Source organism: Nocardia amikacinitolerans, assembly GCF_900215415.1.
In the GTDB taxonomy this organism is placed as follows: Bacteria; Actinomycetota; Actinomycetes; order Mycobacteriales; family Mycobacteriaceae; genus Nocardia; species Nocardia amikacinitolerans.
On record NZ_OBEG01000006.1, the window covers coordinates 346,030 to 403,232 of the forward strand.

At 69.8% G+C, this 57,203-nt stretch carries 55 protein-coding genes (2 of these 55 only partly in view); 44 read left to right on the forward strand and 11 right to left on the reverse strand.

Annotation, left to right across the window (positions count from 1 at the left end):
• On the forward strand, positions 1-2,940 hold the 3' portion of the coding sequence (smc, locus tag CRP45_RS26155) for a chromosome segregation protein SMC (protein WP_097247428.1). Its footprint begins 675 nt before the window's first position; the window shows 2,940 of its 3,615 coding nt (coding positions 676-3,615); the start codon falls outside the window, past its left edge; its stop codon occupies positions 2,938-2,940.
• Positions 2,941-2,966: 26 nt separating this feature from the next.
• Here smc and CRP45_RS26160 read toward each other — a convergent pair whose 3' ends face one another.
• The 3 genes from CRP45_RS26160 to CRP45_RS26170 form a co-directional block, all read right to left on the reverse strand.
• Complete coding sequence (locus CRP45_RS26160) at positions 2,967-4,013, reverse strand: Acg family FMN-binding oxidoreductase (RefSeq protein ID WP_245910450.1); 1,047 nt, start codon at positions 4,011-4,013, stop codon at positions 2,967-2,969.
• Between the two features lie 71 nt (positions 4,014-4,084).
• Positions 4,085-4,969, reverse strand: coding sequence for an MBL fold metallo-hydrolase (locus CRP45_RS26165; protein WP_179831019.1), 885 nt, complete (start codon positions 4,967-4,969; stop codon positions 4,085-4,087).
• Between the two features lie 242 nt (positions 4,970-5,211).
• The gene (locus CRP45_RS26170) at positions 5,212-6,129 is read right to left on the reverse strand and encodes an NmrA family NAD(P)-binding protein (protein ID WP_097247429.1); all 918 of its coding nucleotides are present in this window, start codon (positions 6,127-6,129) and stop codon (positions 5,212-5,214) included.
• Positions 6,130-6,236: 107 nt separating this feature from the next.
• On the opposite strand from CRP45_RS26170, the gene CRP45_RS26175 reads away from it, so the two are divergent.
• A complete protein-coding gene (locus CRP45_RS26175; RefSeq protein WP_097247430.1) occupies positions 6,237-7,022 on the forward strand; it encodes a TetR/AcrR family transcriptional regulator in 786 nt (261 codons plus the stop codon).
• A 109-nt stretch (positions 7,023-7,131) separates the two neighbouring features.
• On the opposite strand, the gene CRP45_RS26180 is transcribed toward CRP45_RS26175, so the two are convergent.
• Positions 7,132-7,521 carry a DUF2237 family protein gene (locus CRP45_RS26180; protein ID WP_019048221.1) on the reverse strand — a complete coding sequence of 130 codons (390 nt, stop codon included), beginning with the start codon at positions 7,519-7,521 and terminating at the stop codon, positions 7,132-7,134.
• Positions 7,522-7,684: 163 nt separating this feature from the next.
• Between CRP45_RS26180 and ftsY the strand changes: the two genes are divergently transcribed.
• From ftsY to CRP45_RS26225, 9 genes are all read left to right on the forward strand, one after another.
• On the forward strand, positions 7,685-9,301 hold the full coding sequence (gene ftsY / locus CRP45_RS26185) for a signal recognition particle-docking protein FtsY (protein WP_097247622.1): 1,617 nt from the start codon (positions 7,685-7,687) through the stop codon (positions 9,299-9,301).
• A gap of 442 nt (positions 9,302-9,743) precedes the next feature.
• Positions 9,744-11,042 carry an ammonium transporter gene (locus CRP45_RS26190; RefSeq protein WP_174554792.1) on the forward strand — a complete coding sequence of 433 codons (1,299 nt, stop codon included), beginning with the start codon at positions 9,744-9,746 and terminating at the stop codon, positions 11,040-11,042.
• A 4-nt stretch (positions 11,043-11,046) separates the two neighbouring features.
• Positions 11,047-11,385 carry a P-II family nitrogen regulator gene (locus CRP45_RS26195; RefSeq protein WP_067782130.1) on the forward strand — a complete coding sequence of 113 codons (339 nt, stop codon included), beginning with the start codon at positions 11,047-11,049 and terminating at the stop codon, positions 11,383-11,385.
• A gap of 83 nt (positions 11,386-11,468) precedes the next feature.
• The gene (locus tag CRP45_RS26200) at positions 11,469-13,919 is read left to right on the forward strand and encodes a [protein-PII] uridylyltransferase (protein ID WP_097247431.1); all 2,451 of its coding nucleotides are present in this window, start codon (positions 11,469-11,471) and stop codon (positions 13,917-13,919) included.
• Positions 13,920-14,077: 158 nt separating this feature from the next.
• On the forward strand, positions 14,078-14,365 hold the full coding sequence (locus CRP45_RS26205) for a hypothetical protein (protein ID WP_372508152.1): 288 nt from the start codon (positions 14,078-14,080) through the stop codon (positions 14,363-14,365).
• A gap of 102 nt (positions 14,366-14,467) precedes the next feature.
• Positions 14,468-16,036 carry a signal recognition particle protein gene (gene ffh / locus CRP45_RS26210; RefSeq protein ID WP_097247432.1) on the forward strand — a complete coding sequence of 523 codons (1,569 nt, stop codon included), beginning with the start codon at positions 14,468-14,470 and terminating at the stop codon, positions 16,034-16,036.
• A 241-nt stretch (positions 16,037-16,277) separates the two neighbouring features.
• Positions 16,278-16,469, forward strand: coding sequence for a hypothetical protein (locus CRP45_RS26215; RefSeq protein WP_097247433.1), 192 nt, complete (start codon positions 16,278-16,280; stop codon positions 16,467-16,469).
• Positions 16,470-16,499: 30 nt separating this feature from the next.
• Positions 16,500-17,594, forward strand: coding sequence for an amidohydrolase family protein (locus CRP45_RS26220; RefSeq protein WP_097247624.1), 1,095 nt, complete (start codon positions 16,500-16,502; stop codon positions 17,592-17,594).
• Between the two features lie 238 nt (positions 17,595-17,832).
• Positions 17,833-18,387, forward strand: a complete 555-nt coding sequence (locus CRP45_RS26225; protein WP_097247434.1) for a dihydrofolate reductase family protein — start codon at positions 17,833-17,835, stop codon at positions 18,385-18,387.
• A gap of 52 nt (positions 18,388-18,439) precedes the next feature.
• On the opposite strand, the gene CRP45_RS34040 is transcribed toward CRP45_RS26225, so the two are convergent.
• Positions 18,440-18,613 carry a hypothetical protein gene (locus CRP45_RS34040; RefSeq protein WP_179831020.1) on the reverse strand — a complete coding sequence of 58 codons (174 nt, stop codon included), beginning with the start codon at positions 18,611-18,613 and terminating at the stop codon, positions 18,440-18,442.
• A gap of 285 nt (positions 18,614-18,898) precedes the next feature.
• Between CRP45_RS34040 and rpsP the strand changes: the two genes are divergently transcribed.
• From rpsP to trmD, 4 genes are all read left to right on the forward strand, one after another.
• Entirely contained in the window at positions 18,899-19,330 is a 432-nt protein-coding gene (gene rpsP / locus CRP45_RS26230) for a 30S ribosomal protein S16 (protein WP_067782140.1), read from the forward strand.
• An 82-nt stretch (positions 19,331-19,412) separates the two neighbouring features.
• Positions 19,413-19,655 (forward strand): RNA-binding protein, encoded by a 243-nt coding sequence (locus tag CRP45_RS26235; protein WP_067782143.1) that lies wholly within the window; start codon positions 19,413-19,415, stop codon positions 19,653-19,655.
• Positions 19,656-20,180: a ribosome maturation factor RimM gene (gene rimM / locus CRP45_RS26240; RefSeq protein WP_067782146.1), complete on the forward strand. Its 525-nt coding sequence runs from the start codon at positions 19,656-19,658 to the stop codon at positions 20,178-20,180. It begins immediately after the preceding gene.
• 61 nt (positions 20,181-20,241) lie between these two features.
• Positions 20,242-20,925 (forward strand): tRNA (guanosine(37)-N1)-methyltransferase TrmD, encoded by a 684-nt coding sequence (trmD, locus tag CRP45_RS26245; protein WP_067782152.1) that lies wholly within the window; start codon positions 20,242-20,244, stop codon positions 20,923-20,925.
• A gap of 9 nt (positions 20,926-20,934) precedes the next feature.
• On the opposite strand, the gene CRP45_RS26250 is transcribed toward trmD, so the two are convergent.
• On the reverse strand, positions 20,935-21,303 hold the full coding sequence (locus CRP45_RS26250; protein ID WP_067782154.1) for a VOC family protein: 369 nt from the start codon (positions 21,301-21,303) through the stop codon (positions 20,935-20,937).
• Between the two features lie 161 nt (positions 21,304-21,464).
• Positions 21,465-22,316 (reverse strand): helix-turn-helix transcriptional regulator, encoded by an 852-nt coding sequence (locus tag CRP45_RS26255; RefSeq protein WP_097247435.1) that lies wholly within the window; start codon positions 22,314-22,316, stop codon positions 21,465-21,467.
• Positions 22,317-22,412: 96 nt separating this feature from the next.
• Between CRP45_RS26255 and CRP45_RS26260 the strand changes: the two genes are divergently transcribed.
• From CRP45_RS26260 to CRP45_RS26275, 4 genes are all read left to right on the forward strand, one after another.
• The gene (locus CRP45_RS26260) at positions 22,413-24,056 is read left to right on the forward strand and encodes an AMP-binding protein (RefSeq protein WP_097247436.1); all 1,644 of its coding nucleotides are present in this window, start codon (positions 22,413-22,415) and stop codon (positions 24,054-24,056) included.
• On the forward strand, positions 24,053-25,687 hold the full coding sequence (locus tag CRP45_RS26265; RefSeq protein ID WP_097247437.1) for an AMP-binding protein: 1,635 nt from the start codon (positions 24,053-24,055) through the stop codon (positions 25,685-25,687). Before CRP45_RS26260 ends, CRP45_RS26265 begins: the two co-directional genes overlap by 4 nt.
• A 615-nt stretch (positions 25,688-26,302) precedes the next feature.
• Complete coding sequence (locus CRP45_RS26270; RefSeq protein WP_425436975.1) at positions 26,303-28,693, forward strand: Tex family protein; 2,391 nt, start codon at positions 26,303-26,305, stop codon at positions 28,691-28,693.
• 33 nt (positions 28,694-28,726) lie between these two features.
• Entirely contained in the window at positions 28,727-29,599 is an 873-nt protein-coding gene (locus CRP45_RS26275) for a hypothetical protein (RefSeq protein WP_097247438.1), read from the forward strand.
• Between the two features lie 7 nt (positions 29,600-29,606).
• Here CRP45_RS26275 and sigJ read toward each other — a convergent pair whose 3' ends face one another.
• Positions 29,607-30,503: an RNA polymerase sigma factor SigJ gene (gene sigJ / locus CRP45_RS26280; protein WP_097247439.1), complete on the reverse strand. Its 897-nt coding sequence runs from the start codon at positions 30,501-30,503 to the stop codon at positions 29,607-29,609.
• A 74-nt stretch (positions 30,504-30,577) separates the two neighbouring features.
• On the opposite strand from sigJ, the gene CRP45_RS26285 reads away from it, so the two are divergent.
• From CRP45_RS26285 to CRP45_RS26360, 15 genes are all read left to right on the forward strand, one after another.
• Positions 30,578-31,183 carry a DoxX family protein gene (locus tag CRP45_RS26285; RefSeq protein WP_245910452.1) on the forward strand — a complete coding sequence of 202 codons (606 nt, stop codon included), beginning with the start codon at positions 30,578-30,580 and terminating at the stop codon, positions 31,181-31,183.
• A gap of 36 nt (positions 31,184-31,219) precedes the next feature.
• Complete coding sequence (locus tag CRP45_RS26290; RefSeq protein WP_097247440.1) at positions 31,220-32,530, forward strand: FAD-binding oxidoreductase; 1,311 nt, start codon at positions 31,220-31,222, stop codon at positions 32,528-32,530.
• Positions 32,531-32,708: 178 nt separating this feature from the next.
• Positions 32,709-33,050, forward strand: a complete 342-nt coding sequence (gene rplS / locus CRP45_RS26295; protein ID WP_011210681.1) for a 50S ribosomal protein L19 — start codon at positions 32,709-32,711, stop codon at positions 33,048-33,050.
• Positions 33,051-33,133: 83 nt separating this feature from the next.
• Complete coding sequence (lepB, locus tag CRP45_RS26300) at positions 33,134-33,904, forward strand: signal peptidase I (RefSeq protein ID WP_097247441.1); 771 nt, start codon at positions 33,134-33,136, stop codon at positions 33,902-33,904.
• A gap of 57 nt (positions 33,905-33,961) precedes the next feature.
• On the forward strand, positions 33,962-34,717 hold the full coding sequence (locus tag CRP45_RS26305) for a ribonuclease HII (protein WP_084482673.1): 756 nt from the start codon (positions 33,962-33,964) through the stop codon (positions 34,715-34,717).
• A gap of 123 nt (positions 34,718-34,840) precedes the next feature.
• Complete coding sequence (locus CRP45_RS26310) at positions 34,841-35,146, forward strand: DUF2469 domain-containing protein (RefSeq protein WP_011210678.1); 306 nt, start codon at positions 34,841-34,843, stop codon at positions 35,144-35,146.
• Between the two features lie 314 nt (positions 35,147-35,460).
• Positions 35,461-35,817: a YraN family protein gene (locus tag CRP45_RS26315; protein ID WP_097247442.1), complete on the forward strand. Its 357-nt coding sequence runs from the start codon at positions 35,461-35,463 to the stop codon at positions 35,815-35,817.
• Entirely contained in the window at positions 35,817-37,325 is a 1,509-nt protein-coding gene (locus CRP45_RS26320; protein WP_097247443.1) for a YifB family Mg chelatase-like AAA ATPase, read from the forward strand. The genes CRP45_RS26315 and CRP45_RS26320 overlap by 1 nt, the downstream gene beginning before the upstream one ends.
• A 577-nt stretch (positions 37,326-37,902) precedes the next feature.
• Positions 37,903-39,027, forward strand: coding sequence for a DNA-processing protein DprA (gene dprA / locus CRP45_RS26330; RefSeq protein ID WP_245910454.1), 1,125 nt, complete (start codon positions 37,903-37,905; stop codon positions 39,025-39,027).
• Positions 39,028-39,228: 201 nt separating this feature from the next.
• Entirely contained in the window at positions 39,229-40,152 is a 924-nt protein-coding gene (locus tag CRP45_RS26335; RefSeq protein WP_179831021.1) for a tyrosine recombinase XerC, read from the forward strand.
• A 345-nt stretch (positions 40,153-40,497) separates the two neighbouring features.
• Positions 40,498-40,863: a YidH family protein gene (locus CRP45_RS26340; RefSeq protein WP_067782183.1), complete on the forward strand. Its 366-nt coding sequence runs from the start codon at positions 40,498-40,500 to the stop codon at positions 40,861-40,863.
• The gene (locus tag CRP45_RS26345; protein WP_097247446.1) at positions 40,860-41,174 is read left to right on the forward strand and encodes a DUF202 domain-containing protein; all 315 of its coding nucleotides are present in this window, start codon (positions 40,860-40,862) and stop codon (positions 41,172-41,174) included. Before CRP45_RS26340 ends, CRP45_RS26345 begins: the two co-directional genes overlap by 4 nt.
• 46 nt (positions 41,175-41,220) lie before the next feature.
• Positions 41,221-43,122: an alkyl/aryl-sulfatase gene (locus tag CRP45_RS26350; RefSeq protein WP_097247447.1), complete on the forward strand. Its 1,902-nt coding sequence runs from the start codon at positions 41,221-41,223 to the stop codon at positions 43,120-43,122.
• Positions 43,119-43,457 (forward strand): GatB/YqeY domain-containing protein, encoded by a 339-nt coding sequence (locus CRP45_RS26355; RefSeq protein ID WP_097247448.1) that lies wholly within the window; start codon positions 43,119-43,121, stop codon positions 43,455-43,457. Before CRP45_RS26350 ends, CRP45_RS26355 begins: the two co-directional genes overlap by 4 nt.
• A gap of 71 nt (positions 43,458-43,528) precedes the next feature.
• Complete coding sequence (locus CRP45_RS26360) at positions 43,529-44,227, forward strand: GAF and ANTAR domain-containing protein (protein WP_179831022.1); 699 nt, start codon at positions 43,529-43,531, stop codon at positions 44,225-44,227.
• A gap of 4 nt (positions 44,228-44,231) precedes the next feature.
• On the opposite strand, the gene CRP45_RS26370 is transcribed toward CRP45_RS26360, so the two are convergent.
• Positions 44,232-44,954 (reverse strand): GAF and ANTAR domain-containing protein, encoded by a 723-nt coding sequence (locus CRP45_RS26370; RefSeq protein ID WP_179831023.1) that lies wholly within the window; start codon positions 44,952-44,954, stop codon positions 44,232-44,234.
• A 232-nt stretch (positions 44,955-45,186) separates the two neighbouring features.
• Between CRP45_RS26370 and CRP45_RS26375 the strand changes: the two genes are divergently transcribed.
• Together CRP45_RS26375 and CRP45_RS26380 are read left to right on the forward strand one after the other, a co-directional pair.
• The gene (locus CRP45_RS26375) at positions 45,187-45,888 is read left to right on the forward strand and encodes a GAF and ANTAR domain-containing protein (protein ID WP_179831024.1); all 702 of its coding nucleotides are present in this window, start codon (positions 45,187-45,189) and stop codon (positions 45,886-45,888) included.
• Between the two features lie 192 nt (positions 45,889-46,080).
• Positions 46,081-46,680, forward strand: a complete 600-nt coding sequence (locus tag CRP45_RS26380) for a sigma-70 family RNA polymerase sigma factor (RefSeq protein WP_097247629.1) — start codon at positions 46,081-46,083, stop codon at positions 46,678-46,680.
• Between the two features lie 133 nt (positions 46,681-46,813).
• Here the strand turns inward: CRP45_RS26380 and CRP45_RS26385 are convergent, their stop codons facing one another.
• Together CRP45_RS26385 and CRP45_RS35355 are read right to left on the reverse strand one after the other, a co-directional pair.
• A complete protein-coding gene (locus tag CRP45_RS26385; RefSeq protein ID WP_097247451.1) occupies positions 46,814-47,332 on the reverse strand; it encodes a DUF1990 domain-containing protein in 519 nt (172 codons plus the stop codon).
• Between the two features lie 922 nt (positions 47,333-48,254).
• Positions 48,255-49,019 carry a M23 family metallopeptidase gene (locus CRP45_RS35355; RefSeq protein ID WP_245910456.1) on the reverse strand — a complete coding sequence of 255 codons (765 nt, stop codon included), beginning with the start codon at positions 49,017-49,019 and terminating at the stop codon, positions 48,255-48,257.
• A gap of 1,364 nt (positions 49,020-50,383) precedes the next feature.
• Between CRP45_RS35355 and rpsB the strand changes: the two genes are divergently transcribed.
• From rpsB to CRP45_RS26430, 8 genes are all read left to right on the forward strand, one after another.
• Positions 50,384-51,199, forward strand: coding sequence for a 30S ribosomal protein S2 (rpsB, locus tag CRP45_RS26395; RefSeq protein WP_067782205.1), 816 nt, complete (start codon positions 50,384-50,386; stop codon positions 51,197-51,199).
• Between the two features lie 97 nt (positions 51,200-51,296).
• Positions 51,297-52,121, forward strand: a complete 825-nt coding sequence (gene tsf / locus CRP45_RS26400; protein ID WP_067782208.1) for a translation elongation factor Ts — start codon at positions 51,297-51,299, stop codon at positions 52,119-52,121.
• A 257-nt stretch (positions 52,122-52,378) separates the two neighbouring features.
• Positions 52,379-53,107: a UMP kinase gene (gene pyrH, locus CRP45_RS26405; RefSeq protein WP_097247453.1), complete on the forward strand. Its 729-nt coding sequence runs from the start codon at positions 52,379-52,381 to the stop codon at positions 53,105-53,107.
• A gap of 51 nt (positions 53,108-53,158) precedes the next feature.
• Positions 53,159-53,716, forward strand: coding sequence for a ribosome recycling factor (frr, locus tag CRP45_RS26410; RefSeq protein WP_067782706.1), 558 nt, complete (start codon positions 53,159-53,161; stop codon positions 53,714-53,716).
• 105 nt (positions 53,717-53,821) lie between these two features.
• Entirely contained in the window at positions 53,822-54,757 is a 936-nt protein-coding gene (locus tag CRP45_RS26415; RefSeq protein WP_425436976.1) for a phosphatidate cytidylyltransferase, read from the forward strand.
• Between the two features lie 66 nt (positions 54,758-54,823).
• Positions 54,824-55,183, forward strand: coding sequence for a LapA family protein (locus tag CRP45_RS26420; RefSeq protein ID WP_067782222.1), 360 nt, complete (start codon positions 54,824-54,826; stop codon positions 55,181-55,183).
• A gap of 152 nt (positions 55,184-55,335) precedes the next feature.
• Positions 55,336-56,445, forward strand: coding sequence for a dual-specificity RNA methyltransferase RlmN (gene rlmN / locus CRP45_RS26425; RefSeq protein ID WP_097247631.1), 1,110 nt, complete (start codon positions 55,336-55,338; stop codon positions 56,443-56,445).
• A 16-nt stretch (positions 56,446-56,461) separates the two neighbouring features.
• Positions 56,462-57,203: the 5' end (the start) of a serine/threonine-protein kinase gene (locus tag CRP45_RS26430; protein WP_101750203.1), read on the forward strand. 881 nt of this gene lie beyond the right edge of the window; the window shows 742 of its 1,623 coding nt (coding positions 1-742); its start codon is at positions 56,462-56,464; its stop codon lies beyond the right edge, outside the window.

The following is a 57,203-nucleotide window of genomic DNA, read 5'->3' on the forward strand; positions in this document are numbered from 1 at the left end:
CGCCTGCGGCTTGCGGCCGATGACCTCGTCACTCGCCGTGGCGAACTGGAGAGCCAGCAGAGCAAAGAGGCCTACGCCCGCGAACAACAGATCACCGTGCAGAGCGAGCTGGACGCCGCGAACGCCGCGCTGGCGCAGCAGGAATTCCAGCTGTCCAAGCTCACGCCGAGCGCGGAGGCCGCGGCGCAGATCTGGTTCCAGCTCTCGGCGCTGGCCGAGCGGGTCAACGCGACGATCCGCATCGCCGGCGACCGGGCTCGTCATCTCGACACCGAGGCGCCCGTCGGCACCGGCCGCGACCCCGATCAGCTGGAGGCGGAGGCCGACCGCGTCGAAGCCGAGGAGGCCGAGCTGCGCGAGGCCGTCGAGATCGCGGTGGAGACGTTGGAGGCCGCCAGGGAACAGCTGGCCGAGCGCGAGTACGCCGCGAAGGCCGCCGAGCAGGCGCACTTGGCCGCGGTGCGCGCCATCGCGGATCGGCGCGAGGGGCTGGCCCGGCTCTCCGGCAAGGTCGACACGTTGCGGACGAGGGCGCAGTCGGTAGACGCGGAGATCGCCCGGCTCTCGGTGGCGATCGCCGAGGCCAGGCACCGCGGCGAGGCCGCGCAGGCCGAATTCGACAGCGTGCAGGACGAACTCGGTGAGCTCGACGCGGGCGAAGAGGGCCTGGACGCCCAGCACGAGCACGCCGTGCAGGCGCTGGAATTGGCCGATCAGCGCGTCACCGAACTGCGTGAACAGGATCGGGACGCGAGCAAGCGGGTCGCCTCCCTTTCCGCGCGCATCGAGGCGCTCGGCATGGGTCTCGCCCGCCGCGACGGCGCCGCCTGGCTGCTGGAGAACCGCACCGACGGGCTGCTCGGCGCACTGTCGGGATTGCTGCGGGTGCACACCGGATTCGAGGCGGCCGTCGCCGCGGCGCTCGGCCCGCTCGCCGACGCGGTGGCCGCCGACACCGAGGATTCCGCGCACGCGGCGGTGCGCGCGCTCAAGGAAGCTGACGGCGGCCGGGCCGCACTGGTCTTCGGCGCCACCGACGCGGCGCGCGCGACCGGCGGCGTGCTGCCCGGCTCGGCCCGCTGGCTGGTCGACGTGGTGGAATGCCCGGATTCCGTGCGGGCGGCCATCGGCGCGCTGACCGCTGGCATCGCGGTGGTCGACGATCTCGCGGCCGCGACCGAACTCGTCGCGGCCCGACCCGAGCTGCGGGTGGTCACCCGCGACGGCGATCTCACCGGCACCGGCTGGCTGCTCGGCGGATCCGATCGCGCCCCGAGTCAGCTGGAGATCCAGGCCGACATCGACGCCGCCAAGACCGAACTCGTCGCCGCGCAGCGGCACGCGGAGGAACTGGAGGCGGCGCTCTCCGGCGCGCTGGCCGAACAAGCCGACCGCAAGGAGTCCGTGGATCACGCGCTGCTCGCGCTGCACGAATCCGATCAGGCGCTGATGGCCATCTACGACCGCCTCGGCAGGCTCGGTCAGGCCGCCCGCGCCGCCCAGGCCGACAGCGACCGGCTCGCCGCCCAGCGCACCGAGGCGGAATCCGCGCGCGAGGAGGCGCTTGCCTCGCTCGCCGAACTCGAGGACCGGCTGCGGCACGCCGAACTCGAACAATCCGAGATCGATGCCGACGGCGTCGGCGCCGCGGGGACCGACACCGCGGGCCGCGACCGCGAGGAAGCCGCGGCAGCCTTGGCCGAGGCCCGCTCGATGGAGGTCGAGGCGAGGCTCGCCGTGCGCACCGCCGAGGAACGGGCGGAATCGGTTCGCGGCAAGGCGGATTCGCTGCGCCGCGCGGCCCGCGCCGAACGCGAGGCGCGGGCCCGCGCCGAACGCGCCCATGCCGCGCGCCGCCAGGCCGCCGCGGTGGCCGCCGCCGTCGCGGAGTCGGGCGCGCGGGTGGCCGGGGAGCTGGAGAAAGTGGTGGCCGAGGCCGGCGCACGCCGCGACGATCTCGTTCGCCGCCGCACCGAATGCGCGGCGCAGGTCGAGCAGGTCAAGGAGCGGGTGCGCGCGCTGAGCACGCAGCTGGCCCAGCTCACCGACGCGGTGCACCGCGACGAAGTGGCCAAGGCGCAGGCGGCGCTGCGGATCGAGCAGCTGGAGGCGACCATCGCCGAACAGTTCGGCATCGCGCTGAACGACCTGATCGCGGAGTACGGGCCCGATGTGCCGCTGCCGCCTTCGCCGCTGGAGATGGCGGAGTACGAGCAGGCCAAGGAGCGCGGCGAACAGGTCAGCGCGCCGCAGCCGATGCCCTACGACCGGGCGAGCCAGGAGCGCCGCGCCAAACGCGCCGAGAAGGACTTGGCCACGCTCGGCAAGGTGAACCCGTTGGCGCTGGAGGAGTTCGCGGCGCTCGAGGAGCGCTACAACTTCCTGTCCACGCAGCTCGAGGACGTCAAGAACGCGCGAAAGGATCTGCTCGACGTGGTCGCCGAGGTGGACGCGCGGATCCTGCAGGTCTTCACCGAGGCCTACGCCGACGTCGAGCGCGAGTTCGTCCAGGTGTTCGCCAAGCTCTTCCCCGGCGGCGAGGGCAGGCTGCTGCTCACCGATCCGTCGGACATGCTCACCACCGGCATCGAGGTGGAGGCCCGCCCGCCGGGCAAGAAGGTCAAGCGTCTTTCACTGCTGTCCGGCGGTGAGAAGTCGCTGACCGCGGTCGCGCTGCTGGTCGCCATCTTCCGCGCCCGCCCCTCGCCGTTCTACGTCATGGACGAGGTCGAGGCCGCACTGGACGACACCAACCTGCGCAGGCTGATCGGGCTGTTCGAACAGCTGCGGGAGAAGAGCCAGCTGATCGTGATCACGCACCAGAAGCCGACCATGGAGATCGCCGACGCGCTCTACGGCGTGAGCATGCGCGGCGACGGCATCACCCAGGTCATTTCGCAGCGACTTCGCGGCGAGAACCTCGCGCCCGCGCCTGCCTAGGCGAAACGCCGACCTCGCGATCCCGGCTAGACGGAGATCCCGGCGTCGATCACCTCGTCGACCGAGCGGCGCGGGGTCAACGGGAGCGGCGCGACGCTGGTCGGCATGAAGCCGAGGCGAACCATCGCCTGCGGGTGGGCGCAATCCAGCAGCACGTCGGAGCGGATCGCGGAGCGCAACTCGGCCATGCCGAGCGGTTCGGTCTGCAGGCAGCTGGCCATACCGAGACTGGTCGCGGTGAGCAGCAACGCGCTGGCGGCCTCGCCCGCGCGCAGTGCGGAGCGGGGGTCGTCCGCTGCGGTGCCGACCACCAGCCATTCGGAGCCGTCGTTCTCGAACGGAGTGTCGGCGAGTTCCGGGTCGAGGAAGACCCGCTGCGAGACGTCGTCGTCGGGACGCGGACGCGGGGTGTTGGCGGCGGGAACGCCGTCGGCGGTGCCGTGCCTGCCGCTCCACGCGGCGAGCTCCGCGAGGTAGGCGTGATCGCGGGCGTGCCTGGCTCCCGCGGCGCGCGTCACACGGGCCAGCGGCGCGCGCATCGGCGGTGGAACCACCCGCGCGACCGCACCGAACGGCACCGCGCGCTCGGCGACCTGGCGCAGCCTGCCGTAGGGGACACGGCGGTCGCAGTAGCGCCTGCGGTCGGATTGCCGGTGCAGGATGGCGGCGCCGAGGTCGATGTCGTCGCGGGACGGGCTGTCGGCGCTCACCGTGATGCGGGCCAAATGATCGTGGTCGACCGGATTCGGCAGGTAGTCCACCGCGGCGGACCAGCCGTGCAGCGCGAGCGCCACGCGCAGGTGGTGCAGCGCCGCGCCGCAGCTGAGCAGCAGCGCGCGGCCGGTCGGATCGGTCGAGGGAAGCCGCCTGGCGGGGTCGGCGTACAGGTCGACGAACTGTTCTTCCAGTCGCCATCGCCACGGTTGGGTGTTGTGTACCGACGGTGCGCGGACCGCCATCGCCACGGCGTTTTCGAAGACCTCAGCGGTGGGTTGCCGATCGGTCATGAATTCGAGTAGTCCTTCCGGGTCGGCGGCGATCGGAGCGCCGCGGTTGTTTCCGGCCTGAATCAATCCTCTCAGTCTGAAACAGGCGAAACCCAGAAGATAATTTCTTCGGGAGATATGTCACATAGCTATGGACTTCAGCTTCGAGTCGGCGCGGGAAAGCGGTGCGGTTGCCACATGCGCCCCTCGGCGGCGGCGATCGCGTTGCCGAATTGCACGTCGGCGAAGTGGCATCCGTAGCCCAATGTGCCCGGCACGGCGAGTTCTTCGACCAAGCCGTGTCGCACGTCCGCCGAACACATCGGGTCGTGATCGACAACGGCCGACAGCTCCGGGTGGGCGATCTGCAGCGACGAGTGCAGCGCGTCGCCGAACGCGATGAGCCGCTGTCCGACGAAACCGATGACGAACCCGGTGTGGCCGACCGTGTGGCCGGGCAGCGCCCGCACCCGCACGCCAGGAAAGATCTCGTCGCCGTCGGCGACGGTGCGAACCTGAGGGGCGAACACGTCAAGCATCTCGGCGGTAGTGCCCGCGGCGGCGGCGAGCGCGCGATGGTGCCACTCGTCTTCCGAGACCAGCACCTGGGCGTGCGCGAACGGCGGCCTGCGCGCGCCGGGGGCGGCCTGCCACAGCCAGCCGAAATGGTCGGCGTGCAGGTGGGTGAGGGCGACCGTCTCGATCTCGGCGGGGTCGCGGCCGACCTGGGCGAGGCTGTCCAGCAGCCCGCCGCCGCGCAGGATGCCGACTCCCGTCCGGAACGTGAGCGGACCGAAACCGGCGTCTATCAGCATCGCCCGCTCGCGGTACTCGATCAGCAGACCGCCGACGCTGCCGACGAAGGCGTCGGCGTCGAGGTACTCGCTGTGCCTGCTCCAGAATCCGTCGGGCGCGGTCGGCAGCCACGCGCGCGCGTTCATGGTGGTCAGACCGTCGGGCAGGTAGGTGACCCGGAGCGGACCGACGTGCACGGTGCGGATCGGGGCGGGTTGGGTCAAACGCTCGGCGACGGTGGTGGTCATCGCGTCTCGGCTTTCACTGGCGTTCGGTGCGGAGGTGCTACGACTCTATCCATGTTTCGGCGCCGTGTCGCCGCGAACTGAAATCGAATATCGCTGTCGTAGAACGTTTCTCGTCGGGTCGTGTACCGGGTGACCGGCATTACCGTCGCCCGACGGCCCGAAGCGCCGCCTCGCCGGTGCCGGCCGGGCGGCGCTGGGCGCAGAGTCGCGGTGCGAAGGCCGCCCCGTCCTACGCGCGCGAATCAGCTTGTGACGCTGTCCTTCTGCGTGTCGAGCAGCGCCGTGATCCGGTCGGCTCCGCCGGACGCGAGCCAGGCGTCCAGGGTTTGCAGGCCGGGATGCAGTTCGCGCAGCGCGGGAATGTCGGCGTGCCAACCACCGGTCTTCCGCGTCACCCGCCACACGGTGCCGATCTCGGGTCCGATAGCGTCCGCTTCGGCCTCGCTCACCTCTTCGTACCGCACCTCGTGCCCGATGGCGCGGGAGATCGTCGCCGCGGCGTCGACGGGAGTGATTGCCTCGCCTGCCAATTCGAGGATGTGCCCGTGGAAGCGGTCCGGATCGGCGAAGGCCAGTGCGGCGAACACCGCGACATCGGCGACCGCGATCATCTGCAGCGGCCGGTCGGCGGCGAACAGGTGACGGTGCACGCCGTCGGCGATGCCGTCCACCGGAGAACCCTGGAGCAGATAGTTCTCCATGAACCGGACCGGGCGCAGCACGGTGTGGCGGAGGCCGCTCGTGGTCACGGCCTCCTCGATGCGCTGTTTGCCGTGCACACCCCACGCGGCGGGGTCGCCCATCGAGGCGACGCCGGTGAAGACGATGTGGTCGACTCCGGCGGTGCGTGCCGCGTCGACCAGTGCGATGCCGCGCTCGGCCTCGAGGTCGCCGTCCCATCCCTCGGCGCGGTAAGTCGCTGGGGGAACGGCGAATACGCCGCGTGCGCCGGTCGCGGCTCTCACCAAGGTATCGGGTGCGTCGAAATCGCCGATCGCCAATTCGGCGCCCAGCTCGGCCAGCGCCTTGGCGGCCGGTGCGTCGGGGTCGCGCACCAGGGCGCGTACCGGAACTCCGTCGGCGAGGAGTCGCCGGGCGGTGGCGCCGCCCTGCTGTCCGGTGCTTCCGGTGACGAGAATCGGGTCGTGCTGAGCGGACATGTTCGCCTTACCTGCTCTCGATAGAATCGGGTCGGTCGACCCGCTTTCGGACGTTACGGGTGGTTCGACCCGCTTCGCCAGGCGCTCGACGGAAGGTGCGTAACGAAATGGTGGTCTCTCCCGGCCCCTCCACCCTCGTGGCGCGTGCCGACGCGCAACGCAACCGCGCGCTCGTGCTCGCCGCCGCGCAGCGGGCGTTCGCCGAACGCGGCGCCGCGGTGACGCTGGCCGAGGTCGCGCGCCGCGCGGGTGTCGGCGCGGGGACGGTCTACCGGCACTTCCCGACGAAAACCGATCTGCTGGAAGCGGTCATGCAACAGCGCGTCGACCGGCTGGCCCGGCTGGCCGCCGAGCAGGTGGGTGCGCGGGATCCCGGCGCGGCGTTCTTCGCGGTGTGCGTGGACGTGGTGTGGTCCACCCCGCGCAACCAGGCGCTCTGCGAGATGGTGCAGTCCGACGACGGCTGGCCGCGCACGCTGATGCGCAGTGCGGGTGAGCGTTTCCACCGCGCGCTCGAGGCGCTGCTGCTTGCGGCGCAGCGGCATGGTTCGGTCCGCGCCGACATCGCGGTGGCCGATGTGCTCGACGTCTTCACCGGATGCGTTGCCATCCAACGTAATCGGCCCGCCGACGCCGAACTGGCGCCCGCGGTGGTCATCCTGCTCGACGCGCTGCGCGCCACGCCGAGCGCCGGGGGTGTAACGAAATTACGTACCGCCCCGGAAATGCGTGACGAAACCGATGCCCGTAACGAAACGGGGACCGGTCCGCGCTGCCCGGTCTGCGGGGCGACACTGGCCGAGCCGGGGGCCGGACGCCCGCGCCGCTACTGCTCGGCGGCCTGTCGGCAGAAAGCGCACCGTTCCCGCGCCGCCGCGCGCGCCATCGGCTGAACGGCCGGGGTCTCGCGTCCGGCGGAAGTCGATCTTTGCTTCGAGTGCTGTTCGGGCGGTGTCCAGGGCGGGAACGAGAACACCGGATGACGTCGGTGGGTTGTGACCGCTACAGCAGGTCGCTCACATCGTCGGGAACGTCGACCGCGTACTTGCGCAGGATGTCCATCGAGATCACTTCGAGGGCGTTCTCGTGGGTGGCCGCGAGCACGACGGGCGCGGCGACACCGTCCTCGTGGGCGTGCAGCCAGCGCACCGCGACCACGCACCACCGGTCGCCCGGCTGCAGGCCGGGGAAGTTGTTCTCCGGGCGCGGCGTACTCAGGTCGTTGCCGATGGACGCCTGATGTTCGAGGAACTCGGCCGTGACGACGGTGCACACGGTGTGGCTGCCCAGATCCTCCGGCCCGGTGCTGCAGCAGCCGTCCCGGTAGAAACCGGTCAGAGGATCGGTGCCGCACTCTTCCAGCGGCCCCCCAAGCACGTTTCGATCGGTCACGTCGCCGATCCTATTGTCAGTTCGCGAGAAGTTCCGCAGGACAAGAAATCTCGGGGGCTGTGTCTGCGGCCCGCGCGCGGCGTGCTATGTGCACGGCCTTTCGCGCACCGCGACCGAGCGGCCCTGTCCAGCGGCGATGCGGAGTTCTGCAAGGATGGTCGGCGTGAGTTCCGAAGCCTGGATTCTGATAGCCGCGATCGCCGCCCTGCTCGTTGTGGCGTTCGTCGCCGGATTCGTCCTGTACAAGCGCCGCCGCGTCTCGATCACGGCGCCGAAGCCGGAGAAGGAGCTGACCGACCGGTCGGGCGGCTACACGGCGTCGGGCGGGTTCACCTTCAGCCAGGGCGGCGCGGCCACCGCGACACGCCCGGAACCGACCCTGGAACGAACCGATACCGAGGGGCAACCGCACGTCGGCGACGACGCGGCGATCCCGCGCGACGCGCCGCGGCGCGGCATCACCAACGTGCCTCTGCCGGACGGCGACGTTCTCACCAGGCCGGAGGGGTCGGCCACCGCGCCCGTCGAACCGGAACAGGCGGACGCGACAGAGGCTCCCACCGCGGACCTCGCTCCCGAATCGCAGGCAGCCGATACGCAGGCTCCGACCGACACGCCCATCGACACACAGGCACCTGTCGACACACAGGCACCTGTCGACACGCAGGCCCCCGCCGACGCGCAGCCCACCGAGCAGGCCCCGGTCGAGCAGCCCGCGGTCGCCCCGAGCGCCGAGCCGAAGACCCCGGTCGACCAGCCCGCGTCCGACACGGCACTCACCGAGCCCCCCGCGACCGTGGAACCCGCGGTGCCCGACACCGCGGCCGCCGCCGAGACCGCCCCCGCGCTCGAGGAGATCGAACCCACCGCGGGCCGCCTGGTCCGTCTCCGCGGCCGCCTATCCCGGTCGCAGAACGCAGTGGGCAAGAGCCTGCTCGGCCTGCTCGGCGGCGGCGACCTGGACGAGGACTCCTGGGAGGAGATCGAGGACACCCTGGTCCTCGCCGATCTCGGCACCGCGAGCACCACCGCCGTCGTCGCCCGCTTGCGCGAGGAAATGGCTGCGCGCAGCGTGCGCACCACCGATCAGGCCAGGGCCGTCCTGCGCGACGTGCTCGTCGAGGCGCTGCGCCCCGAACTGGACCGTTCCATCCGCGCGCTGCCGCACGCGGACCATCCGTCGATCCTGCTGGTCGTCGGCGTCAACGGCACCGGAAAGACCACCACCACCGGCAAGCTGGCCCGGGTCCTCGTCGCCGACGGCCGCCGGGTGCTGCTCGGCGCGGCCGACACCTTCCGCGCCGCGGCCGCCGACCAGTTGCAAACGTGGGGCGAGCGCGTCGGCGCGGAGACCGTGCGCGGCAAGGAGGGCGCCGACCCCGCCGCGGTCGCGTTCGACGCGGTCAGCGCGGGCATCGAGCGCGGCGTCGACGCGGTGCTCGTGGACACCGCGGGCCGCCTGCATACCAAGACCGGCCTGATGGACGAACTGGGCAAGGTCAAGCGCGTCGTGGAGAAGAAGGCCGAGGTCGACGAGGTCCTGTTGGTGCTCGACGCCACCGTCGGGCAGAACGGCCTGATGCAGGCGCGGGTGTTCGCCGAGGTCGTCGACATCAGCGGCGTGGTGCTCACCAAGCTGGACGGCACCGCCAAGGGCGGCATCGTCTTCCAGGTGCAGCACGAGCTGGGTGTCCCGGTGAAACTGGTCGGTCTCGGCGAAGGCGCGGACGATCTGGCTCCGTTCGAGCCCGGCGCCTTCGTGGACGCCCTGCTCGGCTGAGCTGAGGAATCGTGCGAGGGCCGAGCGGGACCACCCGCTCGGCCGTTCCTCGTTTGCGCATCGATAGCGGACGATCTCGGCCCGCGGCCGCCCCGGCGTTCTTTCTCTCGAGACTTCCGCTCCCGCCCTCGAGACTTCCGCCGCGCCGTGCGGTGAACGGAAAGTTTGCGGCGCTGAACTCACCGGTAACCTCTCCTCGCGGTGCGCCGAAACAAAGCTCACAACTGCGGGGAAACACGCGGTGCACAGCACGAAACGTGGAAGCAACACAACCGCGCCATCCGTTCACGCAGGCGAAACACGACAGCTCAACGGATGAAACACCGAATGGCGACCCTTCTGTGCAGGTCCATTTGCCGAAGGCGGCTGGGCCCGAGATGAGGAGGACTTCAAGGTGGCATTTCCCGTAATCGGCGCGCCGGACGCCGGTGACACCGCATGGATGCTGGCGAGTTCAGCACTCGTGCTTTTGATGACACCCGGACTCGCGTTCTTCTACGGCGGCATGGTCCGCAGCAAGAACGTGCTGAACATGATCATGATGAGCATCAGCGCCATGGGACTGGTAACCGTCCTGTGGGCGCTGTACGGCTTCTCCATGACCTTCGGTGAGGACAAGGCGAACCTCATCGGCGACCCGGGACAGTATTTCGGTCTGAAGAGCGTTTTCGGCGGTAGCTACCTTGCCTCCACCGATCCGGCGGCCCCGGCCGCGATTCCGTTGAACGGAACCATTCCGCTGTCGGTGTTCGTCGCGTTCCAGTTGATGTTCGCGATCATCACCGTCGCACTCATCTCGGGCGCGGTCGCCGACCGCCTCAAGTTCAGCTCCTGGCTGCTGTTCGCCGGTATCTGGGTCACGGTGGTGTACTTCCCGGTCGCGCACTGGGTCTTCGCCTTCGACGGCTACACCGGTGAAGAGGGCGGCTGGATCGCCAACAACCTCAAGGCCATCGACTTCGCCGGTGGCACCGCGGTCCACATCAACGCGGGCGCCGCCGGTCTGGTGCTCGCCCTGATCCTCGGCAAGCGCAAGGGCTGGCCGCAGACGCCGTTCCGTCCGCACAACCTGCCGTTCGTGATGCTCGGCGCCGGTCTGCTGTGGTTCGGCTGGTACGGCTTCAACGCCGGTTCGGCCGTCGGCTCCAACGGCATCGCGGGCGCCACCTTCCTGACCACCACCATCGCCACCGCCGCCGCCATGCTTGCCTGGCTCCTGGTGGAGAAGATCCGCGACGGCCACCCCACCTCGCTGGGCGCCGCCTCGGGCATCGTCGCCGGTCTCGTCGCGATCACCCCGGCCTGTTCCTCGGTGAACGTCGTCGGCGCGCTGGCCATCGGCATCGTCGCGGGTGCGCTGTGCGCCCTCGCGGTCGGCCTGAAGTTCAAGTTCGGCTTCGACGACTCGCTCGACGTGGTCGGCGTGCACCTGGTCGGCGGTCTGGTCGGCACGCTGATGGTCGGCCTGGTCGCCGCGCCCGAAGCTCCGGCGGCTGTCGAAGGCTTGTTCTACGGTGGTGGGATCGAGCAGTTGAAGCTGCAGGCTGTCGGTGCCTTCACCGTGCTTGCGTTCTCCCTGGTCGCGACCGCGGTGATCGCTTACATCGTGAAGTTCACGATCGGTCTGCGCGCTACGGACGAGGGCGAGTCGGTCGGCCTGGACGAGTCCGAGCACGCGGAAACCGCATACGATTTCGCTGCTGTGGGTGGCACGGCACGCTCGCTCGTCAAGGAGGCATGACGACATGAAACTGATCACCGCAATCGTCAAACCGTTCACGCTCGAGGACGTGAAGTCCGGGCTGGAGCAGGCGGGCGTGCTCGGCATGACCGTCAGCGAGGTACAGGGTTACGGGCGGCAGAAGGGCCACACCGAGGTCTACCGCGGTGCCGAGTACTCGGTCGACTTCGTGCCGAAGGTGCGGGTCGAGGTCGTCGTGGACGACGCGTCGGTCGACAAGGTCGTCGAGGTGATCGTCGAGGCCGCCCGCACCGGCAAGATCGGTGACGGCAAGGTCTGGGTGACCCCGGTGGAGTCGATCATCCGCGTGCGGACCGGCGAACGCGGTACCGACGCGCTGTAAGCGGAGACAGATGAGCGGCGGCCCCGCTCCCACCGGAGACCCGGTCGGGGCGGGGCCGCACGCATCGAAATGGGCGGTGGGTTGTGGGTAGCAGTAGCGGAAACGGCAAGCGCGGCAACGGTGAGCGGGTCTCCAACGGGGCCGCCGATCTGGTCGCGGCGCGTGATCAGCTGCTCGATGGCGGCGTGCCGCGCAACCCGCGGTTGGATGCCGAGAGCCTCCGGTCCGCGCTGGTCGATCTCTTCGACCTGTGGCTCACCAGCAAGGGCGCCGAACTCGGCATCACCGCCGACAGCGGCCTCGCGGTGGTGGCCGTCGGTGGGCTCGGGCGCAGGGAGATGCTGCCGTACTCGGATCTGGATCTGGTGCTGCTGCACGACGACGTGGATCCGGCGCGGGTGGCCGAGGTCGCCGACCAGCTCTGGTACCCGCTCTGGGACGCCCACATCAAGCTCGACCACAGCGTGCGGACCGTCCCCCAAGCGCTGCGGGTCGCCAACGACGATCTGATCGCGGCACTCGGCATGCTCGAGGCGCGGCACATCGTCGGCGATGTCGAGCTGAGCAACCTGCTGATCGGCGGCGTGCGCCGCGAATGGCGCACCGGCATCCGCAACCGGTTCGACGACTTGATCGCGCAGGCCAACGCCCGCTGGCAGCGCAGCGGCGAGATCGCGCACCGCGCCGAGCCCGACCTGAAGAACGGGCGCGGTGGCCTACGCGATATCCAACTGCTCGACGCGCTGGCCGTCGCCCAGCTGACCGACGCCATGCCGGGGCTCGGTCCCGACGTGCCCGGCGGCGGCGTGAAACAGGCGCAGCGACGTTTGCTGGATGTTCGCACGGAGCTGCATCGGGTCGCGGGACGGTCCCGCGATCAGTTGCGCGCGCAGGACGCCGACGAGATCGGCGCGGCGCTGCGGATCGGCGATCGGTTCGATCTCGCACGCACGCTCAGCGATTCGGCGCGGACGGTCGGCTACTCGGTCGACGTCGGACTGCGCACCGCGGCCAACGCGTTGCCGCGGCGCGGTCTGGCCAGGCTGCGCCGGATGCCCGTGCGACGACCACTCGATGAGGGGGTGGTCGAACACGCGGGTGAGGTCGTGCTGGCCAGGGACGCGCGGCCGCAGCGCGATCCCGGGCTGATCCTTCGGGTGGCGGCGGCGTCGGCGCAGACCGGGCTGCCGATGTCGGCCACCACGCTGAACCGCCTGTCCGAGGACGCGCCCGAACTGCGCGAGCCGTGGCCCAAGGACGCGCTCAACGATCTGCTCGTGCTGCTCGGCGCCGGTCGCGGTGCCCTCGACGCGATCGAGGCGCTCGATCGCACCGGGTTGTGGGGCAGGCTGCTCCCGGAGTGGGGCGCGGTGCGTGACCTGCCGCCGCGCGACGCCCTGCACACCTGGACCGTCGACCGTCATCTGATGGAGACGGTGGCCTACGCGAGCGCGCTGAGCACCCGGGTCGCCCGCCCGGACCTGCTCCTGCTCGGCGCACTGCTGCACGACATCGGCAAGGGCCGCGCGGGCGATCACAGCGTGGTCGGCGCCGAGCTGGCCACCCACATCGGTCGCAGGCTCGGGCTGTGGCCCTCCGACGTGCGCACGCTCAGCGCCGTGGTGCGCCACCACCTGCTGCTCCCGGACACCGCGACCCGCCGCGACCTCGCGGACCCGGACACGGTGGGGTTCGTCGTCGACGCGCTCGACGGCGACGCACAGCTGCTGGAACTGCTGCACACGCTGGCCGAAGCCGATTCGCTGGCCACCGGCCCCGGCGTCTGGGGCGACTGGAAGGCCTCGCTCATCGGCGATCTGGTGCGGCGCTGCCGCACGGTCATGGCGGGCTACGAACTGCCGAAGCCCGAGCCCATCGCGCCGGAACTGCTGGCCAAGGCCGCGGCGGGCGGCGTGCACGTCGACCTGAAGCCGGGCGATGGCAAGTTCACCTACGTGGTCACGGTGATCGCGCCGGACGCGCCCGGCCTGCTCTCGGACGCCGCGGGCGTGCTCGCACTGCATTCGCTGCGGGTGCTCTCCGCCGCGCTCGGCGGCGAGGGCGCCTCGGCCGTCAACACCTTCGTCGTCTCGCCGAAGTTCGGCGACCCGCCGGACGCCGGTCTGCTGCGTCAGGAGCTGATCAGGGCCATCGCCGGGGATCTCGATCTGACCGCGCTGCTGGCCAAGCGCGAACGCGAGGCGACCGGTGCGGGCCCGAGTCCGTATGCCCAGGCCCAGCCGCGCCTGATCTGGTCGTCGACCACGACGCCCGGCCAGGTGATCCTCGAACTGCGCGCCGAGGACCGCGTCGGCCTGCTCAGCCGGTTGGCCGCCGCGTTCGCGCGCTGCGGCGCGGACGTGCGCTGGGCGAAGGTGGTGACCATGGGTTCCGCCGTGGTCGACGCGTTCTGCCTCGAGCTCGGCGCCGAGGACGGCCCGCAACGCCGTGACGCCATCGAGAAGGCGGTGCTGGACGTGGTGCCACGCCCCGCGCCGAAGGAGGCCGACGACGCCGATTCGTCCGTTTCCTGAGCCGAAAGACCCGCGCCACGGCGCAAACCCCGGCGTTGCGCGCGATTTGCTGGAACTTCTCTCCGCGGGGGCAAGTGACCCCTACTATCAGAGCGTCTGGCTATCGCGAGCACGAGGGGAGCAGGTCGGTGGCAATTGAGGTTGTTTCGGCTTCGATGATGACGAGCGACGAAACCACGCATATGGCGCGGTGTGTCGGCGGAGATCGGTGGGTCGTTTCCTGGTTGCCAGGCCGTACGTTGACCGCGCAGCAGGCGGTGACCGCGATGACGATCGCCTCGACGGTTTCCACCACGCCCGACGCGCCCGAGGGCGCGGACTGGGCGATGCTCGACGATCTGGCGCTCGAGCTAGGACTGACCGGCCGGGAGGCCGCGTACATGGTCCGGCTGGAGAACCACGATTACCGCAAGACTTCCAAACCACGCCGCCGCGCACTCGAATAACTCTCGCGCGCCGCTCGAAGGACGCACCGCCTGCGCGAACACGTGGGCGATCCCATTACGCTGGGAGGAAGTTGACGTCACTCGAGATCAGGAGCGCGATCGGTGTTCGAATCCCTGTCCGACCGGCTTACCGGTGCCCTCAAGGATCTGCGTGGTAAGGGGCGTCTGTCACCGGCCGACATCGACGCCACGTGCCGCGAGATCCGTCTGGCCCTGCTCGAGGCCGACGTCGCGCTGCCCGTGGTGCGCGGTTTCATCGCCAGGATCAAGGAGCGCGCCAAGGGCGCGGAGGTCTCCGCGGCGCTGAATCCGGCCCAGCAGGTCGTCAAGATCGTCAACGAGGAACTGATCGGCATCCTCGGCGGCGAGACGAGGCGGCTGAACCTGGCCAAGACCCCGCCGACGGTGATCATGCTCGCCGGTCTGCAGGGCTCCGGTAAGACCACCCTGGCTGGCAAGCTCGCCAAGTGGCTGAAGGGTCAGGGCCACCAGCCGCTGCTCGTGGCCTGCGACCTGCAGCGTCCCGGCGCCGTCACCCAGCTCCAGGTGGTCGGCGAGCGCGCGGGCGCGCCGGTGTTCGCCCCGCATCCCGGCACCTCGATCGGCGGTGGCGACAACCCGCTCGGCATCTCCGCCGCCGACCCGATCGAGGTCGCGCGCGCCGGTGTCGCCGAGGCGCGAACCAAGCAGTACGACGTGGTCATCGTCGACACCGCGGGTCGTCTCGGTATCGATGAGGAACTGATGCGCCAGGCCGCGGGCATCCGCGACGCGGTGCAGCCGGACGAGACGCTGTTCGTGCTCGACGCCATGATCGGTCAGGACGCCGTCAACACGGCCGAGGCCTTCCGCGACGGCGTCGGCTTCACCGGCGTCGTGCTCACCAAACTCGACGGCGACGCCCGCGGTGGCGCGGCCCTCTCGGTGCGCAACGTCACCGGCGAGCCGATCATGTTCGCCTCCACCGGCGAGAAGCTGGAGGACTTCGACGTCTTCCACCCGGACCGCATGGCCAGCCGCATCCTCGGCATGGGCGATGTGCTCACCCTCATCGAGCAGGCCGAGCAGGTCTACGACGCGCAGCAGGCCGAGGAGGCCGCGCGCAAGATCGGCAGCGGCGAGCTCACCCTCGAGGACTTCCTCGAGCAGATGCTGGCGATCCGCAAGATGGGCCCGATCGGCAACCTGCTCGGCATGCTGCCCGGCGCGGGCCAGATGAAGGACGTGCTCGCCCAGGTCGACGACAAGCAGCTGGACCGGGTACAGGCCATCATCCGCGGCATGACCCCCGCCGAGCGGGACAACCCCAAGATCATCAACGCCTCCCGCCGCCTGCGCATCGCCAACGGCTCCGGCGTCTCGGTCTCCGAGGTCAACCAGCTCGTCGACCGGTTCTTCGAGGCCAAGAAGATGATGGCCATGATGGGCCGCCAGATGGGCCTGCCCGGTTCGCGCCGCGGCGGCGGCAAGAAGGGCAAGAAAGGCAAGAAGGGCGGTCGCGGGCCGACCCCGCCGAAGGTGCGCGGCGGTCTGCCCGGCATGGGTATGCCGGGCATGCCGCAGATGCCCGCCGGAATGCCCGACCTGTCGAACATGCCCGCGGGTCTCAACGAATTGCCGCCGGGGCTCGACGGTTTCGACTTGTCCAAGCTCAAGTTCCCGAAGAAGTAGGCGCCCGCACCGCTTGTCGCGCCACGGTGCGATCGCGACCTCTTCGGCGGCTCGGCCTGTGCGGACACCGGTACGACTCGGCGTGTGCTTGTCGCGGGGTGCCACCGATATCGCGGCCAGATCTGCGATGACGGCGGGTGCGGTCGCCAGGTGAACCGTCGCAGCCGCACGGCTGGGATTGCAAAGAACAGGCACGGGGGCCGGGCCGTCGGTCATCGCGCTGGTTGCCGCTGGGATCGCGGTGGTCCGGCGATGGATCGTCGCGGCAGGCCGGGCGGATCGGCTGCGCGGCGCGGATCAGGTGTTCTGGTCGGACTGGCTGGTGCTGCTTGCCACTGAGATCGCCGTGGTCCAGACGTGTGCGGCGGTGACAGGCAGCGGCGCGGCTCCGCTCGTCTCCGGGGGCGAGCCGGTCGGGTCCGGAGTAGGTTGAGTGCGGCCGAGGGTGTCGGAGGAGGTTGCGGTGCATCTACGCGGGGTTGTTCTGCCGGACGACGAGGTGCGCGATCTCTGGGTGCACGAGGGGCTGGTGTCCTTCGAGCCCGTGTCGGGAGCCGAAACCCTGTGCACCGCAGGGTGGATCGTGCCGGGGCTGGTGGACGCGCACTGCCACGTCGGCATCCGCTACGGCGGCGGTGACGAGACCCGCGAGGGCGCGATCGCCCAGGCGGTGACCGAGCGCGACGCTGGCGCGCTGCTGCTGCGCGACGCCGGGTCGCCGATCGACACGCGCTTCGTCGACGAGCACCAGGAGCTGCCGAAGATCATCCGCGCGGGCAGGCACATCGCGCGGCCCAAGCGCTACATCCGAGAGCTCGGCATCGAACTCGACGACGAACGCGACCTCCCCGAGATCGTGGCCGAGCAGGCGCGCTTCGGGGACGGCTGGGTGAAGATCGTCGGCGACTGGATCGACCGCTCCGTCGGCGACCTGCGCCCGCTGTGGAGCGACGCCATCCTCAAAGAGGCCATCGACGCCGCGCACGCCAACGGCGCCAGGGTCACCGCCCACGTGTTCGGCGAGGACGCGCTGCCCGGGCTGATCGACGCGGGCATCGACTGCATCGAACACGGCACCGGCCTCACCGACGAGACCATCGAGATGATGGTCGAGCACGGCACCGCACTGGTCCCGACGATGATCAACATCGACACCTTCCCGTCCATCGCCGACAGCGCGGGCAAATTCCCCGTCTACGCCGCCCACATGCGCGACCTGCACCGCCGCGTCCGCCAGACGGTCGCCGCCGCCCACGACGCGGGCGTGCCCATCTACACCGGCACCGACGCGGGCGGCTCCATCCGGCACGGCCGCATCGCCGACGAGATCATCGCTCTGACCGGCGCGGGCCTGTCCGCGCACGACGCGCTCGGCGCCGCCTCCTGGAACGCGCGCACCTGGCTCGATCGGCCCGGCATCGAGCACGGCGCGCCCGCCGATCTCGTCGTCTACCGGGAAGATCCGCGCCTCGCACCGGCGACCCTCAGCGCTCCGGAATACGTCGTCCTACGCGGCCGCGTCTACTGCTCCGCCGACCCCGTCACCGGCCACCGCTGAGCCCGCCCGGTCGCACGCACACCACCTGCGGGCGCGGTCGGCCTCCACCGGCAACTTCATCACCTGCCTCCGCGGTGATCGATCTGACGCCACACACCTTTCGTACGCCTCACATAGGCACCGGCTATGTGAGGCGTGTGAAAAGTGTGTGGGGGCACTCGTGAAGCCTGGCGCGATGAATTCGGCGTACTCGCGTCGTCGGTATTGAGGAAGGCATTCGTACCAGGGAGGTCAGCAGATGCGGGATCTGGTCGTGACGGAGAACATCACGCTCGACGGGGTGATCGATGCGACAGAGGGGTGGTTCACCGTCGGCAACGACGCGGTCGACGACGAATCCGACATCCTCGCGGAACTCATGGCCCACACAGCCGCCTGCGACGCGGTGCTGTTCGGGCGCGTCACCTTCGAGGACATGCGCGGCTACTGGCCGAAGCAGACCGACGACCGGACCGGCATCACCGACGACCTGAACCAGATGGCGAAGTACGTGGTGTCGCGCTCGATGGACGATCCGGAATGGCAGAACTCCACGGTGCTGCGTGGGCTGGACGACGTGCGCGCGCTCAAGGAGCAACCGGGGAAGGACATCGTCTGCACCGGAAGCATCGCGCTGGCGCACCAGCTCATCGAGGCCGAGCTGGTCGACGAGTACCGCTTGTTCGTCTACCCGGTCGTGCTCGGCCGCGGCGCGCGGCTGTTCGCCGAGGGCGCGCGGATTCCGGCGCTGCGACTCGTCGAGAGCAAGCCGTTCCGTTCAGGGGTTGTGCTGCTGCGCTACCGCCCCGCCTGATTTGCGCGAAGTCGCCTGGAGGCGCGGCCGATAGGAAGCGGAGCCTGGAAGCTCAGTTCAGGATTGCGTTGACGGCCGATCCGATGCCGCGCAACCCCGCACCGACCACACGGAACAGCAACGGCGCGGCATTGATCACCGCTTCGGTCGCGACCTCGCCGCCCACCTCACGCGCGGCCTCGCGCTTGAAACTGGTGCGCCTGGTGTTGCGTCGGAAGATCCCCATGACCGGTTATTGCGGCCAGGGCGCGAAACGTTGCAGTGGGGTTGAAACCCGCCGATATCGTCGGCCGGGCCACGTCGCCGAGCCCTGGTGACCGACGTCGCGAGGCGATTTCGGGCGGAGCGGACCGGTCTGGCAGAATGGACCACCGTCCTTCCGGACAGTGTCAGCCCGTCTCCGGTTACGTACCGCGCGGCGGTCACACACTTCAAGCGCGAAACCGGGCTCGCAGACCGTGCGAGTCGCTGAATCGCGCCGTGACCAACTACCTGAAAGAGGCAGATCAGCATGGCTGTTCGCATCAAGCTCACCCGCATGGGCAAGATCCGCAACCCGCAGTACCGCGTCGTCGTCGCGGACGCCCGCACCCGTCGTGACGGCCGGGCCATCGAGTCCATCGGCAAGTACCACCCGAAGGAAGAGCCGTCGCTGATCGAGATCGACTCGGAGCGCGTGCAGTACTGGCTGGGTGTCGGCGCGCAGCCGACCGAGCCGGTGCAGCGCCTCCTGGAGATCACCGGTGACTGGCAGAAGTTCAAGGGCCTGCCCGGCGCCGAGGGCACGCTGAAGGTGAAGCCGGCCAAGCCGTCCAAGCTGGACCTGTTCAACGCCGCGCTGGCCGCCGCCGAGAACGAGCCGGTCGCCGAGGCCGTCACCCCGAAGAAGAAGGCCAAGAAGGAAGAGGCCGAGGGCGAGGCCGCTACCGAGGCTGCCGAGTAGTCGTGAGCGAGCGCAGCGAGCGAACCATCGGCGCAGCCGCCATCGCGGTCGCGACGGAGCCGAGCGCTAGCGAGGTGGAGTCGTGAGCGCCGTAGTGGCCGATGCCGTGGAGCACCTGGTGCGCGGCATCGTCGCCAATCCGGATGACGTCCGCGTCGAGCTGATCACCGGCCGCCGCGGGCGCACCGTCGAGGTGCACGTCCACCCCGAGGACCTTGGCAAGGTGATCGGTCGCGGCGGACGCACCGCGACCGCGCTGCGCACCCTCGTCGCGGGCATCGGCGGCCGTGGCATCCGGGTCGACGTGGTCGACACCGATCAGTAGATGGAACTCGTCGTAGGGCGGGTCGCCAAGTCGCACGGTGTGCGCGGCGAGCTCGTCGTCGAGGTCCGCACCGACGAACCCGAAGAGCGTTTCGCGGTGGGCACCACCCTGCGTGGTCGCCTGCCGCGCTCGTCGGAGGTTCGCGACTTCACTGTGGAGTCGGCCCGCGAGCACTCGGGCCGGCTCCTCGTGTTTCTCGCCGGGATCGCCGACCGCACCGCCGCCGACGCGCTGCGCGGCACGCTGTTCGTCGTGGACAGCGAAGACCTGCCGCCCTCGGACGATCCGGACGAGTTCTACGACCACGAGCTCGAGGGGCTGACCGTCCAGCTCACCGACGGCACGGCCGTCGGAACGGTGACCGAGGTGCTGCATTCGGCAGCGGGAGAACTGCTTTCGGTGCGCGCCGCCGACGACGGCAGGGAGATCCTGATCCCGTTCGTCACGGCGATCGTGCCCACGGTGTCGCTCGCCGACGGGCTGGTGGTCATTGATCCGCCCGAGGGCCTGCTCGATCCCGAGTGATGGACACGACGCGCGCCGCCGCGACCGGGCGCGGGAATCCCGGTGCGACGAAGGGGCTGGGATGAGGATCGACGTCATCACGATCTTTCCGGAGTATCTGGAGCCGCTGCGCACGGCGCTGCTCGGCAAAGCCATCGACAAGGGCTTGATCTCCGTCGACGTGCACGACCTGCGGCGCTGGACGCACGACGTGCACAAGTCGGTCGACGATTCGCCGTACGGCGGCGGGCCGGGCATGGTCATGAAGCCGACCGTCTGGGGCGACGCGCTGGACGAGGTGTGCCCCGACGACGCCCTGCTCGTTGTGCCCACCCCGGCGGGCGTCCCGTTCACCCAGGCCACCGCCCAGCGCTGGGCCGACGAGCAGCACCTGGTCTTCGCCTGCGGCCGTTACGAAGGCATAGATCAGCGCGTGTTCGACGACGCCGCGCGACGGGTGCGCGTCGAAGAGGTCAGCATCGGCGACTACGTCCTCATCGGCGGTGAGGCCGCGGTGCTGGTGATGACCGAGGCCGTCGTGCGGCTGCTGCCCGGCGTGCTCGGCAATCAGCAGTCCCACCAAGAGGATTCGTTCTCCGACGGCCTGCTCGAAGGACCAAGCTACACCCGGCCCGTCAGCTGGCGCGGCCTCGACGTTCCACCGATCCTGCTCTCCGGCGACCACGCGAAGGTCGCCGCCTGGCGCCGCGAACAGTCGCTGGCCCGCACCCGCGAACGCCGACCGGACCTGCTGCCGCCGGAGTGAGCCCGATTCTCAGTCGGGCAGCTGTGCCGTCGTGATGCAGAACGGGTGCCCGGCCGGATCCAGCAGGACCCGCCACCGGTCGCCCGGCTGGGTCGGCGCGGGCACCGCACCCAACGCGAGCGCGCGCTGCTCGCACGCGTCCAGGTCGTCGTCGGCCGCCAAATCCAAGTGCACGATCGAGCTGCCGGGCCACACCGGCGGCTTGTAGTCCGGGATCCGCTGCGCGATGACCGCTAGACCGGACGGGATGCGGATCGCCGCGCTGCGTTCCTTGTTCCACAGCGTGTGCCCGCCGAGCAGATCGAGGTAGAACCGCGCGAGCGCATCGGGGTCGGCGCAGTCCAGGGACAATCCCGCGATACGGAAAGGCTCTGTCACGCAAGGGAGTGTAGGGCGGGCCACATCACCACTCCGACCCGGGAGCCCCGCAACGCCCACCGCATTCCCTTGGCGGCCGGGCGAATTGGCCCGAACACCGGAAACGCCGACGACCGAAGAGGCGCAAGGCGATTCGAGACCGAACCGGCGAGGGCCTGAACTCAGGGGAGGAGGCCGAGGCGGCGGGCGGTGACGACGGCCTCGTGGCGAGTGCTCGCGTCCAGTTTGGTCATGGCGTTGCGCAGGTAGCTCTTCACCGTTTCCGCGCCGAGCGAGAGGCGTTGGGCCGCTTCCTGATTGGTGCAGCCGAGCGCGATCTCGGCGAGCACGTCCAACTCCCGGCGGGACAGGCGCGGCGCGTCGGGAGCGGGTTCGCCGGTGAGCGCCCGGCCGAGACGATCGCAGATACCGTGCAGCCTGGCCCGCAGTTGCTCGTCGGTGGCCGCGCGCGCCAGGCCGCGCAGTTCGGCGCCGATGTCGCGCAGTTCCTCGGTGACGGCGGGCGCGGTGTCCGGCGTCGGCGTCGTCATCTCCAGCAGGCGCAGCCGCCGATCCACCTCGTCGCGGATCGCGAACTCGGTGGCCAGCCTTTTGCCTGCCTGCATCATCAGATCGGCGGTCCGGTCGCCGAGCGGGCTCGCACCGCGCGTCGCGGCGTAGAGCACCGCGCGCGACCGATCGTCGACGACCACCGGCACCGCGAGCACCGAACGGATGCCCTCGCCCGAGACCGGAGCGTCGTAGTGGTGGGTAATGGAGACGGCGTTGCGGTAGTCCGCCACCGACGCGGGCCTGCGCATATCCATGACCCGGCCGCCGAGGCCCGAACTGCGCAGCACGGTGAGGCCGCGCAGCCCGTTGGTCATCGTCCCGACGAATTCGGTGAGCAGCAACGCATCCTCGTGCACCTCGCCACCGAATACGACAGGAACGCCCGCCCGGTGCGCCACCCAGCGGATCTCGGCGCGCAGCGCGTCCGCGTCGCGGGGCCGCAGCAGGGAAGTGGTGGTCAAACGACTCACCCCTTTTCGGGGGTAGTGACGAACGTGATGCAACCCACATCCTAGGGGACACGAGGGTGGCGTGGATCACCGACGAGGAGAGGCGAGATGAGCACGGACCTGGACGCGCGGGTGCGCGAGCTGCTGGAGGGTTACGACGGACCGGAGGCGTGTGCGGCGGAGCTGCTGTGCGACCGCCATCCGGCGGACCGCGTCGCGTTCACGGTGGTGGACGCCGACCTGAGCGCCACCGACCTCACCTACGGTGAACTGCGCGAGCGTTCGGCGCGGTTCGCCGCGGCGCTGGCCGGACTCGGGGTCGGGCGCGGCGATCGCGTCGCCACCCTGATGGGCAAGTCCGCGGACCTGATCGTCGCGCTGCTCGGCATCTGGCGCCGCGGCGCGGTACACGTGCCGCTGTTCACCGCGTTCGCGCCGCCCGCCATCGCCTTCCGCCTGACGGCCAGCCGTGCCGCGCTCGTCGTCGCGGACGCCGACCAGGCCGCGAAGCTGGCGCCCGGCGACGACATTCCGGCCGACGCGCCGTGGCGGCTGGTCGTCGCGGGAGCGCCCGAGAAGGTCGGACCGGACACGTTGCGTTTCGCCGACCTGCTCGACGCGTACGCCGCCGACGACCCGCGCGCCGCGGCGGTCGCGGTCGGCGGTGCCGGACTGCTCGTCCAGCTGTTCACCAGCGGCACCACCGGCACCCCGAAGGGCGTGCCGATCCCGCTGCGCGCGCTGGCGTCCTTCCACGCGTATCAGGAATTCGCGCTGGACGTCCGCCCCGACGACGTCTACTGGAACGCCGCCGATCCCGGCTGGGCCTACGGGCTCTACTACGCGATCCTGAGCCCACTCGCGTCGGGCACCCGAAGTCTGCTGCTGCACGCGGGATTCTCCGCACCGCTGACTTGGCGGGTCCTGGAGCGCTTCGGGGTCACCAACTTCGCCGCCGCGCCCACCGTCTACCGCGCCCTGCGCGCCGACGACACCACGCCGCCAACGGGTTTCGCGCTGCGCCGCGCCTCCTCCGCGGGCGAACCGCTCACCCCAGAGGTGGTCGCCTGGTCGGCGCGGAATCTGGGCGTCGCCGTTCGCGACCACTACGGGCAGACCGAGCACGGCATGGTCGTCTGCAACGCGTGGCACGACGAGCTCAGCGCCGCCGCCCCGCTCGGGTCGATGGGCAGGCAGCTGCCCGGCTGGACCTGCGCCGTGCTCGCCGAGGACGCCGACGTCGAGGCCGCGCCCGGCGAACTCGGCCGGGTCGCGATCGATACCGAGCGCAGCCCGTTGCTGTGGTTCCTCGGCTATCTCGACGCCCCCGAGCGCACCGCGCAGCGCTACACCGCCGACGGCCGTTGGTATCTCACCGGCGACGCCGGATCCCGTGACGCCGACGGGTTCTTCCACTTCTCCGCGCGCGACGACGACGTGATCATCATGGCGGGATACCGGATCGGCCCGTTCGAGGTGGAGAGCGTGCTGGTGCTGCACGACCAGGTGGCGGAGGCCGCGGTGGTCGGTCTGCCGGACGAGCTGCGCGGCGAAGTGCTCGAGGCATTCGTGGTGTTGCGCAACGGTTCCGCGGGCAGCGCCGAATTGGCCGCCGAGCTACAACAACTGGTGAAGGAGAAGTTCGCGGCGCACGCCTATCCGCGCCGGGTGCATTTCGTGACGAGCCTGCCGAAGACGCCCAGCGGCAAGGTGCAGCGTTTCGTGCTGCGGCAGCAGGGAGGTGCGCGATGACTCCCGCACTGCCGAGCTACGCCTCGGGCACCTCGGACGCGCCGCTGCTCGGCGACACCATCGGCGCCAACCTGGACCGCACCGCCGCGGCGCATCCGGATCGGGAAGCGTTGGTGGACTTGCCGACCGGACGCCGCTGGACCTACCGCGAGCTCGTCGCCGCGGTCGACGCGATCGCGTCCGGTCTCGCCGCCCGCGGTCTCGCCAAGGGCGATCGCGTCGGCATCTGGGCGCCCAACTGCGCGGAGTGGTTCCTCGTGCAGTACGCCACCGCCAAGCTCGGCGCGATCCTGGTCAACATCAACCCGGCCTACCGCACCAGCGAACTCGGCTACGTGCTGCGCCAAGCCGGGGTTCGGATGCTGATCGCCGCGCCGGAGTTCAAGACCTCGGACTACGTCGCCATGATCGAGGAGGTCCGGCCGGAATGTCCCGGCCTGGACCAGGTTCTGATCCTCGGCGGCGCGGACTGGGCCGAGGTGGCCGACGCGCCGGTCGACGCCGAACGGCTGGCCGCCGTCGCGGCGACGCTGTCGGCGGACGATCCGATCAACATCCAGTACACCTCGGGCACAACGGGTTTCCCGAAGGGAGCCACGCTGAGCCATCACAACATCCTGAACAACGGCTACTTCGTCGGTGAGCTGTGCGGGTACACCGAACAGGACCGGATCTGCGTTCCGGTGCCCTTCTATCACTGCTTCGGCATGGTGATGGGAAACCTGGCCGCCACCAGTCACGGTGCGGCGGTGGTGATTCCGGCACCGTCCTTCGACCCGGCCGCCACCTTGGAGGCGGTCGCTCGGGAGCGCTGCACCTCCCTCTACGGCGTGCCGACGATGTTCATCGCCGTGCTCGCCGAGCTGGACGCCGTCCTCGAAAAGACCGGAGCGACACCGGATCTGTCGACCTTGCGCACCGGCATCATGGCGGGTTCACCGTGTCCGGTCGAGGTGATGAAGCGGGTCATCGACCGGCTCGGCATGCACGAGGTGTGCATCTGCTACGGCATGACGGAAACGTCTCCGGTCTCCACCCAGACCCGCCGCGACGACGACCTCGATCGCCGGACCGCGACCGTCGGCCGCGTCGGCCCGCATCTCGAGGTCAAGATCGTCGATCCCGCAACGGGATTGACCGTCCCGCGCGGCGAGCCCGGTGAACTGTGCACCCGCGGCTACTCGGTGATGCTCGGCTATTGGGATCAGCCCGACAAGACCGCCGAAGCCATCGACGCGGCCCGCTGGATGCACACCGGCGACATCGGCGTGATGGACGCCGACGGCTACATCGCCGTGACCGGCCGGATCAAGGACATGGTCATCCGCGGCGGCGAGAACATCTACCCCCGAGAAATCGAGGAGTTCCTCTACACCCACCCCGACATCCTGGACGCCCAGGTGATCGGCGTGCCCGACGCGAAGTACGGCGAGGAACTCATGGCCTGGATCCGCATGCGCGAGGGCGCCACCCCGCTGGACGCCGAGGCCGTGCGCGCCTTCTGCACCGGCAAACTCGCCCACTTCAAGATCCCGCGCTACGTCCACCTGGTCGACGAATTCCCGATGACCGTCACCGGCAAGATCCGCAAGGCCGAAATGCGCGAGATGGCAAAGGAACTCCTCGGCTGACCCCGCCCCGCCAGCCGTTCTCCGAGGACTGGGGTCAGCCGGGCACAAACCAGCTGGCCCCACCCGAGGCACCGCGGCGCCAATTGATCTCCGAGGCCAAACAATTCACCTGGTACGTGGAATCCGCGCGAGCTTTCGTCGGGGCCCAATGGGCTAGGCGGACACAGTCCGTCGTCAGCCCGCGCACGGCCCGAGCGAATGCGGAGGTACGCCTACCGCAGCGCCAACTGATTTCGCGAGCCCCGGGCGATCCACGCAGCCCGAAACCCGCACGAGCCCTGACCACGGGGCCCTACCAAGGCGCCAACTGATTTGCGCGAGGCCGGGGTAACTCACGGGCACACCAACCCATCGAGCCGACCTGAGGATCTCGCGACAATAGATGGGCGAGGCCGGGGTAAATCACTGGCAGACGACCCCATCAAGCCAACCCGAGGATTACCAACGCGACAACTGATCTCGCAAGATCCGGGTAACTCACCGGGTACGCCCAAAACCCGAGCGTCCCCCAACCGCCGGCCCGGCGCGAAACTCTCCCGGCACTCACGACCGGCCTGAGGCTCGGGGAGGCGGATCGGCCAGCTAGTGTTGCGGGTCGTGACGACAGCGCCCGAGATCGCCAGTTCAGAGCCGAACAGCACCGACACGACCGCCGCCGCACCCACAGGCGCCCCGCTGGCCAGCGTGGGCAGGCGTATCGCCGAGGAACTCGGTGTGCGCGAGAGCCAGGTCCGCGCCGCCGTCGAACTGCTGGACGCGGGTTCGACCGTGCCGTTCATCGCGCGTTACCGCAAGGAGGTGACCGGCGGGCTGGACGACGCCCAGCTGCGCCAGCTCGACGAGCGGCTTTCCTACCTGCGTGAACTCGACGAGCGCCGCGGCGCGATCATCGAATCCATCCGTGGCCAGGGCAAACTCGACGACGCGCTGCTCCAGCAGTTGATGCTCGCCGAGACCAAGGCCCGCCTCGAGGACATCTACCTGCCGTACAAGCCGAAGCGGCGCACCAAGGCGCAGATCGCGCGGGAGGCCGGTCACGAGCCGGTGGCCGACGCGCTGATCAATGATCCGACCACCGATCCCGCGCAGTACACCGCCGAGCAGCTCGACGGCGCCCGCGCGATCCTGGTCGAGCGGTTCGCCGAGGACGCCGATCTGGTCGGCGAACTGCGCGAGCTGATGTGGAACCGCGGCCAGATCACCTCGACGGTGCGGCCGGGCAAGGAGGAGGCGGGCGCGAAGTTCGCCGACTATTTCGAGTTCAGCGAGCCGTTCCACAAGCTGCCTTCGCATCGCGTGCTCGCGCTGTTGCGCGGGGAGAAGGAGGACGTGCTCACCCTGCACCTCGAGCCGGACACCGAAGAGCCCGAGCCCGGTGAGCGCAGCATCTACGAAGGCCGCATCGCGGTGCGGTTCGGCATCGCCGACAAGGGCCGCCCCGCCGATTCCTGGCTGCTGGACACGGTGCGCTGGGCGTGGCGCACGAAGCTCCAGGTCAGCCTCGGCATCGACACCCGCATGCGGTTGCGTCAGGCCGCGGAGAAGGACGCGGTCGACGTGTTCGCCGCCAACCTGCGCGATCTGCTGCTCGCCGCGCCCGCGGGCACCCGCACCACGATGGGCCTCGACCCGGGCTACCGCACCGGCGTGAAGGTCGCGGTCGTCGACGCGACCGGCAAGGTCGTCGCCACCGAGGTCATCTACCCGCACAAGCCGCAGGGCCAGACGGAGAAGTCGCTCGCGGTGCTGGGCGCGCTGGTCGCGCGGTTCGGCGTGGAGCTCATCGCGATCGGCAACGGCACCGCCTCGCGCGAGACCGACGCCCTTGCCGCCGAGCTGATCTCGCGGATCCCCGAGAACAAGCCGACCAAGATCGTGGTCTCGGAGGCTGGCGCGTCGGTGTACTCGGCCTCGGCCTACGCCTCCCAGGAACTGCCGGACATGGACGTCTCGCTGCGCGGCGCGGTGTCCATCGCGCGCCGCCTCCAGGATCCGCTCGCCGAGCTGGTGAAGATCGACCCGAAGTCGATCGGCGTCGGCCAGTACCAGCACGACGTCTCCGAGACGCTGCTTGCCCGCTCGCTCGGCGCGGTGGTCGAGGACGCGGTGAACGCGGTCGGCGTCGACGTCAACACCGCCTCGGTGCCGCTGCTCTCCCGTGTCTCGGGCATCGCCTCCTCGGTGGCGGAAAGCATTGTGGCGCATCGTGACCAGCACGGTCCGTTCCGCAGCCGCACCGCACTGCTGGACGTGCCTCGGCTCGGCCCCAAGGCGTTCGAACAGTGCGCGGGCTTCCTGCGCATCCGCGGCGGCGACGACCCGCTCGACACCTCCGCGGTGCACCCCGAGGCCTACCCGGTGGTCCGACGCATCCTGGAATCCACCGGCCGCGGGATGTCCGAGCTGATCGGCAACACCACCGTGTTGCGCGCGCTGCGGCCCGCGGAGTTCACCGACGAGAAGTTCGGTGTCCCGACCGTCACCGACATCATCAGCGAGCTGGAGAAGCCGGGCCGCGACCCGCGTCCTGAGTTCAAGACCGCCGAGTTCGCCGCGGGTGTGGAGAAGGTCGCCGACCTGAAGCCCGGCATGGTGCTCGAGGGTGTGGTCACCAACGTCGCGGCGTTCGGCGCGTTCGTCGACGTCGGCGTGCACCAGGACGGTCTTGTGCACGTCTCGGCCATGTCGCACAGCTTCGTCAAGGATCCGCGCGAGGTGGTGAAGTCCGGCGACGTGGTGAAGGTGAAGGTGCTCGAGGTCGACGTCGCCCGTCAGCGCATCGGGCTCTCCCTGCGCCTGGACGACGAGCCGGGCGCGCCCGCGAAGAACGAGCGCGGCGGCAACCGCGGCCAGGGCGGCGGACGTCAGGGCGGCGACGGCAAGCAGCGGCAGAATGGTCAAGGGCGGCAGCAGCAGGGCCGCGGCCAGGGCAACCAGCGGCGCAACGCCCCCGCGCCGAGCGGTTCCATGGCCGACGCGCTGCGCCGGGCCGGTTTCGGACAGTAGGCGCCAGCGCGGGGCGGAGGGATGTAGGCGGCCATGCGACGGTGGCTCGAAGACGATGTGATCGCGCAAGGCCGCCTACCCCTGCTGTGCTTCCTCTTCGGCTTCATCGTCGGGTTCCTGTTCATCCGGCTCAGCGTCCGGATGATCAGGGCCAAGGTGCGCTGGTGGCCGGGCAATCTGCGGGCGGGCACCGTGCACATCCACCACATGGTGTTCGGCGTGATCCTGGTGCTCGGCTCCGGGCTCGGGCTGGTCGCCGTCTTCGAGAACGGCAGCAGCGCCACCGCGGGCGCATTGTCGGCGGCCTTCGGCGTCGGCGCCGCGCTGGTCCTCGACGAGTTCGCGCTGATCTACTACCTGCGCGACGTGTACTGGGAGGAACAGGGCCGCACCTCGGTGGACGCCGTGTTCGTCGCGCTCGCGGTGACCGGGCTGCTGCTGCTCGGCTTCCATCCGCTGTCGCTGTTGGAGATCAACGACTTCCGCGCGTCCATCGGCACCGGCGCGCGGATCGTGGCGACCGTGTTCGCGCTCGTGAACCTGATGCTCGCCGCGATCGTCATCGCCAAAGGCAAGATCTGGACCGGCCTGTTCGGCATGTTCTTCCCGCCGCTGCTCGTGGTCGGCGCGCTGCGGTTGAGCAGGCCGGGCGCGCCGTGGGCACGGTGGCGCTACGGTGACCGGCGTCGGTTGATGTACCGGGCGATCGTGCGGGAACGCCGGTATCGCAGGCCGGTCATTCGGGCCAAGATCTTCGTACAGGACCTCGTCGCGGGCAAGCCCGATGTCGAGCACGTGCGCACGGCGGCGGAGGCGGAGCTGACCAGGACGGTCGTGCCCGCGCCGCCCGCCCCGCACCGGCACCACCACCTACTGTGGTCGGCCGATCACGACGAGGAGCGCTGACCCGCGTTCATCGACGGTCGTCGGCCCGGACCAGATCGAGTCGCGCGAGCCGTTCGGGATCGGACAGGATGTCGATCTGCGCGATCCGGCCGTCCGTCACGGTGAGGCTCATCACCGACATCGGCTTGCCCTCGGCCGTATTGAGCAGTCCCGCAACGCCGTTGACCAGGGCCGGGTGGGTGTCGTAGAGGTTGGCCATCCGGTGGAACGTGTCGAGCATCGCCGCCACCCGCTCCGCGCCGCGCACCACGCGCAGGCCGCCGGGCACCGTCGCGCCGCCATCGGCGTGCAGCACCGCGTCCGGATCGAGGATCGCCAGCAGCGCGTCGAAATCGCCGCCGCGCGCCGCGCTCAGGAACGCGTCGACGACGCGGCGCTGGCGGGGCAGATCGGGATCGGGCACCGGCGCCCGGCCGCGAACACGGTTGCGCGCGCGGCTGGCCAGCATCTTGGCCGCGGCGGGCGACTTGCCGACGATCGGCGCGATCTGATCGAACGGCATCGCGAACATGTCGTGCAGCACGAACGCGAGCCGCTCGGCCGGATTCAGCGACTCCAGTACAACCAGCAGCGCCATGCCGACCGAATCGGCGAGCAGCGCTTGGCCTTCCGGATCGGTTCCGTCGTCGGGGCGGACCACCGGATCAGGCAGGCGCTCCGCCATCGGTTCCTCCCGGCGTGAGGTGCGCACGCGCAGCATGTCGAGGCAGACCCGGCCGACCACGGTGGTCAGCCAGCCCGCGAGGTTGTCGATTTCGGCGGCGTCCGTCTTTGCCAGGCGCAGCCACGCCTCCTGAACCGCGTCGTCGGCTTCGGCGATCGAGCCCAGCATGCGGTAGGCCACCGCGGTCAGATGCGGCCGGTGGCCTTCGAAGCGCCCTGCCAGAAATTCGTGGTCGTTCACGGCGTGTCCTCTCTGTCGCTCTACTGACGAACCGTAGGAGCCGGACCTAACAGCAACGTTGGTCGATGTGCGCTATGTCACAACGACATTTCGCGCCCTTTGTTACCTTTCCGCGCTCCGGTCCGTCATCCAGTTCGAAACGTGATGAGGCGGTGCGCGGCGAGCGCGGGCCGGACGAAGGAAAGCCGAAGATGAATACTGCAACGACAACTCCCACGGAATTCGCCACGAGCGAGATCGAAGGCGGTGCGTCGCACCGCGGATCCCGTGCCAGGATGATCGCCTTCGGCGGCACCACCGCGATTCTCATGACGGAATCGGTGGTCGGCGCGTACTGGGATCTCGCGCGCATCCCCTATGTTCAGGACACTTTCGAACGTCTCGAATACCCGCTCTACTTCGCGACGATCATCGGCGCCGCGAAGGTCGCCGCGGTGTGCGCGGTCCTGGCGCCCGGCACGCCGCGGTTGAAGGAATGGGCTTACGCCGGACTGGCTTTCGTCTACGGCGGCGCGGCCCTTTCGCACATGGCCGTCGGCGACGCACCGCCCGCGTGGATTTCCCCGCTGGTATTCCTCGGGCTCACCGTCGCGTCCTGGGCGCTGCGTTCGCCCGCTCGGCGCGATCCGAAACCGCTGCCCGCAGCGTGGGCTTCGTTGCGCCGTTTTGTCCGCAGCTAGCAATTCTCGATCGAAACAGCAGACAGGACAAGAGAAATGACACTCGAGAATCTCCGCGGCATTGTCCGCGGCCGGGTCCTGCTACCCGGTGACGAGGAATTCGACAAAGTCGCGCAGGCGTGGAATCTCACCGTGCGCCAATCGGTGGCCGCGGTGGTCGAGATCGCCGACGCCGAGGACGCCGCGGCCTTGGTGAGCCACGCGAACAGCGCGGGACTGACGGTCGTCACCCAGCCCACCGGGCACGGCGCGTCCGGAAACGGGGACGGCGTGACCCTCGTGCGCACGGCGCGCCTCGACGGCATCGCGGTGCACGCCGACCAGCGGTGGGCCCGCGTCGGCGCGGGTGCCACCTGGGGGCAGCTGCAAGCCGCGGTCGGCGCGCACGGACTGACCGGGCTTGCGGGCAGCAACCCGGTCGTCGGCGTCACCGGCTACACCCTCGGCGGCGGGCTGAGCTGGTTCAGCAGGAAGTTCGGCTGGGCCAGCGACGGCGTGCGCGCGTTCGAGATCATCGACGCCGATGGCCGTCCCGCGCGCGTCACCGCCGCGTCCGATCCGGAACTGTTCTGGGCGTTGCGCGGAGGCGGCGGTGACTACGCGCTGGTGACCGCGCTCGAACTCGACTTGCACCCCGCGCCCGCGCTCTACGGCGGCCGCCTGATGTGGCCGGGCACCGCGACCCGCGCCGTCTTCGAGGCGTTCACCGAACTCACCGAGCGGGCTCCCGACGAGTTGTCGCTGTGGTTCCACCGCTTCCAATTCCCCGACGCCCCACCGATGGTCGCGCTCGACGTCGCCTATCTCGGCGATGCCGAGGCGGCCGGGGAACTGCTCGCCGGGGTGGACGCCATCGGCGGCGCGATCGCCGACAAGCGCGGCGAGCTGTCGGTAGCGAACCTCGGCGACATCACCGCCGAACCCACCGATCCGAGCCCGGCACTGTCCCGCGCCGAGCTGCTGACCGATCTCGACGACGCGGTGGCGAAGATCCTGCTCGACGACCCGCTCGCGCCGCTGGTGAATTTGCAGATCCGCCACCTCGGCGGCGCGCTCGCCGCGACCGGACCGGAGCCGGGCGCCCGCGCGGCGGTGCGCGAGCCGTACCTGCTCTACCTGCTCGGCCTCGGTCTTCCGCACCTCGCCGAAGCGGTGACCGCCGAACAGCGGCGGATCGTCGGCGCGCTGGACGGCCATCTCGGCGCTGGCAAGCCGTACACCTTCCTGACGCCGGGGGAGCATGCGTCGGCAGCCTTCGACGCGTCGACGGTGAGCAGGTTGGCCGACATCAAACGGGCCCGTGATCCGCGAGGTGTCTTCCGCGCGAACTACCCGGTGCTCGGATGAGCTGAGGCGGACTCCCTCGGCCCCGATTTTCGGCGGACCCTCTCGGTCTGGCACAATGCACAGGTTGCCCTGGGTGCATGTCGACCCCGGGAGCATCCCTTAATTCGGAGCATGAACCGGTCGAGCACGCGCTGTGCCGCCAGGGTCCTCTGTTCGCGCGAACTCCAGAAGGATGGAAATGAACACCCTTGACTTCGTCGACGAAAAGTCGCTGCGCAGCGATGTCCCCGACTTCCGTCCGGGCGACACCCTCAATGTGCACGTGAAGGTCATCGAAGGCTCGAAGGAGCGCATCCAGGTCTTCAAGGGCGTCGTGATCCGTCGCCAGGGCGGTGGCATCCGCGAGACCTTCACCGTGCGCAAGGTGTCGTTCGGTGTCGGCGTGGAGCGCACCTTCCCGGTGCACAGCCCCAACATCGACCACATCGACGTCGTGACCCGCGGTGACGTCCGCCGGGCGAAGCTGTACTACCTGCGCGACCTGCGCGGTAAGGCGGCCAAGATCAAGGAAAAGCGCTGAGCGCTTCGCCCTGACCCGGCACGAGTGATCTTCACTGGCCCGGCACCGGACGCGAGTCATGGTGCCGGGCTAGTCTGTTCCGCGTGGCAGACGAAAGTGGGTCGGTGTCGGTGTCCGGATCGGACGACGAGGGGGGACGCCGCGGCAGGCGGCAGGCGAAGAAGCCGAAGAAGCAGCGCCCGTTCTGGCAGGAGCTGCCGGTCCTCATCGTGATCGCGGCCGTCATCGCCGCGCTGATGGTCAGCTTCGTCGGGCGGCCGTACGTGATCCCCTCCCAGTCGATGGAGGAGACCCTCCAGATCGGCGACCGCATCTACGTGCAGAAGGTCAGCTACTACGGCAGCGACCCGCAACCCGGTGACGTGGTGGTCTTCGTCGGACCGCCCTCCTGGAACACCCGCTACCAGTCGATCCGCTCGGACAACGCGATCGTGCGCGGCGTGCAGAACTTCTTCTCCTTCTTCGGCCTCGTGCCGCCCGACGAGAACGACCTGGTCAAGCGGGTCATCGCGGTCGGCGGCCAGACCGTGCAGTGCTGCGACGCGCAGGGCAGGGTCATGGTGGACGGCAAACCACTCGACGAGCCCTACGTCGAGAACGACTACCGCTGGCTGCCCGGCCAGCAGAACCCCACCTATCCCGCGGGCCGCGTGTTCGGTCCGGTGAAGGTTCCGGACGGGCACCTGTGGGTGATGGGCGACAACCGCAACCAGTCCGCGGACTCCCGCGCCCACGTCGGCGACGAATGGCAGGGCACCGTACCCATCGACAACGTCCGAGGCAAGGCCGTCGTGAAGATCTGGCCGCCGAATCGGATCGGGCTCATCCGTTCCCAGGACCCGCAGACCAACTGATCGGCGCGGCCGCAGGATAATTGGACGGTGGGGCAGGCCGGAGCAGTGGGTAACCGAATGACGGCAAGCAATGGGTGGCCGCCGCGCGTGGTGATGCGCAAAGCGGGCGGCTTGCGGACGCTGGAGGCGGCGCTGATCCGCAGCGGGCTCGGCCCGGTGGCGGGTGTGGACGAGGCCGGTCGCGGCCCGTGCGCCGGGCCGCTGGTCGTGGCGGCCTGCCTGCTCGCACCCAAGGCCTACGACAGACTCGCGGGCCTCGACGACTCCAAGAGGCTCACCGAAGCCACCCGCGAGCAGCTGTATCCGGTCATCACGCGGCTGGCGCTGGCCTGGAAGGTCGTCGTGATCCCGGCGTGGGAGATCGACTCGATCGGCATTCACGTGGCCAATATCGAGGGCATGCGCCGCGCGGTCGCGGGCCTCGGGCAGACTCCCGGCTACGTGCTGACCGACGGTTTCCGTGTCCCGGGCATTCCGGTGCCGTCACTGCCCGTGATCGGCGGTGACGCCGCGGCGGCCTGCATCGCGGCGGCCAGCATCCTGGCCAAGGTGACCCGCGACCGCATCATGGTCGAGATGGACCAGCGATTCCCCGGCTACGGTTTCGCGGCGCACAAAGGTTACAACACGCCCGAACACACCGCCGCGCTCGAGCAGCTCGGTCCGTGCAGCGAGCACCGGCGATCGTGGCGCAATGTGCGTGAGACGGCGGGATTGCGTCCGCTCGATCCGGCCGTCGAGTACGCCGACGCGGTGCTCGCCGACGGCCTCGAGGACAGCCGAGTGGCTACCGATGCCGCCCATGCGAGATGATGTGAAGAGACGACCAGGCGGTGTGAGCGTCAGGCCAGGAGGCGATAGCGCGGGGTAACCACGCGGGCCACGCGAACGCCGCCGATACGATGCAGTGCGGCGAGAAGGAGGACGTCCCACCCGATGAGTGCCGAGGACCTCGAGAAGTACGAAACCGAGATGGAGCTCTCGCTGTATCGCGAGTACAAAGACATCGTCGGTCAGTTCTCGTACGTGGTGGAGACCGAGCGCCGCTTCTACCTGGCCAACTCCGTGGAACTGCGTCCGCAGAACGCCGACGGTGAGGTGTACTTCGAGGTGCGCATGAGCGACGCGTGGGTGTGGGACATGTACCGGCCCGCCCGCTTCGTCAAGCACGTCCGGGTGATCACCTTCAAGGACGTCAACATCGAGGAGTTGGAGAAGCCGGACCTGCGGCTTCCGGAGTAGTCCGGTCGGCGGAAGCGCTTCTGGACGGCGCTGGACTACGTCCGGCAGCGCCGCTTAGTAGACCTCGGACTCTCCGGCCATCCGCGAGCCGACAACAGCGTTCGCGTCGACCGAGCTTGCCTCGCCCAGGTCGCGGCCGTGCGTAGGTCGACGATCACGCCGTCGGCGGCGCCATACCACTGCGCTCCGACAGCGCGACCCGGCTGCGGACCACGCGGCGGCGTGTTGTCCACAGCGGCGGCGTAGTCCACAGGGCGGGCATCGGCCCAGGTCACCGCGACCGGACCGCGGTGCGGTGCGGTCACGATCGTCGGGTGGCAGACAAACAGGCGCTCGGCGCATACGGGGAAGAGCTGGCGGCACGGTTCCTGCAGGACGCTGGCATGGAGATCGTCGTGCGCAACTGGCGTTGCCGGTACGGCGAGCTCGATCTGATCGCGCGTGATTCCGGGACCACCGCGTTCGTCGAGGTGAAGACCCGCAGCGGTCTCGGGTTCGGCACGCCGGCCGAGGCCGTCACCTTCGCCAAGCGGCAGCGCATCCGGCGGCTCGCGCTGCTCTGGCTGGCCGAACAGGACGGTCCGTGGCGGCGGATCCGCTTCGACGTGATCTCGGTACTGATCCAGCCCGGCCACAACCCGGTGATCGACCACCTCGAGGCGGTCTTCTGATGGCGCTCGGGCGCGCCCATTCCGTCGCGGTGGCGGGCGTGGACGGGCAGTTGGTGGAGATCGAGGCCGACATCGGTCAGGGGCTGCCGTCGGTGCACCTGGTCGGCCTGCCCGACACCGCGCTCTCCGAATCGCGCGACCGGGTCCGCTCGGCGGTGGCCAATTCGGGGGAGAAGTGGCCGGACGGCCGCGTGATCCTGGCACTGTCGCCCGCGACCCTGCCCAAGATCGGCAGCGTCTACGACCTCGCACTCGCGGTATCGGTACTGGACGCGGCGGGCGCGGTGCCCTCGGAACGGCTGGCGAAGACGGTGCTGCTCGGCGAGCTCGCGTTGGACGGGCGGGTGCGCCGGGTGCGCGGCATCCTGCCCGCGGTGATCACCGCGCGCAACGCGGGCTGTTCGACGGTGGTGGTACCCGAATGCGCCATGGCGGAAGCGGGTCTGGTGGAAGACGTCGAGGTGTTCGGCGCGGCGAGTCTGCGCGCCGTGGTCGCCTGGCTACGCGGCGAGGCGGCGCTGCCGGAGCCGAGTGGCGAACTGCCCGACACGACGCGCTCCTACGGTGACCTCAGCGAGGTGGTCGGTCAGGACGAGGCACGCTGGGCGCTCGAGGTGGCCGCGGCGGGTGGCCACCACCTGTTGCTAACCGGGCCGCCGGGCATCGGCAAAACCATGCTCGCGCAACGTCTTCCCGGTCTGCTGCCGCCGCTGTCGGAAGCGGAGGCGTTGGAGGTGACGGCGATCCACTCGGTGGCGGGCGCGCTGTCCGGCGATCATCCGCTCATCACCGTGCCGCCGTTCGTCGCGCCGCACCACTCCACCTCGGTCACGGCGATGATCGGCGGCGGCTCGGGCTCGGCCCGTCCCGGCGCGGTAAGTCGCGCCCACCGTGGCGTGCTCTTCCTCGACGAGTGCGCCGAGATCGGCGTCAAGGTCCTCGAAGCGATGCGAACGCCTTTGGAGGAAGGCGAAGTTCGCATCGCCCGCCGCGACGGGGTCGCGCGCTACCCGGCCCGCTTCCAACTAGTCCTGGCCGCGAACCCCTGCCCGTGCGCGCCCGCCCGCGACGTGGACTGCATCTGCGCACCTCTGGCCCGCCGCCGCTACCTCGGCAAGCTGTCCGGGCCGCTGATGGACCGCATCGACATCTGGGTGCAGATGCACGGTCAGTCGGGCGCGACGTTCAGCTCCGACGCCGCCGAGAGCAGCGCGGTGGTGCGCGAGCGCGTCGCGGCGGCCAGAAAGGCCGCGCTGCACCGCTGGCGCGAGCACGGCTGGCTCACCAACGCGGAGGTCCCGGGACACGCACTGCGCCAACGGTTCCGATTGCCCCGCGAATCCGTCGCCCCGGTCGAGGCCGCCTTGCGCATGGGACGCATGTCCGCCAGGGGCGCCGACCGCGCCATCCGCGTCGCCTGGACGATCTGCGATCTGCGCGGTGCCGATGTCCCCAGCGCGCAGGACGTCATGTTGGCGCTGAACTTCCGCCAGCGGGGTGCGCAGTGAACACGCGGCGTGGCAGGGGTTTTGGTGCCGAGGTGCCGCCGCAACCATCGATGGTGCGGTGCGGTGACCGCGCTGTGGCGTCGACTCAACGGTGGGCGCCGTGCCGCGGTCGTGTGGCGATGTCCTTGTCGGCGGACAGTCGCGACGGGGGTGCGCGATGACCGGCGCGAGCCGAGCGGGGCGGGATGCCGTCGGGTACGAGGCGGTTCCCCGCGTAGGGGATGGCCACGGTTTCGATGGGCAGCCAGGGGTTTCGCGGCCGGCAGCATGTCTTGACGGTCCGGACTGCTCGGTCGAGCTCGATCGGGGCGGCGTAGACCGGGGCGCGGCTATTGCGGGTCGAAGGGTTTCGATGGACGAGGAGGGCGAGGGCGGTGTCGAGTCCGGCATTCGCGGTTCCGGCGGGGATGGTTCTGGTCCGCGGCGAGCGGTATGGGCAGACGGCCTCGACGAGCGTGGGGCGGGGCTCGATGTTGCGGGTTGCGGCGCGGACCCAAGTGGTCGGCGGCAAGCGCCCGGTGCGAATTCGCGGGTAGTGGGTGGTGCGGGAACGGCGGACGAGCGGAGGTTGGCTTGGGTGTACCTTTCGCGAGTCGTCGAAGGGCCCTGTGCGGCGTTGTCCGCGTTGATCGAATCGGTCGGGGTGGTGGAGGCCGCACGGGCGGTGCGCGAGTGCGAGTTGCCGGAGTCGCTGCGCGGACCGACCATGCGGCGGCGCGAGATCGACTCGGCGGCGGACGATCTGGAGCTCATCGAGCGGATCGGTGGCCGGGTGGTGACGCCCGACGACCCGGAATGGCCCGCGTGGCGGTTGCTGGGGCTGAGCCAACTCGAGGTGGGGCGGGATCCGGACGGCGCGGTCCCGCTGGTGCTCTGGGTGCGCGGACCGCGCTCACTGCTGGAGTCGAGCGAACGGGCGTTGGCGGTGGTCGGATCGCGGTGCAGCACGGGATACGGCAATCAGGTCACCGCCGAGATCGCCAGGGATCTGGCCGCCCAAGGCTGGACCATCGTGTCCGGCGCGGCGTTCGGCGTCGACGCCATGGCGCACCGCGCGGCGCTGGCGGTCGACGGGCCGACCATCGCGGTGCTCGCGTGCGGCGTGGACCGTCCGTATCCCGCCCAGCACGAGCGGCTGCTCGCCGAGATCGCGGACGTCGGCCTGGTGGTCAGCGAGTATCCGCCCGGCACGGTCGCCAGGAAGCACCACTTCTTGGCCCGCAACCGCCTGATCGCGGCGTTTGCCGATGGTGTGCTGGTCACCGAGGCGGGACTGCGCAGCGGCGCGCGAAACACCGTGAAATGGGCGCGTCGACTGGGACGCCCGGCGCTGGCGATCCCCGGGCCGGTCACCTCGGCGGCCTCGACGGGCTGCCATCGGATGATCCGCGACGGCGAGGCGCTGCTCGTCACCCGCACGGAGGAAGTGATCGATGAGGCCGGACCGCTGCGTTTGTCGCTGCCCGGCAGCGCGGGCGCCGTGCCGGACACCCCCGAGCACCTCACCGGCGACGAGGCCACCGTCTTCGCCGCCCTCCCGGCCATCGGCTCCCGCCTACCCCACGAACTGACCGCCCATTGCCCACTCTCCCTGCCCGCGATCCGCGCCGCGTTGGTCGCCCTCGAGATCGCGGGGTTGGTCGCCCTCGACGAAACCGGTTGGCACCGAAAGGCGCCCAGGAAGTCGGGAGGACGCTCGTGATGATCTGCACACGGTCCGTCCGTATACGGCGCGTGATCGCGGGAGCCCTGCGGCGCTGGTTGCGATCACGTCGACTCTTCGCGGGCTTCGCGAAAGTGGTTCGCGACTTACGAAACCACGGGTTGCGACGTACGACACCCCGAGACTCACTGCCCGGCGCGGGATCTTGCCAACCGCCGCGCCGACCGCGACGGTGGTGGGGTGGACGAGTTGCCGGAGGATCTGGAAGCGCTGTTGACGGAGTACGGGCGACACTTGCGGCTCGGTCGCAACCGCTCGGCGCACACCGTGCGCGCCTACCTCGGCGACGCGCGGTCGCTGCTGGCCCACCTGTACGCCCGGTCCCCGGATTCGGCGGTCCGAGAGTTGGACCTGACGCTGTTGCGGTCGTGGCTCGCCGCGCAGTCGGCGAACGGCGCGGCCCGCACCACGATGGCGCGGCGCGCGTCCTCGGCGCGCACGTTCACCGGCTGGCTGACGAAGACCGGCAGGCTGGAAGTGGATCCCGGCCTACGGCTCGGCTCGCCCAAGGCGCACCGGACGCTGCCAGCGGTGCTCGGCAGGCAGCAGGCGGTGGAGGCCATGGACGCCGCGGAATCCGGTGCGGCGCAGCACGATCCGATGGCATTGCGGGACCGGCTGATCGTCGAGCTGCTGTATTCGACCGGGATCCGGGTGAGCGAACTCTGCGGCTTGGACGTCGACGACGTGGACCGGGAGCGGCACCTGGTCCGGGTGCTCGGCAAGGGGAACAGGGAGCGCTCCGTGCCTTTCGGCGCACCGGCCGACCGCGCCGTCGCGGAGTGGCTGCGCTACGGCCGCCCCGCGTTCGCGACCGCCGAATCGGGGCGCGCGCTCCTGCTCGGCAGGCGCGGCAGGCGGCTCGACCAGCGGCAGGCAAGGACCGTGGTGCACGAGGTCGTTTCGGCGATCCCCGGCGCGCCAGACATCGGGCCGCACGGCCTCCGCCACAGCGCGGCGACCCACCTGCTGGAGGGCGGCGCGGATCTGCGCGTGGTGCAGGAGGTGCTCGGCCACGCCAGCATGGCCACCACCCAGCTGTACACGCACGTCTCCATCGAACGGCTGAAGAAGGTGCACGACCAGGCCCACCCTCGCGCGTGAGCCACCGGTCGGCGCCGCGCCCGCAATGGGGGCGCTGGTGTCGCCCACCAACGCATCGCTGACCTCGACCGTGACCGGCTCGCGACGGCCTTCCACGATGCCGCCCCGATGTGCTTCCAGCTCGACGCGCGGCATGGGGTCCGCTGCCCGCGAGGCTCGTGGACGACCGCCCGGTCTGCCACTACGCTGACGTTGCGGAACGTTTGCTTGCGGCACGAAACTGACCAGAGACGGAGTGGTGCCCGTGCACCCTGGCGGCGGAAGCGTGACCTCGGACGTCCCTGAGCGCCCGGCCGATTCGATCGTTGTCGTGCCCTTTGCCTGCCCCGCCCGCGAGGGGGCGGTGTGACACTCCCGGAAGTCGGCTCGGAATCGGAGGACGGCGAGGAAGGCGTCGACTACCGCTTCACGCTCGCCAACGAACGAACCTTCCTGGCCTGGATGCGCACCTCCCTCGGCCTGCTCGCCGGCGGTGTCGCGGTGCACACCCTGGTCCAGCCGTTCCACATGGCAGGCCTGCGCCGGACGCTCGCGGTCAGCTGCATCGTGCTCGCGGTTGTCGTCGCGATCGGCGGCTACCTGCACTGGCGTCGGGTCGGCCACGCGATGCGCCGCGCCGAACCGCTGCCGGAGACGATATTGGTGCCGATCCTGTCGGCGGGCATCGGAGCCGTGTCGATCATGGCCTGTATCGCGGTGCTGCTGCGATGACGGCAAGGGACGTGGGACTTGCGGCCGAGCGCACCGCGCTCGCCTGGCGGCGCACGGCCATCAGCGCGATGGTCGTTGCCGCGCTGTGCGTCGACCACGCGCTGAGTTCCGGCTGGCGCGACGCCGCGATCGCCCCCGCCGCCGCAGCGCTGACGATGTTCGCGGTGGCGGTAACGGGCTATCTGCGCAGCCGGTGGTTACGCCATGGCCGCCGCAGCAGGGCCGACGGGGTCATCGCCGCGACGGCGCTGGCGATCTTGTTCGCCGGTGGCGTCGGGGTCGCGTTGGGTTTCACGGACCCACCGAGGTGATCCATTCCAGGACAGACGAATTCGGCAGAGAAGAAGGAGGAGGACGATGCCCGACGTGACCGAGCCGACCGAGGTGATCGTCGCCGCGCGGCAGCGCGCCGAGACGATGCTGCCGTTCGCCGACGATGCCGACCTGGCCGACGCCCGCCGCGGTTTTCTCGCCGCGCTCGAGCCCGGCGTGGTCACCCAGGACGACGGATCCGTGGTGTGGGACAACGATTCCTACGGCTTCCTGCGTGAGCCGTGCCCCGCTTCCGTCCACCCCAGTCTGTGGCGGCAGTCCGGACTGGTCGCCGAGCAAGGCCTGTTCGAGGTGACCGACGGCATCTATCAGATCCGGGGCTTGGACCTGTCGAACATGACGCTGGTCGAGGGCGACAAGGGCGTCATCGTGATCGATCCGCTGATCTCGGCAGAGACCGCGGCCGCCGGTCTGCGGCTGTATCGCGAGCATCGCGGCGATCGTCCGGTCACCGGTCTCGTCTACACCCATTCGCACGTCGACCATTTCGGCGGCGCCTGTGGTGTCGCCACTCCGGAAGACGCCGCGGCGGGCCGGATTCCGGTCATCGCGCCCGCCGGATTCCTGGAGCACGCGGTGTCGGAGAACATCTACGCGGGCACCGCGATGGCGCGCCGCGCGGCCTACATGTACGGCGCCGTGCTGCCGAGGGGCCCGCTCGGCCAAGTAGGCGCGGGTCTCGGACAGACCACTTCGATCGGCACGGTCACCCTGATCGCGCCGACCGTGGACATCGCCGAGACCGGCCAGGAACTGACCGTCGACGGCGTGCGGATCGTCTTCCAGGTCACGCCGGGCACCGAGGCGCCCGCCGAGATGAACTTCTATTTCCCCGAGCGCCGGGCCCTGTGCATGGCGGAGAACGCCACCCACACCCTGCACAACCTCGTGACGCTGCGCGGCGCGCTGGTGCGCGATCCGCACGTGTGGGCCAAGTACCTCACCGAGGCGATCAATCTGTTCGCGCGCGAGTCCGACGTCGTGTTCGCCTCGCACCACTGGCCGACCTGGGGCACCGAACGCCTGGTGGAATACCTTGGCCTGCAACGTGATCTGTACGGCTACCTGCACGACCAGACGCTGCGCATGCTGAACCAGGGCTATGTCGGCGCCGAGATCGCCGAGCAGCTGACGCTGCCGCCCGCGATCGAGAACGCCTGGCACGCGCGGGGTTACTACGGCTCGGTCAGCCACAACGTCAAGGCGATCTACCAGCGCTACCTCGGTTGGTTCGACGGCAATCCGGCCCACCTGTGGCAGCACCCGCCGGTGGAATCCGCCCGTCGCCACGTGGAATTCATGGGCGGTGCCGAGGAGGTGCTGCGCAAGGCGCGCGAGTCCTACGCCGCGGGCGACTACCGCTGGGTCGCGCAGGTGGTCGACTACGTGGTCTTCGCCGAACCCGGCAACGAGGCGGCGAAAGACCTGCTCGCCGCGGCCTACGAGCAACTCGGCTACGGCGCCGAGAACGCGACGTGGCGCAACTTCTACCTCAGCGGCGCGTACGAATTGCGCTACGGCTCGTTCGGCACGCCGACCAAGACGAATTCGCATTCCATGCTCGCCGCCCTCACCATCGAGCAGATCTTCGACGCCATGGCGCTACGCGTGGACGGTCCGAAGGCATGGGACATGCACGTGATCACCGACTGGAACCTCACCGACGAGGGCCGCGTGCACCGGCTGGAACTGCGCAACGGCAGGCTGACCCACTACGACCGGCCGGAGGGTGTCGCGCTGCCGGACGCCGACGCCGAGTTCACCCTCACCAGGGCGACCATGATCCGAGTCCTGTTGCAAGGCGAGGACTTCGGTGTCGCCGCCGCCGCGGGTGACATCGGCATCGAGGGCGATCCGACCAAGCTCGCCGCCCTGGTCGGTGTGTTCGACGAACCGGACCCGGACTTCGCCATCGTGACACCATGAGCCGCCGTGGGCGACTGCGTGCCGCGCTGCCCGCCGCCATGAAGGCGCGCGACCGCCACGCGGCCGCGGCGCTGCGCTCGGCCCTCGCCGCCATCGATAATGCCGAGGCAGTCGAGATCGGTGACGCGCGAGCGGGCGCGATCGAGGCAAGCGTGGTCGGGCTCGGCGGCGCGGAGGTCGAACGACGGCAGTTGAGCGAGGCCGACATCGAGGGGATCGTCCGCGCCGAGATCGCCGAGCGGCTGACCTCCGCCGCATCCTACGCCGACCTCGGGCGCGCCGACCGCGGTGCGGTGCTCCGCGCGGAGGCCGAGGCATTGACCGCCCTGCTGTAGTCGCCATCCCGCAAGCGAAGTTCGCTATTCTGGCTGCTGCCGGTCGATTCCAGGCGGTTCATAGGATGGGCGTGGCGGAGTTCGAGTTACTCACCGAGACATTCCTCTCGGCGCTGCGCCGAGGCGGGGGCGACATCTCGGCCGCGTGCCACGCTGCCGTGCAGGTACTTCCGGTGCAGCGGGCCGCCATCACGATCGATGAACGCGATGTGGGCGTGCAGCCCTGGTGCAGCAGCGACGAGGTCGCGGCTCGGGTCGAGACGGTGCAGGCGACGGTCGGCGAGGGGCCCGCGGTCGACGCGGTGGCCACCGGCGTGCCGGTCTCGGTCGTCGATCTGGCCGCGAACTGCGGGCACTGGCCGGACTTCGCCGCCGCGCTGGCCCGCGAACCGGTTTCCGGCGCGATGACCGCCATGCCTCTGCGCTTGGGTGCGGTGCGATTCGGCGCGCTCGACCTGTATCGGACCAGCCCGGGGCACCCGAACGGGTCGATGATGGCGGCCGGACTGCACGTCGCCGACATCATCACCGCCCACCTTGTCTCGGCCAGGCCCGGCTCCGCCGAGCACGCGGGGGAGTGGCTGCGCGGGCCGCTGACGAGCGCGTCGATCCACCAGGCAGCGGGCATGATGATCGCCCAGCGCGGCGTCGGCCCAGCGGACGCTTACGCCACGATGCGGAGTTATGCTGTGCGCCAAGGTATTTCGCTTGCGGAGGCGGCCGAGCGAGTGCTGCGGCGGCGCATCCGTTTCGACAGGGAAGCGCGTTGAACCGCTACCGCTCGGCCGGTGTGGCAAGCACGACCGCCGCGTCGACGCGGCCCACCACGATGGCGCCCGCCAGTTCGGCCATCCGCAGCCCGCACCGTCGCGCGTGCGCGCGCAGGCGGTCGAACGCCTCGGTCATATCGAGGTCGCCGCGTTCGGCGAGCACCCCCTTGGCCTGCTCGATGACCACCCGATCCTGTAACGCCACCGGCAGTCTGGCCTGCATCGGCTCGACCCTCGGTCGCAGCACGTGCTGCGCGATGCCGATGGCCGCGAGGTCGGCGAGGATCTGTCCCGACCGCACGGCGGCCCGGTCCAGCGCTCCGGGGGCCGCGCCGAAGATGGTCAGGGCGCCGATGTTGTCGGTGCGCAGCCGCAGCGGCAGGGCGTAGGTCGAACGGTAGCCGTGTTCCAGTGCGTGCCTGGCGAATTCGGGCCAGACCAGGGTCGCGGCGGCGAGGTCGTCCACGATGGCCGGGCTGCTGGTGCGGTAGGCCTGCCCGGTTGGTCCGTCGACCGTTTCGACGAGCCACCGCGCTCGCTCGTCGGTGGCTGCGAGCACCCGCAGCTCGCCCCGATGGTCGCCGAGGAACAAACCGGCCTCGGCGGCGCCCGTCAGTTCGGTACACGCGTCGACAAGTTGCTGCGATAGCTCCACGACATCGAAATCGCTCGTCAGTGTGCCGACCGACCGCACAAGCACGTCCAGCAGCGGCGCGTGCGCTCCCATGGGGATCTCCCTGAGTGATCGCAATGAGTCGAGCGGAAGTGGAGCCTCATCTTTCATGTTTGCACCCGAATAGCGTTCGTGTCGACCGAGCTTCGGCATCACGCGTCGAATCGCCATGGCGGCCGACTGTTTCGGCGTGTCGCCGAAGGTCCATACCATGGAGAGTTGGCAGATGCGGTGCGGTATCTCCGAGGCGGACGCGCGGGGTTCGCCGGTACAGGGGTGGTTCGGTATGTCTGACAGCGAGCTGCTGGTCACGGCCTTGTCCGGCCTCGTCGGGCTGCTGCCGGAGCCGGGCGATCTCACCGAACCGCTGCACCGTCTGATCGACAGCGCCACCGACGCGCTCGATCTGGCGGGCTGCGCGGTGTTGCTCGTCGCCGACGGGTCCTCCGGCGTCGTCACCGCGACGCCCGCCGCACTGGCGGACGTCGCGCTCAGCCAGCGCAGCAGCGCACGCGGGCCCGCGCTGGACGCGCTGCGGCACGGCGAACCGGTCGCCGTCGCCGACGTCCGCGAGCGCCATTCCTCGTGGCCCGAGTACACGAGCGTCGCCGCCCGCCACGGTGTCCGGGCCGTCGCCGAGATCCCGATGCGATCCGGCACGACGACGGTGGGCGCGCTGGGCATGTACGCCTACGACCCGCGCGAGTGGACCGAACCCGAACTGTCGGTGGGGGCGCTGCTCGCGGGCATCGCCGCCGGGCACATCCTCACCGCCGAGCGGTTGCGCGCCCAGCAGCGGCTCACCGAGCAACTCCAGCACGCGCTGGACTCACGGGTGCTGGTGGAGCAGGCGAAAGGCGTGATCGCCAACGCGCGCAGCACGACACCGCAGGCGGCCTACGAGCTGATTCGGGCGCACGCCCGGCGGCATCGGGTGAGCGTGCACGCCGTGGCGGGTGGAATCATCGAGCTGGGACTTCGGATCTGAGTGGGCTTTTCGCCCGCGTCGAGCTGTCGAACCGAGGCCGAAGCGGCGGCGGGGGTTCGACCCGGCCGGTAGTCTGTCCGTTGGCGGTTCTTCCGAAACCCATGCCCCCGGATCGGAATCCGCCGTCGACACCACCGTCCCTGTCTTCGACGGGTGGTCCATTCGTCAGCGTCCGCTGCCATCGGGGGCATCATGGTTTCGCCAGCTCTGTCTTCTCGCACGTCCACCCACCACCGAATTCCGGAATCCAGCACCGACGCCGAACTGGTGCGCCGGATCGGCGTCGGCGATCGCGACGCCTACGCACTGCTCTATCGCCGCACCCATCCGCTCGTCTTCCGCCGGGTGCTCGCGATCGTGCGCGACCACGACTACGCCGAGGAGACCTGTCACGACGTCTACCTTCAAGTGTGGTGCAGCGCAGCGGGTTTCGACGAGCATCGCGGCTCGGTGGTCACCTGGCTGCGGACGCTCGCGCACCGGAAGGCTGTGGACCGCGTCCGCCGCGAACGCGCCGCGTCCGACCGCGACCAAGCCTGGGCCGCAGGCGATTACGGACCACCGGCCGACCACGTCGCCGAAGAGGTGCTGCGCCGCCACGAATACCGCTGTGTCCGAACAGGACTGGCCGCCCTGACACCCCTGCAACGCGAATCGGTCCTCCTCGCCTACTACCACGACCTCACCTACCCCCAGGTCGCCGAGCACTTGGGCGTCGGCCTGCCCGCCGTCAAATCCCGCATCCGCGCAGGACTCGCCCAACTGGCCCTCGCCCTCTCGGCCGCGGTGTGAAAGCGCCTCGGCGGTGGGAGCGTCGCGCGATCCCGCCGCCGCGGTCGACCTGATCGCCGCGACGATCGCGGTCGTTTCCGCCCGCCGCGTGCGGTATTCACCCGCGCCTGGGTAGGCGGGAGTCCGCGGCGACCTAGGGCCTCTTCGGGAGGGTGGCGAGGTAGCGGCCCGCCATGACGCGCTGCATGAGGCGGGCGGCTGGGCCGCCGAGTCTGGTGTACCAGGATGCTGGGCGGGAGAAGGCCGTGATCAGGCCGTGGACCGAATCGTCGGTGGGGTCGTACTCCACCGCGAACAGCTCCTCGCCGATCTCGGGGTGGCCGGGGAGCGTGCCGTAGGCGAAACCGCGCCGGTTCTCGTCGTCGAGCACGTACACCACGCGGCAGGGCGCCACGAGGGCGATCGGACCGATTCCGAGTCGCACGGTGAGCGCCGTGCCGGGTTCGGCCGTCGGTGTGCTCGCGTGCCCGAAGATGCCGACGCCCTTCTGCATTCGATAGGCGAGGATCTCCGCCCCCGCCCGCTCGAACAGCTCCCGGCCGGTGCCGAGTCGCCGCCGCAACCGGAAGCGGTGGTAGCCCTCGGGAAGGTCGCCCCGGGTGGCGCCGATCTCCCGATAGGTGAACCAGGGACCGCCGAGCTCGTTCTCCATCCCTCGATCATGGTCCGCATCCCGACGGTAAGGAAGCGACGCGCGGGGTGCGCTCCCTCACCGCCGCTCGACGCCCTGGCCAGCACCTGCTCGTGCTGCGGCCTGCGCCCGTGCCGTGCCGTGCCGTGCCGTGCATCGCAATGCCGTGCCCGCGCCCGGCACCGTGGCTTGGTAACCCTGCCGGGCGCCGTGCCAGCGCTGTGGCTTCGTGCCCGCCTCGGTATGGCTTGATGCCCCTGCCCGCGCCGTGCCCGCGCTGTGGCATGGTGCCCGTGCCCGTGCCCGTGCCCGTGGTCGTACCGAAGCTGGTGCTCCTGCCCGTGTGCCATGCGACGCCGCGCCCGCGCTGTGCCCGTGCCGTGCGGACCCGCGCTGTGCCCTTGCCGTGCCCGTGCTACGGCTTGGTGCCCGCGGCAGTTCGCGTCCCGCGCTGTGGCTTGGCGTCTGTGCCCGCTGTGCCCGCTGTGCCCGCTGTGCCCATGCCCGCGCTGTGGCTTGGTTCTCGTGCTCGTGCCGTGGCTTGGTGCTCCTGCTCGTGTGCCACGCGGCGCCGCGCTCGCGCTGTCCTTTGCCCGCGCTGCGGTCAAATGCCCGCGCCCGTGCTGCGGCTTGGTGCTCCTGCTCGTGTGCCGTTCCGTGCGGTGCCGCGCCAGCGCAGTGCCTTTGCCCGCGGTGTGGGTTAGGTGCCCGTGCCCGTGCAGACCCGCGCCGTGCCCTTTGCCGTGCCCGTGCAGACCCGCGCTGCGCCCTTTGCCGTGCCCGTGCTGTGGCTTGGTGCCCGCGCCGGCGTGGCTTGATGCCCCTGCCCCTGCCCCTGCCCGTGCCCGTGCCCGTGCCTGTGCCCGGTGCCCGTGCCTCGCGCCCGCGCCGCGCGGACCCGCACTGTGCCCTGCCCGTGCTGTGGCTTTGTGCCCGCGCCAGTTCACGTGCCGTCCCGCGCTGTGGCTTGGTGTCCGTTCCCGCTGTGCCCGTGCTCGCGCTGTGGCTCCGTGCCCTTTGCCAGTGCTATCGCTCCGAGACTCAGTCTCAGTACTGTGCGTACACCGCCGCCTCGTAGCCCCACGACGGGCTGGAGGCCAGAGGCGGTACGCGCGGGGTCGCCGACGGCATCAACGCGGCGCGCTTCCGGCCGGCCGAATCCCACCCCGGTTCGACCGGGCATCAACGCGGCGCGCTTCCGGCCGGCCGTATCCCACCCCGGTTCGACCGGCTCGAGGCGCAGCGGCGCGAAGTGCAGCAGGCCGAGCGGGTCGAGGTATTCCGGGCGGCCGCGTCGTCCCGCTTCGCGGCGCAGGCCCCAGTGCAGGCAGGCGGGGGCCGCGCAGTCCGCGTGGCCTTCCTCGAGGGTTCCGATCGGCGTGCCACGTGACACCCGCGCTCCGACCGAGACCCGTGCTCGAACGGGCTCGTAGGTTGTGCGCAGCCCGCCGGGGTGGTCGAGCGACACGACCGGTTTGCCCGCTACTTCCCCGGCGGAGACGACGATGCCCGCTCCCGCTGCGACCACTGTCTGGCCGGGCGTCCCTGCCAGATCGACACCCCGATGGCCGGGCAGCCAGTCCTGGGCGGGTCGGTCGAACCGCCGCTCCACGGTGGGTCGCGGCCGCAGCGGCCAGCCGAACTCCCCGCCGGGTGCGGCCGTAGCCGTTGCCGCTTCGCAGGCCGCGAGAAGAACGGCTAGTGCCACGAGAGCCGACCACCGGGGCGCACGGTGCGGCGGGGCATGCCCACGCCCGGTGCGGTAGCGGGGCATTGGTTGCCGAACATGCAGCCGCGCGAATCCGCCGCAGTACCGACGTGACAGCAGTGCCGCGCCGCGCACGGTGCTCGGTTCGCCTGCAGTCCTTCGGGAGCAGTGCCGCTCGCGGCCATCCGAAATATCCGCCGAGTTCTGCGGGGCGCCCGCGAGCGAGACCAGCGGTGACCATCGAGCCTCGACCGTGTAGGCCGTCGGTATCTCCAAATCCGTTCCAGCGGCTCGGCGCCGCAGGGGTGACCCGCAAAACGGCACCTTCACCGCCACAGCGCCGAGGGAACCGAATCGCTGCGGTTCTCAGCCGAGCCTGTCGCCGTGCGAGATGAGGCCGAGCCTGTCGCCGTGCGGGCCTCAGCCGAGCCCGTCGCCGTGCGAGATGAGTACGGCGCGGGCGGCAGCGGCAACCCCTGCACTCGGATCGAAACGCAGACCGACCCGACACACGCCTCCTCGGCAGCGGACGGTCGCACACCTGTCATGCGCAGCGGAAGTGGTGCTAGCCGGAGAAACGGCAGATTCCGAGCCCGCGGCGGCAGGCAAACCGAACTCGAGCAGGCCGAATCGGGCGTCGCGTTCGGCACGCGCGGCGGCGCTGTTCGCGCCGGGTTCAGCGCGCACACCAACACCGCGCAAACCAGCGCGGAGCCGTCGGGCGGCCCCGAATTCGGCGCATGCCCCGGCAAGATATCCGTCGCGGTCGCCAAACACGTCGATACAGAGCACGTTCCGGAGGCCATCTCCGCGTTCCGCAGCGGATTCGCCAGGCACCCGGCGCTCCGGCACCCGCCCTCGGCGCTCGACGGCGGTCGAGCATTCGCGGCAGCGGGCTGTCCAACGGCCAGCGCGAGCACGAACATCAACGGCAGGATCACGGTGATCGAGAGGGAAAGTCGGTACATGCGTTCGACCCTCGCTCGGCCGGAGCCGGCGCGACATCCCCGATTCGGCGAGTGTGGACAACTTCCCTACCTGTGGAAACCGCCCGTTTCTCCTGGTAACAGCCTCGCGACCAGGCGATTTAGGTCAGGGACGAACCTGGTCGTAGACTGATCGAGCGGTCTGTGCCCGGCACGGACCGACTTCGCGCGCCACCCGTGCTTGTTCGTAACGGCGCCGTTCGAACCTCAGCTCCCGAATTCCGAGAGTGCTCGTTCGCGGCAGTGCCAGTTGGGAACAGGGAATCGCCGGCTGGTCCCGATCGGTGAAACCGACCGGGTCCGACGATTCGGAGGCGCCAGGGCAGCGGGTCGCCGACCCACTGCGTCAACCGGCAACGAAAGAGAGATACGGGAGCTATGGCTGTCGTAACCATGAAGCAGCTGCTCGACAGCGGCGCGCACTTCGGACACCAGACCCGGCGCTGGAACCCGAAGATGAAGCGGTTCATCTTCACCGACCGCAACGGCATCTACATCATCGACCTGCAGCAGACGCTGACCTACATCGACAAGGCCTACGAGTTCGTCAAGGAGACCGTCGCCCACGGTGGCACCGTTCTCTTCGTCGGCACCAAGAAGCAGGCCCAGGAGTCGATCGCGGCCGAGGCGACTCGCGTCGGGATGCCCTACGTGAACCAGCGTTGGCTGGGCGGCATGCTCACCAACTTCTCCACCGTGCACAAGCGCCTGCAGCGCCTCAAGGAGCTCGAGGCCATGGAGCAGACCGGTGGCTTCGAGGGTCGCACCAAGAAGGAAATCCTCATGCTCACGCGTGAGATGAACAAGCTGGAGCGGACCCTCGGCGGTATCCGCGACATGCAGAAGGTGCCCTCGGCCATCTGGGTCGTCGACACCAACAAGGAGCACATCGCCGTCGGCGAGGCGCGCAAGCTGAACATCCCGGTCATCGCGATCCTGGACACCAACTGCGACCCCGACCTGGTCGATTACCCGATCCCGGGCAACGACGACGCGATCCGTTCCGCCGCGCTGCTGACCAAGGTCGTCGCCTCCGCGGTGGCCGAGGGCGTGCAGGCGCGGGCCGGTCTGGCCTCCGGCGACGACAAGCCGGAAGCGGGCGCGGGCGAGCCGCTCGCCGAGTGGGAGCAGGAACTGCTCGCGCAGGCCGCGCCGGGCGCCGACGCGTCCGCCGAGACCCCGGCCGAGGCCTGAGGCTCGTAACCCGCTGTTCCAGCGGTGATCACCGAGGAATGCCATGGTGATCACCGCTGCCCAGTAACTGAACTTCTCCAAAGGAGGCTCGCCACCGATGGCGAACTACACCGCTGCCGATGTGAAGCGGCTCCGGGAGCTGACCGGCTCCGGGATGATGGACTGCAAGAAGGCCCTCGAAGAGACCGACGGTGACTTCGAGAAGGCCGTCGAGGTCCTGCGCATCAAGGGTGCCAAGGACGTCGGCAAGCGCGCTGAGCGCGCCACCGCCGAGGGCCTGGTCGCCGCGCAGGACGGCGTGCTGATCGAGATCAACTCCGAGACCGACTTCGTCGCCAAGAACGACGAGTTCCAGGGTCTGGCCAACCAGATCGTCGCGGCGGCCGCCAAGGCTCGCCCCGCCGACCTGGACGCGCTCAAGGCCGTCGACTTGGGCGGCAAGACTGCCGACCAGGCCGTGCAGGAACTCGCCGCGAAGATCGGCGAGAAGCTGGAGCTGCGCCGCGCCGTGTCCTTCGAGGGCCCTGTCGCGACCTACCTGCACAAGCGCTCCTCGGACCTGCCGCCCGCCGTCGGCGTGCTGGTCGAGTACCAGGGTGAGGGCGAGGCCGCGGCCGAGGCCGCTCGCGCCGCCGCCATGCAGATCGCCGCGCTGAAGGCCAAGTACGTGACCCGCGACGAGGTTCCGGCCGAGGTCGTGGAGAACGAGCGCCGCATCGCCGAGCAGACCGCTCGCGAGGAGGGCAAGCCCGAGGCCGCGCTGCCGAAGATCACCGAGGGCCGCGTCAACGGCTTCTTCAAGGACGTCGTCCTGCTCGAGCAGGCGTCGGTCACCGACTCGAAGAAGACCGTCAAGGCCCTGCTGGACGAGGCCGGTGTCACTGTTAGCCGCTTCGCGCGGTTCGAGGTCGGCCAGGCCTGACAGCCTGCGAAGGCCCCTCCTCCGTCCAGCGACGGGGGAGGGGCCTTCTGCTGTCCGCGTCCGGCCGCGACGCGGCGGCAGCGACCGGCCCGATTCTTGGCGCCCGCGCGGTGTCGGAGGGGGTCTTCTGCGGTCGCCGAAACCGAGTAGGGCAGGATAGTGACCGCCTTGTGTTGCGGGATCGCAAACCTATCCGCTTTACCCCTGATGTCTCAGCATGCTGAGGACACCACCATCGCCGAAGGAGAAGAGCACCGATGACGGACCCGGGGACCGAACGCCCAGGATATCGCCGGGTGCTTCTCAAACTGGGCGGCGAGATGTTCGGCGGCGGCAAGGTCGGCCTCGACCCGGACGTCGTACAGACCGTCGCCGAGCAGATCGCCGAGGTCGTCGCGACCGGCGTGCAGGTGGCCGTTGTCATCGGCGGCGGCAACTTCTTCCGCGGCGCCGAGCTCGAAGAGCGTGGCATGGAGCGGGCCCGCTCGGACTACATGGGCATGCTCGGCACCGTGATGAACAGCCTTGCGCTGCAAGACTTTCTGCAGAAGCAGGGGATCGACACCCGGGTGCAGACCGCGATCACGATGGGCCAGGTCGCGGAGCCGTACCTGCCGCTGCGCGCCAAGCGCCACCTGGAGAAGGGCCGAGTCGTCATCTTCGGCGCGGGCATGGGCATGCCGTACTTCTCCACCGACACCACCGCGGCCCAGCGGGCCCTGGAGATCGGCGCCGACGTGGTGCTGATGGCCAAGGCGGTCGACGGCGTCTTCACCGCGGATCCGCGGGTCGACGAGACCGCGACGATGTACACCGAAATCACGCACAAAGAGGTCATCGAGCGCGACCTGAAGGTCGCGGACGCCACGGCCTTCAGCCTGTGTATGGACAACCAGATGCCCATCCTGGTGTTCAATCTGTTGACGAAGGGCAATATCGCCCGAGCGGTCGCCGGTGAGAAGATCGGCACATTGGTTCGGTCCTGACACCCGCGAACCGCGGATCATGACGATGACGACGCTGTGGAGGAAACGGTCGTGATTGAAGAAGCGCTCTTCGACGCCGAGGAGAAGATGGAGAAGGCCGTCTCGGTGGCGAAGGACGATCTCGGGACCATCCGGACGGGACGCGCGAATCCGGGCATGTTCTCCCGAGTCGTCGTGGACTACTACGGATCGCCCACCCCGGTCACCCAGATGTCCAGCATCACGGTGCCCGAGCCGCGGATGGTGGTGATCAAGCCCTACGAGGCCGGGCAGCTAGGTGCGATCGAGACCGCGATCCGCAACTCGGATCTCGGTGTCAACCCCACCAACAACGGTGACATCCTGCGAATCTCGATCCCGCAGCTCACCGAGGAACGCCGCCGCGAGCTGGTCAAGCAGGCCAAGAGCAAGGGCGAGGACGCCAAGGTCGCGATTCGCAACGTGCGCCGCAAGGCCATGGACGAACTCTCGCGCATCCAGAAGGATGGCGAGGCGGGTGAGGACGAGGTCGGGCGCGCCGAGAAGGAGCTCGACAAGACCACCGCCAAATATGTGCACAGCATCGACGAGCTGGTCAAGCACAAGGAAGCCGAACTTCTCGAGGTCTGAGGGCAGATCCGAGGGCCCGCACGGGCGGGGGACGAGGAACAACGAGTGAGCGACGGGACAATCGTGGCCGACAATGCCGCCGCAACGGGTGCGGCCGAGGAGCCGATGCCGGGGAGCGGCACCTCCGCAGAGACCCCGGGCCATGCGGGTGACTTCACGGCCGGACCGTTCCACGAGCATTCCGTTCCCCCCGAGCCGGTCGTCCCGGCGCCCGCTGCCACGACGTCGCGAGCGGGCCGCAACCTGCCCGCCGCGCTCGCGGTCGGCTTCGGGCTCGGCCTCTCGCTCATCGCGATCCTGCTGTTCGCGCCGCTGGTGTTCATCCCGGTCGCGGCGGCCGGCGTCGGCGTGGCCACCTGGGAGGTGGCCAAGCGGCTGCGCGAGGCCGATGTACTCGTCCCGCGGATTCCGCTGATCGTCGGCGGGCAGGCGGTGTTCTGGCTCGGCTGGCCGTGGGGCGCGAGCGGTGTCGCGGGCGCGTTCGCGGCCACCGCGCTGACCTGCATGGTGTGGCGACTGTTCGACCACGGTCTGCGGACCGCGCCGCGGAACTTCCTGCGCGACACGGCGATCGCGGTCTTCACCCTCGCCTGGGTCCCGCTGCTCGCGTCCTTCGCGACGCTGCTGCTGCTCGAGCCCGACGGCAACCTGCGGGTGCTCACCTTCATGATCCTGGTGGTCTGCTCCGACGTGGGCGGCTATGTGGCGGGCGTGCTGTTCGGCAAGCATCCGATGGTGCCGTCGATAAGCCCGAAGAAATCCTGGGAGGGTTTCGGCGGCTCGCTGGTGTTCAGCGTGATCGGCGGTCTGCTGACGGTCACCCTGCTGCTGGACGCCAATTCGATGATCGGCGTGGTGCTCGGTGTCGGGCTGGTGCTCGTCGCGACCGTCGGTGATCTGATCGAATCGCAGATCAAGCGGGAACTCGGCATCAAGGACATGGGCACGCTGCTGCCCGGGCACGGCGGCATCATGGACCGGCTCGACTCGATGCTGCCGTCCGCGTTCGTCTCCTGGCTGGTGCTGAGCACGCTGCTCTGACCGGTCCCTTTGGCGACATGCCGCCAAATCCCGGCGACCGCGATGGCGATCGTCCATGATCGAGGCATGTCCACGAATGCCGAGCACGAGCCAGAGGCGAGCCGGCGCGACAAGCCGACCGTCCCACCGACCACGCCGCCTCCCGCGCCGCCCGCGACCAGGCCACCCATGACGGGCGCCAAACCCTCGATCTCCTCGCGCACCGGCTACGCCTGGGTGGGTCTCGTGGTGGGCACGCTGATCATGATCCTGCTGCTCATCTTCATCCTGCAGAATCTGCAGACCGTCGAAGTCAGCATGTTCTTCTGGAACTTCCACCTTCCCCTCGGTGTCGCCGTCCTGCTCTCGGTGATCAGCGGAGCGCTGGTGATGGCACTGGTCGGCGGCATGCGCATCTTGCAGTTGCGGCGGGCGGCCAAGCACTGAACCCTCGGAGTCGGGAAACTCCGGCTGCCGAGCGCGCCGTTCCGGTCCGAAGGTCCGAACAGCACCCAGGAATGCTCGACCGGTTGTGTCGTCGCGCACTGTTTCGGCCTGAGCATTCGAGCGCGTGGGGCGGATGAGAGACTGGACGAACTATGACCGCCTCCCTGCCCTTGGTTTTCGACGCTCCGCGCCGCGGCATGCCGCCGCGCCATCTCGCCGATCTCGATGCCGAGGGGCGGCGCGCGGCGGTCGAGGAGCTGGGCTTGCCCAAGTTCCGCGCCGACCAGATCGCGCGGCAGTACTTCGGGCGGTTGCAGGCCGATCCCGAGCTGATGACCGATCTGCCCGCCGCGGTGCGGGAGAAGATCGGCTCGGCGCTGTTCCCGCCGCTGCTCTCGGTGGTCAAGCACGTCGCCTGTGACGACGGCCAGACCCGCAAGACGCTGTGGCGGGCCGGTGACGGCACCCTGCTGGAGAGCGTGCTCATGCGCTACGCCGACCGCAACACCCTGTGCATCTCCAGCCAGGCGGGTTGCGGCATGGCCTGCCCGTTCTGCGCGACCGGGCAGGGCGGGCTGAACCGCAACCTGTCCACCGCCGAGATCGTCGACCAGGTGCGCGCCGCCGCGGCCGCCCTGCGCGACGGCGAGGTGGCGGGCGGCGAGGGCAGGCTGTCGAACATCGTCTTCATGGGCATGGGCGAGCCGCTGGCCAACTACAAGCGGGTGGTCGCCGCGGTGCGCCGCATCACCTCGCCCGCGCCGGACGGCCTCGGCATCTCGCAGCGCAACGTCGTGGTCTCGACCGTCGGCTTGGCGCCCGCCATCCGTAAGCTTGCCGACGAAGGTCTCTCGGTGACACTGGCCGTCTCGCTGCACACCCCCGACGACGAACTGCGCGACACCCTGGTGCCGGTGAACAACCGCTGGCCGGTGGCCGAGGTGCTGGACGCGGCGCGCTACTACGCCGACACGACCGGCCGTCGCGTCTCGGTCGAGTACGCGCTCATCCGCGACATCAACGATCAGCCGTGGCGCGCCGACATGCTCGGCGCCAAACTGCACAAGGCGCTCGGCTCGCGCGTGCACGTCAACGTCATCCCGCTCAACCCGACCCCGGGCAGCAAGTGGGACGCCAGCCCGAAACCGGTCGAGCAGGAATTCGTCCGAAGGGTCAATGCCCAGGGCGTGCCATGCACCGTCCGTGACACCCGCGGCCAGGAGATCGCCGCCGCCTGCGGGCAGCTGGCCGCCGAGAACTGAATCCCGAGGGGGGCCGTTGCTGCAGCCAGGTGACGTATTCGCCGGATATGCCATCGAACGACTGCTTGGGCAGGGTGGCATGGGCGCGGTGTATCTGGCCGCGCACCCGCGGCTGCCCCGCCGTACCGCGCTCAAGCTGCTGAATCGGGAGCTGTTCTCCGACGCGGAGATTCGCGCGCGGTTCGAGCGCGAGGCCGATCTGGTCGCGCAGCTGGACCATCCCAACATCGTGACCGTCTACGACCGCGGCATCGAGAACGAGCAGCTGTGGATCTCCATGCAGTTCATCGACGGCGTCGACGCGTCCTCGGTGGAGCCGAGCACCCTGCCGCCGCAGCGCGCCGCCCAGATCGTCGGCGAGACCGCGCTGGCGCTGGACTACGCGCACCGCATGGGCGTGCTGCACCGCGACGTGAAACCCGCGAACATCCTGCTCTCCCGCTCGGCCGGACAGGAGCGGGTGCTGCTCACCGATTTCGGCATCGCCCGCCCGCGCGAGGACACCAGGCAGCTCACCCAGACCGGCACCTTCACCGCGACGCTCGCGTATGCCGCGCCGGAACAGCTGACGGGCGCGCCGCTCGATCACCGGACCGACCAGTACTCGCTGGCCTGCACGCTGTACTGGTTGTTGTCCGGCACCGTGCCGTTCGACTCGCCGCAGGCCGTCGCGGTGATCCAGGGGCACCTGAAGCAGCCGCCTCCGCCGCTGAGTTCGGTGCGTCCCGGTCTGCCGCCCGCAGTGGACGCGGTGCTCG

Excerpts from the sequence above, each read along its gene's own strand:
- pyrH (WP_097247453.1), top strand. The coding sequence starts at position 52,379 with ATGACGGACCCGGGGACCGAACGCCCAGGATATCGCCGGGTGCTTCTC.
- rplS (WP_011210681.1), top strand. The coding sequence starts at position 32,709 with ATGAACACCCTTGACTTCGTCGACGAAAAGTCGCTGCGCAGCGATGTC.
- tsf (WP_067782208.1), top strand. The coding sequence starts at position 51,297 with ATGGCGAACTACACCGCTGCCGATGTGAAGCGGCTCCGGGAGCTGACC.
- trmD (WP_067782152.1), top strand. The coding sequence starts at position 20,242 with ATGAGGATCGACGTCATCACGATCTTTCCGGAGTATCTGGAGCCGCTG.
- CRP45_RS26370 (WP_179831023.1), bottom strand. The coding sequence starts at position 44,954 with ATGGGAGCGCACGCGCCGCTGCTGGACGTGCTTGTGCGGTCGGTCGGC.
- CRP45_RS26175 (WP_097247430.1), top strand. The coding sequence starts at position 6,237 with ATGGTGGTCTCTCCCGGCCCCTCCACCCTCGTGGCGCGTGCCGACGCG.
- CRP45_RS26225 (WP_097247434.1), top strand. The coding sequence starts at position 17,833 with ATGCGGGATCTGGTCGTGACGGAGAACATCACGCTCGACGGGGTGATC.
- CRP45_RS34040 (WP_179831020.1), bottom strand. The coding sequence starts at position 18,613 with ATGGGGATCTTCCGACGCAACACCAGGCGCACCAGTTTCAAGCGCGAG.
- rpsP (WP_067782140.1), top strand. The coding sequence starts at position 18,899 with ATGGCTGTTCGCATCAAGCTCACCCGCATGGGCAAGATCCGCAACCCG.
- CRP45_RS26265 (WP_097247437.1), top strand. The coding sequence starts at position 24,053 with ATGACTCCCGCACTGCCGAGCTACGCCTCGGGCACCTCGGACGCGCCG.
- rimM (WP_067782146.1), top strand. The coding sequence starts at position 19,656 with ATGGAACTCGTCGTAGGGCGGGTCGCCAAGTCGCACGGTGTGCGCGGC.
- CRP45_RS26320 (WP_097247443.1), top strand. The coding sequence starts at position 35,817 with ATGGCGCTCGGGCGCGCCCATTCCGTCGCGGTGGCGGGCGTGGACGGG.
- CRP45_RS26275 (WP_097247438.1), top strand. The coding sequence starts at position 28,727 with ATGCGACGGTGGCTCGAAGACGATGTGATCGCGCAAGGCCGCCTACCC.
- CRP45_RS26420 (WP_067782222.1), top strand. The coding sequence starts at position 54,824 with ATGTCCACGAATGCCGAGCACGAGCCAGAGGCGAGCCGGCGCGACAAG.
- CRP45_RS26290 (WP_097247440.1), top strand. The coding sequence starts at position 31,220 with ATGACACTCGAGAATCTCCGCGGCATTGTCCGCGGCCGGGTCCTGCTA.
- CRP45_RS26165 (WP_179831019.1), bottom strand. The coding sequence starts at position 4,969 with ATGACCACCACCGTCGCCGAGCGTTTGACCCAACCCGCCCCGATCCGC.
- CRP45_RS26285 (WP_245910452.1), top strand. The coding sequence starts at position 30,578 with ATGTCACAACGACATTTCGCGCCCTTTGTTACCTTTCCGCGCTCCGGT.
- CRP45_RS26190 (WP_174554792.1), top strand. The coding sequence starts at position 9,744 with ATGCTGGCGAGTTCAGCACTCGTGCTTTTGATGACACCCGGACTCGCG.
- CRP45_RS26415 (WP_425436976.1), top strand. The coding sequence starts at position 53,822 with ATGCCGGGGAGCGGCACCTCCGCAGAGACCCCGGGCCATGCGGGTGAC.
- CRP45_RS26195 (WP_067782130.1), top strand. The coding sequence starts at position 11,047 with ATGAAACTGATCACCGCAATCGTCAAACCGTTCACGCTCGAGGACGTG.
- CRP45_RS26305 (WP_084482673.1), top strand. The coding sequence starts at position 33,962 with ATGACGGCAAGCAATGGGTGGCCGCCGCGCGTGGTGATGCGCAAAGCG.
- CRP45_RS26345 (WP_097247446.1), top strand. The coding sequence starts at position 40,860 with ATGACGGCAAGGGACGTGGGACTTGCGGCCGAGCGCACCGCGCTCGCC.
- CRP45_RS26205 (WP_372508152.1), top strand. The coding sequence starts at position 14,078 with ATGACGAGCGACGAAACCACGCATATGGCGCGGTGTGTCGGCGGAGAT.
- CRP45_RS26260 (WP_097247436.1), top strand. The coding sequence starts at position 22,413 with ATGAGCACGGACCTGGACGCGCGGGTGCGCGAGCTGCTGGAGGGTTAC.
- rlmN (WP_097247631.1), top strand. The coding sequence starts at position 55,336 with ATGACCGCCTCCCTGCCCTTGGTTTTCGACGCTCCGCGCCGCGGCATG.
- rpsB (WP_067782205.1), top strand. The coding sequence starts at position 50,384 with ATGGCTGTCGTAACCATGAAGCAGCTGCTCGACAGCGGCGCGCACTTC.
- CRP45_RS26355 (WP_097247448.1), top strand. The coding sequence starts at position 43,119 with ATGAGCCGCCGTGGGCGACTGCGTGCCGCGCTGCCCGCCGCCATGAAG.
- CRP45_RS26350 (WP_097247447.1), top strand. The coding sequence starts at position 41,221 with ATGCCCGACGTGACCGAGCCGACCGAGGTGATCGTCGCCGCGCGGCAG.
- CRP45_RS26380 (WP_097247629.1), top strand. The coding sequence starts at position 46,081 with ATGGTTTCGCCAGCTCTGTCTTCTCGCACGTCCACCCACCACCGAATT.
- CRP45_RS26310 (WP_011210678.1), top strand. The coding sequence starts at position 34,841 with ATGAGTGCCGAGGACCTCGAGAAGTACGAAACCGAGATGGAGCTCTCG.
- CRP45_RS26375 (WP_179831024.1), top strand. The coding sequence starts at position 45,187 with ATGTCTGACAGCGAGCTGCTGGTCACGGCCTTGTCCGGCCTCGTCGGG.
- CRP45_RS26385 (WP_097247451.1), bottom strand. The coding sequence starts at position 47,332 with ATGGAGAACGAGCTCGGCGGTCCCTGGTTCACCTATCGGGAGATCGGC.
- CRP45_RS26170 (WP_097247429.1), bottom strand. The coding sequence starts at position 6,129 with ATGTCCGCTCAGCACGACCCGATTCTCGTCACCGGAAGCACCGGACAG.